Raw genomic sequence first — 54113 nt, forward strand, 5'->3', positions numbered from 1 at the left:
CAGCGTCGCCACGTCGTTCTTCACGTACCGCATCGTGTCGTAGACGGCCATGCCGGCACTGACCGAGCCGCCCGGCGAGTTGATGTAGAGGAAGATGTCGCGCTCCGGGTCCTCCGCCGCGAGCAGCAGGATCTGCGCGCAGATCTGGTTGGCCGAGTCGTCGGTGACCTCGGTGCCGAGGAAGATGATCCGCTCCTTCAGCAGCCGTTCGAAGACCCGGTCGCCGAAGGCCGGCTGCCCGTCGTCCCGCATCCAGATGCCACCCATGACCGCCACCTCCATAGCGCCGGCGGGCGGGGAACCGCCCGGCGATCCGGCGGTCTCCAGCGTCCGCCGGCCACCCCCGCGCGGCCCAGGCTTTCTGCCCGGGGCAGATCCGCCCTCGGCAGAAGCCGGGCCCGCGTCGACGCTGCCGGCGCGACGGCCGGCAGCGCGCCCGGGCCGGCCTTCGCCCGCCCGGACCGTGAGCGCCGGGGCCGTGAGCCGGTGCTACGCCCGGACGGGCCGCCGTCGGGCCGTCCGGGCCCGTCGCCGGGCGAGTGCCGATGAGGTACGCGGGCGCGGGCGGGCGGCCGGCGTCGGGATCAACCAGATCCGGGTGCCGGTGCCGAGCAGCTCCGGCGTGCCGTGGCCGGGCGGCGTGGGGAACGGGCCCACCGGACGCAGCGCGCCGCCGAGCAGCGGGGTCGGGCGCACCGGGCGGGTGGCGTACGACGGAGCCGGAATGTTGGGGCGGGCCGGATGCGGGCCGGCCGGGCGGCGGGTGACGTGCAGCCGGGGCGGGCCGACCCGCAGTTGCGGGCCACCGCGGGCGGCGGGCACCCGGTCGAGCCGGGCCAGCGGGACGCCGGAGCCGACCGGCGTGGGCCGCTCCCGGCGCAGCTCGTCCCGCGCCTCCTCCAGCAGGTCCGCGAGGTGGATGCCGAGCGCCCGGCAGATCGCGGCCAGCACCTCGGAGGAGGCTTCCTTGCGGCCACGTTCGACCTCGGAGAGATAGGGCAGGGAGACTCCTGCCACCTGCGCCACCTCGCGCAGTGTGCGGCCCTGACGCAGGCGGATCCGCCGCAGCACCGCACCGATCACCCGTCGCAGCAACGACATGCCGGCCTCCTCGCGGTCGCCGTTCGCCGACGCCACCATCATGCCCCGTCCCGGCGACACGGACCGGCCCGGTCGACCCCCGTGGCGCCCCGGCCGGTCGCGGATCGGCGCAGCCGGGTTCCTCCCGCCGGGACGACGAGATCCGCGCCGCTCGTGGAGCGGGACCGGTTCCCCGCCCGCCGGGCCGGCTCTCGGCGTACCCGCTATCTTGAGGGCGTGCAGGCGACGGTGGCGGAGCGGGACCGACGGTGATCCATTTTCCCGCGCAACGGCGGGGGCCGCTGAGCGCGCTGAGCCTGCGCCTGCTCGCCGCTCTCGGGTTGATCCTCGCCACGGTCTTCGTGGTCTGGCTCGACCGCGACGGCTACCGCGACACCAACGGCGACGGGCTCACCCTGCTCGACTGCTTCTACTACGTGGTGGTCTCGCTCTCCACCACCGGGTACGGCGACATCGCCCCGGCCAGCCCCTCGGCGCGCCTGGTGAACGTCCTGTTCGTCACCCCCGCCCGGGTGCTCTTCCTGATCATCCTGGTCGGCACCACCCTGGAAGTCCTGACCGAGCAGTACCGGACCGGCCGTCGCCTGTCGCGGTGGAGGAGAACCGTGAAGGACCACGTCATCATCTGCGGCTACGGCACCAAGGGGCGTAGCGCGGTCTCCGCGCTGCTGGAGAACGGGGCGGACAAGTCCAGGATCGTGGTGGTCGAGCGGAGCGCGGCGGCGCTGCGCCAGGCCACCTCGAACGGGCTGGTGACGATCGAGGGCTCGGCGACCCGCTCCTCCGTGCTGGAGGAGGCGCACGTCCGTACCGCCAAGGCGGTCATCATCGCGACCGACAGCGACGACGCCTCGGTGCTCGTGGCGTTGACCGTCCGGCAGCTCACCGCCGGTCAGGTCCGGATCATCGCGGCGGTGCGGGAGGCGGAGAACGCGCCGCTGCTCAAGCAGAGCGGTGCGCACCACGTGATCGTCTCGTCCGCGACCGCGGGCCGGCTGCTCGGCCTCTCCACCTCGGCTCCGCCGCTCATCGACGTGGTGGAGGATCTGCTCACCCCGGGGCAGGGCATGGCGCTGGCGATGCGTTCGGCCGAGCGGAGCGAGGTGGGACGTTCGCCGCGCGAGCTGGATTCGCTCGTGATCGCGCTGGTCCGCCGGGGCAAGGTGATCACGCTGAGCGACCGCGCCGGCGCGCTGATCGAGACCGGGGACATGTTGGTCCACGTCCGCGACGACCGCCCCCAGGCGACCACCACGGCCTGACCGGGCCGGCGATGAGCTGTTAAGCGGGGCCCCCTGCTCTACCGCAGGCGTTAAGCGGGGCCCCTTCCTTTCACGTCAGCAGGTTTCGGAGCACGGCGGTGCGCAGCCCTGGCTGGCCCGCCTCAGCAGGTCGTAGAGCAGGTTCCGCTCGTCGGGGGTCAGGGCGCTGAGGACGTCGTCCTCCGCGCCGGCGAGCCCGCACTCGGCCTCGCGGAGCCGCGTCGTGCCGGCGGCGGTGAGGCTCACGACGTGCCGGCGGCGGTCTTCCGGGGAGCGGCGTCGCTCGACCAGGCCGGCCGCCTCCAGCTCGTTGAGCAGCCCGACCACGTTCGTGCCGTCGAGCTGCAACGTCGCGGCGAGCCCCTGCTGGCTGATGTCGCCCGAGTCGCGCAGCACGGTGAGGGCGACCAGGTGCCGGACGCGCAGGCCGAGCGGCATCAGCGCCGACTCCGAGCGCAGCCGCATCCGCCGGGCCAGGTGCTGGAGCAGTGGCCCGGAGCGACGCTCCGACTCGTGGGTGGGCCCGGCTGACATGTGACCCAGTCTACGCGGAGCAGGGAACATCCTTCTGCTATAAATAGTTGGCGCTACACAAACGATCTGCGGAGGAGCGGCAATGGCACACCTGTTGCACATCGACTCGAGCATCACCGGGGAGCGGTCGGTCAGCCGCCGCCTCACCGCCCGCGCGGCGGACGCCTGGCGCGCCGCCCACCCGGACGGCACGGTCACCTACCGGGACCTCGGCCGGGACCCGCTGCCGCACCTCGACGCCGCCGGCGGCCTCGCCCGGGCGGTGCCGCCCGACCAGCACACTCCGGAGCAGCGCGAGTCGTGGCGGCTCAGCGAGGAGTTGGTGGCCGAGGTGAAGGCGGCCGACACCGTCCTGCTCGGCCTGCCGCTCTACAACTTCGGGCCGCCGAGCAGCGTGAAGGCGTGGGTCGACCACCTGATCGCGCCCGGTATCGCGCTCGACCCGGCCACCGGGGCCGGGCTGCTCGGTGGTCGCCAGTTCATCGTGTTCGGCACCCGGGGAGGCGGTTACGGCGCGGGCACCCCGCGGGCGGGCTGGGACCACGCCGAGCCCTGGCTCCCGCACGGCGTCTCCATGACCGGCCTGGAGCCGCGCTTCATCTCGGCCGAACTGACCCTCGCCCCGGTCAAGCCCGCCATGGCCGAGCTGATCCCGCTGTACGAGGCGAGCCTCGCCGCCGCCGAGCGGGCCATCGACGAGCTGTGGGTGCCGGCCGCGGCGGTCGCCTGAGCCGCGTCGGCGCCACAGAAGGGCGGGCCGTTCCGAGGGGGAACGGCCCGCCCTTCTCTGCGCGGATCAGCGGTGGCTCAGAGGATCGTCCAGGTGTCGCCGCCGGCGAGCAGCGCCGAGAGCTGCTGCTCCGGGGCCTGGTCGACGCCGGCCCGCGCCGAGGCGACCTGCTCCTGCACCACGCTGTCGTAGGAGGGGCGTCGCACCGAGCGGAACACTCCCATCGGGGTGTTGCGCAGGTCGAGCCCGGGCAGCCGGGACAGCGCGAAGGCGTACGCCGGGTCGGCGACCGTGGCGTCGTGCACGACGATCTCCTCCGCCGGGGTGACTGCGGTCTCCCGGACCTCAAGCCCGAAGCCGCCCGGCGGGTGGACGACGCAGAACTGCCCGTCCGCGCCGAACGTGATCGGCTGTCCGTGCTCCAGCCGGATCAGGAAGTCGTCCCGGGTGGCCGGCTCCTTCAGCGGCTCGAACGCGCCGTCGTTGAAGATGTTGCAGTTCTGGTAGATCTCCACGAACGCGGAGCCCTGGTGCTCGGCGGCGGCCCGCAGCACCGACTGGAGGTGCTTGCGGTCCGAGTCGAGGGTCCGGGCGACGAACGTGGCCTCGGCGCCGAGCGCCAGCGACAGCGGGTTGAACGGCGCGTCCGCCGAGCCGAGCGGCGTCGACTTGGTGATCTTCCCGACCTCCGAGGTCGGTGAGTACTGCCCCTTGGTCAGCCCGTAGATCCGGTTGTTGAACAGCAGGATCTTGAGGTTGACGTTGCGGCGCAGCGCGTGGATCAGGTGGTTGCCGCCGATCGAGAGCGCGTCGCCGTCACCGGTGACCACCCAGACCGACAGGTCCGGCCGGGACACCGACAGACCGGTCGCGATCGCCGGGGCCCGGCCGTGGATCGAGTGCATGCCGTACGTGTTCATGTAGTACGGGAAGCGGGACGAGCAGCCGATGCCCGAGATGAAGACGGTGTTCTCCCGGGGGATGTTCAGCTCCGGCATGAAGCCCTGCACGGCGGCCAGGATGGCGTAGTCACCACAGCCGGGGCACCAGCGCACCTCCTGGTCGGACTTGAAGTCCTTCGCGGTGAGCTTCAGGGCGACGGGCTCAGACATTCTTCAGGACCTCTTCCAGCATCGTCTCCAGCTCGGCGGCGGTGAACGGCAGGCCGCGGACCTGGTTGTAGCCGATCGCGTCGACCAGGTATCGCGCCCGGATCACGTGGGCGAGCTGGCCGAGGTTCATCTCGGGAATGACCACCTTGTCGTAGGCGCGCAGCACCTCGCCGAGGTTGGCCGGCATCGGGGCCAGGTGACGCAGGTGCGCCTGGGCCACCGGGAAACCGCGCTGGCGCAGGCCCCGGCAGGCGGCGCCGATCGGGCCGTACGTCGAGCCCCAACCGAGCACCAGCACCCGGGCGTCGCCGTCCGGATCCTCCACCTCGACGTCCGGCACCGGAATGGTCTCGATCCGGGCCGCCCGGGTCCGCACCATGAAGTCGTGGTTCGTCGGGTCGTACGAGATGTCGCCGGTCTTGTCGGCCTTCTCCAGGCCGCCGATCCGGTGCTCCAGCCCGGGGGTGCCGGGCACCGCCCACGGACGGGCCAGGGTCTGCGGGTCGCGCAGGTAGGGCAGGAACGTGGCGCCGTCCTCGCCGTTGGGGCGGGTGGCGAACTCGACCCGCAGGTCGGGCAGCGACTCCACGTCCGGCAGCAACCACGGCTCGGAGCCGTTCGCCACGTAGTTGTCCGACAGCAGGATGACCGGGGTGCGGTAGGTGAGCGCGATCCGGGCCGCCTCCAGCGCCGCGTGGAAGCAGTCCGACGGGGACTTCGGCGCGATCACCGCGACCGGCGCCTCGCCGTGCCGGCCGTACAGGGCCATGTTCAGGTCGGCCTGCTCGGTCTTCGTGGGCATGCCGGTGGACGGCCCGGCACGCTGCACGTCGACGATGACAAGCGGCAGCTCCAGCGCCACCGCCAGGGAGATCGTCTCGCTCTTCAGGGCCACGCCCGGGCCGCTCGTGGTGGTGATGCCGAGCGAGCCGCCGTACGAGGCGCCGAGCGCCGCGCCGACCGCCGCGATCTCGTCCTCGGCCTGCATGGTGACCACGCCGAACTTCTTGTGCTTGCTCAGCTCGTGCAGGATGTCCGAGGCCGGCGTGATCGGGTACGCCCCGAGGAACACCGGCAGCCCGGAGCGCACCCCGGCGGCCACCAGGCCCAGCGACAGCGCCGCGTTGCCGGTGATGTTGCGGTAGGTGCCGGGCAGCATCCGGGCCGGCTTGACCTCGTACCGGACGGAGAAGTCCTCGGTGGTCTCGCCGAAGTTCCAGCCGGCCCGGAACGCGGCCACGTTCGCCGCCACCAGCTCCGGCCGGGCGGCGAACTTGCGCTCCAGGAACCGCAGCGTCGAGGCGTACGGGCGGGAGTACATCCAGCTCAACAGCCCGAGCGCGAACATGTTCTTGGCCCGCTCGGCATCCTTCTTGGACACGTCGTGCTCGGCCAGCGCGCCGATCGTCATCGAGGTGAGCGCGACCGGGTGCACCGCGTAGCCGGCGAGCGAGTCGTCGTCCAACGGGCTGGTCGCATAGCCGACCTTGGCCAGGTTGCGCCGGGTGAACTCGTCGGTGTTGACGATGATGTCCGCCCCGCGCGGCAGGTCGGCCAGGTTGGCCTTGAGCGCGGCCGGGTTCATCGCCACCAGCACGTTCGGGGCGTCGCCCGGGGTCAGGATGTCGTAGTCGGCGAAGTGCACCTGGAAGCTCGACACGCCGGGCAGCGTGCCGGCGGGGGCGCGGATCTCGGCCGGGAAGTTGGGCAACGTGGAGATGTCGTTGCCCAACTGCGCCGTCTCCGAGGTGAACCGGTCGCCGGTGAGCTGCATGCCGTCGCCGGAGTCACCGGCGAACCGGATGACCACCCGGTCCAGCTGACGGATCTGCTTGGTCACTCCCGCACCTCGCTTCGCTGAGCGCCGTCGCCCACGCCGGCACGGCCCGCTCCGTTTCTCACGTCAGAGCCTACGTCGGACGGTTAGGGCCGCCTTGGTGGAGGTCCGACGTGTGGGACTCGTTTGCGCAGGTGTATGCCCCACTTTGCGGGCTTTAGTACCCCACCCCGTAATCCAACTCACCAAGATTTAGGGGGTGTCAGCGGTCCGTGGTGGGGTCCGCCACGGTGATGTCGCTCCGGCGTCGCAGCGATCGGGTGGCGAGTGTCAGCGCGAACACCACGAGCAGTCCCGACATGACGATCAGGACGATCGCGATCCGGCGCGCCGGCGTGCCGGGTCCGCCGGACCGGCCCGCCGCGGCGAGCACGCCCTCCGACCAGGTCGGGGCGGGCGCGCCGACCGCCGGGGTGGCCCGGGCCGCCGCCGCGCTGATCCGGAAGCTCATCTGCACCTGCCGGTGCGGCCCGCTGCGCGGGTCCAGCCGACCGATCACCGCGCCGGCGAGCGGGGCCGTGCGCTGCGCCTCCGCCGAGGCGGTCAGCGGCAGTCGCAGCGTCGCGGCCCGGCCGGCGGGCAGTGTGCCGAGCCCGCACCGGGTACGGCCCGGGTCCGCCGGAACGCAGCCGCGCACGTCGCCACTCACCGTCACCCCGGCGGGAAGGAGCACCTCCACCCGGCCCGCCGCGTCGACCGAGCCGGTGTTGCCCAGCCGTACGGTGAGTGTGCTCGCGCCGTTGAGGTCGACGTGCACCTCCTCGGTGCGGAGGGAGATGCCGGGCACCGGTGGGCCGGGCGGGAAGAGCACCGCGAAGCCCTCGTCGTCGTACGCCGCGCCGTCGACGCCGGGCGCGACGGCGGTGACCTGGACCGAACCGCTCAGTGGCATGGTCCGCCAGGCGTCGCCGGCGACCCGGACCCGGATGGTGGTGCTGAACCGGGCACCGGGTGAGGCGGTCCACCCGCCGCAGCGGTGGTTGCCGCCGCCGGCGTCGACGCAGCCCGGCGTGCCGGCGTCGGCCAGCCCCGCCGGGAGCGTGTAGCCGAGGCTCACCTCCTCCGCCCGCCCGCCGGTGTTGGCCACCGTCACCCGCAGTGTGGTCACCGTGCTGTCGGCGTTCCAGTAGCCGGGCGTCAGCACCACGTCGTCCGTGCTGACCTGCACGCCGAGCGGTCCACCGGCCGGCTGGGTCCGGGGTGGCGGAGGGGGCTGCACGGGCGGCACGACAGGTGGGCGCGCCGACGCGGTGGAAGTCGGCGCGGTGGTGGCCGGCGCCGACGAGGGCGGCGCGGTGGTCGGCGGCAGCGCCGTGGTGGCGGCCGGCACCGCGGGCGTGGTGGGTGTCGGGGCCTCCTCCGTCGGCGGCGCCGGCGCGGTGGCGGTCGTCGTCGCCTCGGTGGGGGTCGGCTCGCCGCCGGGCTCACCGCCGGGATCGTCGCCCGGGTCGCCGGGCGCGTCCGGGCCGGCCGCCCGGACCACCGTGGCCGGCGACGCGGAGGTGGCCGTGGCCCATCCCGGCGCCACCGTGACGACCGCTGCGGCTGCGGCGACCAGCGCGGGCGCGAACAGCGCGAGGGTGCGGCGGGGTGGGCGGGGGCGGGTCATCTGTCCTCCGGGACGGTGAAGAGGTCTCATTATTCGGTCACAGTTGCTATCCGGCACTAGTCCCGCCAGGAAACGAATTCGTAACGTGTTCGAGACGCCTCGACGGGACCGGTACGCTCCGGTCGTGACCGGATACCTCGGCTCGTACGCCACGCTCGGTCTGCTGCTGCTCGCCGCCGTGCTCTTCTTCGTCACGGCGTTCTCCGCGAACCGGGTGTTACGTCCGGCCTGTCCGGCCGAGCCGTGGGGCAAGCGGGCCTCGTACGAGTGCGGGCTCGACCCGGTCGGCGGCGACTGGGCCCAGATGCAGATCCGCTACTACGTCTACGCCTACCTCTACGTCCTGTTCGCGGTGGAGGCGGTCTTCCTGTTCCCGTGGGCGCTCGTCTTCGACCGTCCCGGATTCGGCGCGACCACGGTGGTGGAGATGGGCGTCTTCGTGGCGATCGTCGCGCTGGGCATCCTCTACGCCTGGCGGCGTGGCGTCCTGCGCTGGACGTGAGACCTAGGCCAGCCCGCGACGGGTCGCCGCCGGCGGCCGGTCACCCCGGATCGACGCCACCATGTCCAGCACCCGCCGGGTCTCGCGGACCTGGTGGGCGCGGAACACCCGGGCGCCGAGCCAGGCCGAGACCGCCGTGGCGGCGAGCGTCCCCTCCAGCCGCTCGGGCACCGGCAGGTCGAGCGTCTCGCCGATGAAGTCCTTGTTCGACAACGCCACCAGCAGCGGCCAGCCGGTGTCGGCCAGCTCGGCCAATCGCCGGGTGATCTCCAAAGAGTGCCGGGTGTTCTTGCCGAAGTCGTGCGCCGGGTCGATCAGGATGCCGTCCCGGCGTACCCCCAGCCCGGCCGCGCGGTCCGCCAGCCCGGTGACCGTGCCGACCACGTCGGCCACCACGTCGTCGAAGGCCGCCCGGTGCGGCCGGGTCCGCGGCGCCAGCCCGCCGGCGTGCGAGCAGACCAGCCCGGCGCCGGTCGCCGCGGCGACCTCGGCCAACGCCGGGTCCGCCCCCGACCAGGTGTCGTTGAGCAGGTCCGCGCCGGCCGCGACCGCCTCCACCGCCACCTCCGCCCGCCAGGTGTCGATCGAGACGACCACCTCCGGGAAGGCGGACCGGACGGCGGCGATGGTGTCCACCGTCCGGCGGATCTCCTCGGCCACGTCGACCTCGTCGCCCGGCCCCGCCTTCACCCCGCCGATGTCGATGATCTCCGCGCCCTCGGTCACCGCCCGCTCGACCGCCCGCAGCGCGGAGTCCCGGGCGAAGGTGGCGCCCCGGTCGAAGAACGAGTCCGGCGTGCGGTTCACGATCGCCATCACCGCCAGCTCACCCGGGGCGAAGGTCCGCCCGCCGAGCCGCAAGCTCCCCGCCATGCCCGCCCCTCCCTCGTGCCCACACCCGGTGACGCTCCGGGATCCTGGTACGAAACTGCCCCTCCGGGGGGACTTTCGTACCAAGATATTCGCGTTTCTCGCCACTTCGTTCCGGACCGGAGGCTCCGGAGGGCTCGCCCGATCCCGGCCCGCATGCCACGATCTCTGCATGGGTCAGGTTCTGCTCCTCTTGGTCGTCGCGCTGACCGTCGCGGCTGTGGTGTTCGGAGTGACGGCGCTGGTTTCCGGACGGGATCCGGGCCTGGTGCCGGCCGAGCCGGACGGGCGGTCGGTGCCGCTGCCGGGCGCGCGCCCGCTCGACGAGTCGGACGTGACCGGGGTCCGGTTCGACACCGCGCTGCGCGGATACCGGATGGCCCAGGTCGACGCGGCGCTTCGGCGCGCCGCCTACGACATCGGCTACAAGTCCGAGCTGATCGGCGTGCTGGAGGCCGAGAACACCGCGCTGCGGGAGGGACGGACCGAGGACGCCGACGCGCTGCGTCAGGCCCGCGAGGAGGCCGCCGCGACGAGCCTCGGAGCCGACCCGTCGGACGGCGATGCGTCCACCGGCCCGGTGGTCATCGACCTGACGGCGCCCGAGTCACCGGCCACCGCCGAGGCGGGCGTGGCGGAGGCGCCGGCCGCCGCCGCGGTAGAGGACACCATCACGCCCGCGACCGGGGCCGCGCCGGAGCCGGCCGGCGAAAGCGTGCGTACGACCGACGCCGACGACCGGGAACGCGGGGCGCTCCGCTCGGAGTCGGCGTGACCGGCACGGAGGGCTCCGCCGGCTTCACCGAGGCGGCCCAGCCGGGTGCCGCCGAGGTCACCGCCACGGTGATCGTCGACGCGCCGGCCGATCGGGTCTTCGCCGCCCTGACGGCCTGGGAACGGCAGTCGGACTGGATCCCGTTCACCACGGTCCGGGTGGTCGAGGGGGACGGCGGCGAGGGGAGCCTGGTCGAGGCGGTCACCGCGCTCGGTCCGGCCGCGCTGCGCGACGAGATGCGTGTGGTCCGGATCGACGCGCCGTACGAGGTCGGTGTGGTCCACTGCGGCAAGCTGCTGCGCGGGCCGGGTGTGCTGCGGTGCACCCCGATGGACCGGGGCCGCACCCAGGTGGTGTGGCACGAGTGGTTCCACCTGCCGGGCGGTGCGGCCGGCCGGGTCGCCTGGCCGCTGCTCTGGCCCGGCTCGAAGGTCAGCCTGACCCAGGCGTTGAAGCGGTTCGCCCGGTTGGTGGAGCAGGGCCGCCTGCCCTGAGCTGGCAATCCAGCCTGTCGGTGCCCTGGCCTACCGTGTACGGCGTGACTGACCTGGTGACCGGCGCCGACGGCCTGCCCCGCTGCGCCTGGGGAGCGAGCACCATCGACTATGCCGTCTATCACGACGAGGAGTGGGGCCGGCCGCTGCGCGGCGACGACGCGCTCTACGAGCGGCTCACGCTTGAGGCGTTCCAGTCCGGCCTGTCCTGGCTGACCATCCTGCGCAAGCGGCAGGCCTTCCGGCTCGCGTTCGACGGGTTCCGGATCGGGAAGGTGGCCGACTACGGCGAGGCGGAGGTGGCGCGGCTGCTGGCCGACGTCGGGATCGTCCGCAACCGGGCCAAGATCGAAGCGGCGATCGCCAACGCCCGCGCCGCGCTGGAGCTGCCCGAGGGCCTCTCCGCGCTGCTCTGGTCGTTCGCGCCCCCGCCCCGGCCGGCGCGCCCCCGGTCCTTCGCCGAGGTGCCGGCGCTCACCCCGGAGTCCACCGCGATGGCCAAGGCGCTCAAGAAGCGGGGCTTCCGCTTCGTCGGCCCGACCACCGCGTACGCGCTGATGCAGGCCACCGGCATGGTCGACGATCACCTCGCCGGCTGTCACTCCGGCGGCGACCGGGCCGGGGTGTGACGACGCGGCGTGATGGGATTGGGGCATGACCGACACCGAGCCGCGGACGAGCGGGACGACCGACGGTGACCCCACGGCGGGCGCCTGGGCGGTGCTGCTGCCCGCCGAGCGCTACCAGGCCGAGCGGCTGGTGCACCACGACGTGCTGGAGCTGACCGGGTTGCCGGGGGCGGGCCGGCCCCGCCCCGGCGACCGGGTGGCGGTGCTCGTCGAGGAGCCGCTGCGCCTGGTGGCGCTCGGCCGGGTCGCCCGGGCCGGCGTCGGGGGCCGGGAGGATCCCGACGACCCGCAGTCCGACGCGACGGGCGGGGCGTTCGTGGTGACGTACACCCGACGGGCGCTCGACGAGCCGGTGGCGGTCGACGGCCCGGCGCCGGACGGGCCGGTGGCCGCGCTCGACCCGGCGCGGTGGCGGGCGTTGGCCGACCGGATCGGCCTGCCGCCGGCCCGGCGCACCTGGCTGGTCAGCCTGGACCTGCCGATCGAGGCGGCGACGCGGGCGGAGGCGGTCCGGATCTTCTGGTCGTACGTGCAGGAGCTGGGGCCACGCGAGCTGCCCGCGTTCGTCTCGCCCTCCGGCGACGAGCTGGCCATGCAGGCGTTCGTGCTCGGCGCCGAGGCCAACCAGGACCCGGAGGAGGACGACTGAGGCGCCTCAGCGGCCCTCGAAGACCGGCTTCCGCTTGTTGACGAAGGCCATCGTGGCGGCCCGGTGGTCGGCGGTGGCACCGCAGATCGCCTGCGCCTGCGCCTCGGCGGCGAGCGCGTCGGCCAGGGTGCCCGCGTCGGCGACGGAGAGCTGGCGCTTGATCGCCCCGTAGGCGACGGTCGGGCCGGCGGCGAGCCGGGCGGCCAGTTCCTGCGCGGACGGGAGCACCTGCTCGTCGTCGTCCACAAGCCGGGTGAGCAGGCCCAGCCGGCAGGCGTCCTCGGCGCCCACCGGCTCGGCGAGCATGAGCAGCTCGACCGCCTTGGCGTGGCCGACGAGGCGGGGCAGCGTCCAGGAGGCGCCGGTGTCGGCGGCGAGCCCGACGCCGGCGAACGCCATCAGGAACCGGGTCTTCGGGCCGCCGATGCGGAAGTCGGCCAGGAACGCCAGTGAGGCGCCCGCGCCGGCGGCCATTCCGCGTACCGCCGCGACCACCGGCTTGGGCAGGTTGGCCAGCCGGGCGGCGATCGGGTTGTAGTGCGCCCGGACGGTGCCGAGCGGGTCGGTGTCCGCCGACTCCAGCGTCTGCACGTGCTCCCGCAGGTCCTGCCCGGCGCTGAACGAGCCGCCCGCGCCGGCCAGCACCACGGCCCGGCAGGAACGGTCGGTCTCCAGCTCGGCCAGGGTGTCCCGGAGGGCCTCCTTGAGCGCCACGTCGAGCGCGTTCATCGCCGTCGGGCGGTTCAGCGTCAGGGTGACGACGGCGTCGGTGCGGTCGACGAGCAGCGGCTCGGTCACGTGTCTAACGACCCTTCTGTCGGGCGAGGCGGTTGCCGGCGTCGAGGCACTGCTCGACGTACCGGTCGGCGGCGGGCCGGAGCCGGGCCGCGTGCCGGTCGAAGAACCCGGCCGCGCTGGTGCCCGGCCAGCGCTCGGGGAGCAGCGCCGGTGGGAGCTGCGGGTCCCGGAACAGGAACGTACGCCACGCGTGCACGAGCCGGAACCGGGCCGCGTACGCCTCCTCGTCGCTGCTGCGTACCGTGACGCCGTGCAGCAGCGGTTTCTGCTCGGCGACGAAGCGCTCGTACGCCCGGCCGATCTCGGCCAGGTCCCAGGCCCGGCGGACCACGCCCATGGCGCCGGGGGTGCCGGCGGCGTGCGCGGCGGTGAACCGCTCGAAGCGCACACCCGCCTCGGCGAGCAGCAGGTCGACGTCCTCACCCGGACGGGTGGCCACCCAGGTGCAGTCGTCGAGGGTGCCGTACCCGAGGAAGGTGAGGTTGGCGGCGAGCCGCTGCCGTTCCCGGCGCGACGCGGGCGCCGTGAGGACGAGAAGATCGAACCGTCCGTCCCAACTGTGCCGACCGGTCCGGTAGATCCGGGAGGCTGCCTCGTCCAGTCGACGGCCCGCTTTCGGGGTGATCGCATATCCGGGTCCGGAGGCGAGCCGGAGCGGTTCCAGCCAGCCCTGGCGCACCATCCGGGAGACCGCGGTGCGCACGGCCGGCGGAGCTATCCCGAGCGGCGCCAGCAGTTTGACCAGGGCAGCAACGGGCGCGCGGCCTCCCCTGGCGCGGAGGTGGTCGCCGTAGAGGTCGAAGAGTGCCGACCGTGCCTGCATGACCGCACATTGTGACAGGCCTATCCAAGATAAGCTAGGTGCTGTTACATCAATGCTGCTTCGGTTTGGGTCCGGCGGTGTTCATCAGGGAAAATCGTTTGTTGACGCCTCCGCGACGGTTGCGGCTGGCGATTGGCGAATGTGGCTGTGGGGCAACCCACCGACCCTGGTGTAGGTCTGAGGGGAGACAACATGGCGGCGATGAAGCCGCGGACGGGCGACGGTCCGCTGGAAGTCACCAAGGAGGGCCGGGGCATCGTCATGCGGGTCCCGCTGGAGGGTGGTGGCCGGCTCGTCGTCGAGATGACTCCCGACGAGGCCACCGCGCTGGGTGACGCGCTGAAGGCGGCCGCCGGCTGATTCGAGGAGCAATCCGCACGACGTCCAGCCGTGCGGGCGGATCGTCCTACCCTGAGCCACCGGCTTGGCCGGTGGCTCAGGGCCTTTATCGGCCGGTGAGCGGCAACCTGTCCGGCTCGGAGCTTATTCGGAGGTACGGTCCAGCGTGCTGGCCATTCGTCTGGTGAGCGGGTCCACGGGACCCGACGCCCTCGTCCTGCCTGTTCGTCCCGGTGCGCCGGACGCCCCGCCCGAGGTGGTGCCGACCGCCACCACACCCGGCGACGACATCCGGGCCGAGGTGGCCGCGCTGCTGCCCGTCGCCCGCCACACCGGCGCCGCCGGTGAGATACGCGAGCACCTGCGTCCCGGCGGCGCCCCGAGTCGCCTCTGGCTGCTCGGCGTCGGCGACGGCGACGAGCGGGCCTGGCGGTCCGCCGGCGCCGCGCTGGCCCGCGCGGCAAAGAGTGAGACGCAGATCACCATCGCGCTGTCCGGCCGGGCCGGGGCGACGCAGCCCGAGGACAAGGCGGCGCTGCGTGGCCTGGCCGAGGGGCTGCTGCTGGGCTCCTACCGCTTCCGCCTCACCGAGGCCGGCGCCCGGCCCGCCGCCCTGGCCCGGGTCGACGTGCTGGTGGCCGATCCGGAAGCGCTCGCCGACACGCTTGCCGCCGCCCGGGCCACCGCCGAGATGACCCGGCTGGCCCGCGACCTCACCAACACCCCGTCCTCGACCAAGCACCCGGAGTGGTTGGCCGACCAGGTGGCCGCCGCCGCGTCCGGGCGGCCCGACCTGCACCTGCGGGTCCGCGGCCCGGAGGAACTGGCGGCGGAGGGCTTCGGCGGCATCCTGGCCGTCGGCGCCGGGTCCGCCCGGAGCCCGCGCCTGGTCGAGCTGGACTGGCGGCCGGCCGACGCCCGCACCCACGTGGTGCTGGTGGGCAAGGGCATCACGTTCGACACCGGCGGCATCTCGATCAAGCCGGTGCCGGCGATGAAACTGATGCGCAAGGACATGGCCGGCGCCGCCGCGGTGCTCGCCGCGACGCTCGGCGCCGCCGAGCTGCGCCTGCCGGTACGGGTCACCACGCTTGCCCCGCTCGCCGAGAACATGGTCAGCGGCTCCGCGTTCCGGCCGGGCGACGTGATCCGGCACTACGGCGGGCTGACCAGCGAGAGCACCAACTCCGACGCCGAGGGGCGGCTGGTGCTTGCCGACGCGCTGGCGTACGCGGTCCGGGAACTGAAGCCCGACCTGCTCGTCGACCTGGCCACGCTGACCGGGGCGAACGCGGTTGCCCTGGGAAAGCGGCACGCGGCGCTCTACAGCGACAACGACGGCCTGGCCACCGACCTGGTGGCCGCGATCTCCGCGGCCGGCGAGGGCGCCTGGCGGATGCCGCTGACCGACGACTACCTGGAATATCTCGCCAGCGACGTCGCGGACCTGCACAGTTCCCCGGCCCAGGGTGCCGGCTCGGTGGTGGCGGCGCTCTTCCTCCGCGAGTTCACTGGCGACCTGCGGGACCGTTGGGCGCACCTGGACATGTCCGCGCCGTCGTGGTCCGACGACGTGCACGACGAGCTGGTCAAGGGCGCCACCGGGTGGGGCGTGCGCGGGTTGCTGCGCTGGCTGGCGACGCTGGGCTGACCTCAGCGTTCAGGGAACGCGGGGCTGACCTCAGCTCTTCACGGCGGCGAGCAGGCCGTGGCCGACCGGCAGCAGCGCGGGCACCCAGTGCTCCGACTCGCGGATCGCCTTGATGGTCTCCCGCACCGTGACCGTCTCCACGTCCCGGGCGGCCGGATCGCCGATCCGCCCGGCGGCCAGCGCGCCGTTGAGCGCGAGCACCCCGCCGGGGCGCAGCAGCCGCAACGCGGCGTCCACGTACGCCGCGAAGCCGGTCGCCGCCGCGTCCGCGAAGACCAGGTCGTAGACGCCGTCCGCGAGGCGCGGCAGCACGTCGAGCGCCCGGCCGGTGATGATCCGGGTACGCCCCGACGGGACGCCCGCCTCCTGGAACAGCCGCCGGGCGATGCGCTGGTATTCGACCTCCACGTCGATCGTGGTGAGCACGCCGTCGGGGCGCATGCCCCGCAGCAACCAGACGCCGCTGACCCCGGTGCCGGTGCCGATCTCGACCACCGCGCGGGCGTTGCCGGCGGCGGCGAGCAGTCGCAGCGCCGCGCCGGCACCGGGCGTCACCGCCTCCACGCCCACCTCGTGGGCGAGGGCGCGGGCCGTGCGCAGCACGATGTCCTCGGTGACGTACGACTCGGCGAACTGCAGCGCCTGGGCCGTCGAACTGCCGTGACCGGCGACCGTGGCGATGGGACACCTCCGGGTGCGGGGCTGGTGCGAGGGGTCGGGTGGGCACTGTGAGCGTAGAGCCGGGCCGGTACCCGCGCAGCCGCGAGTCGGCCGTCGGACGATCACGGGCGGCAACCCCTGACTCCGCCCGGGGCATTCGTGCAATCCTGGATGGGTCCCGCGCGTCTCGGTCGTCCGGCTCCGCCGGCGTCCGGCGCGGGGCGTGCGGGACGAAAGTGGGAGGCACGGACGTGACCGACGGCTGGGACTGGCGCCAGCCCGGCGGGGCCGGGGCACCGGGGGGAGGCCCGTCGCCCGGGCAGCCGCCGCAGGGCGCCGGGAGTGGTGCGACGTCGCCCTGGTGGTCCGACGCGCTGGCCGACCCGTGGCGGGATCCGTACGCGCCCGCGGCCGTGGTGGTGCCGGCCGCCGCGCCCGCCGGGTCCGGTGAGCCGGAGCCGGTCACCGATCCGGACCAGCCGACCCGGCCCGGGCTGCGCCAGGTGGTGCTGATCTCGCTGGTCACCGCGCTGCTCGCCGGTTCGCTCGGCAGCGCCCTGACCTACGCGCTCCTGCGCGGCGGGGACGTGCCGACGCTCGGCGCGCAGGCCGGCCAGGCGCCGGCGCTCGCCCAGCGCAAGCCCGAGTCACTGGCCGGGGTGGCCGAGCGGGTGCTGCCCAGCGTGGTCACCATCCGGGTGGCCAGCTTCGGCGGGACCAGCGAGGGCTCCGGCTTCGTGGTGAGCACCGACGGGCACATCATCACCAACGACCACGTGGTCGCGGACGGCCCGGGCAGGGCCACGGTGCTGTTCAACGACGGCAGCACCGCCGCCGGCACGGTGGTCGGGCAGGACCCGGAGTCGGACATCGCGGTCATCAAGGTGACCCGCAGCGGGCTGACGCCGGTGCAGTTCGGCGACTCGGACGCGCTCGCGGTGGGCGATCCGGTGCTCGCGATGGGCTCGCCGCTGTCGCTCGCCAACACCGTCACCGCGGGCATCGTCAGCGCGCTGGACCGCACCATGCAGGCGGGCGAGCCGGGCGGGCCGACCCGCTACTACGCGGCCATCCAGACCGACGCCGCGGTCAACCACGGCAACTCCGGCGGCCCGCTCGTGGACGGCGCCGGCCGGGTGGTCGGCGTGAACTCGACGATCAAGTCGCTGGTGGCCGACGGGCAGGAGGCCGGCAACATCGGGCTCGCCTTCGCCATCCCGATCAACCAGGCGAAACGGGTCACCGAGGAGATCATCGGCACCGGCAAGGCCCGGCGTACGGTGATCGGCGCCTCGGTCGGCGGCACCGGCGCCACCGGCGGCGGGGTCCGCCTCAACGCGGTCGAGCCGGCCGGGCCGGCGGCGGCGGCGGGGATGCGGACCGGCGACGTGGTGCTCCGGCTGGACGGCCATCCGATGACCGACCCGACCGACCTGGTGGCGCTGGTGCGCAAGTACGCGCCGGGCTCGGTGGTGACGGTGGAGTACCGGCGCGGGTCGTCCCGGCAGAACGCCTCGGTGACGCTCGCCGCGGACGCGAAGTGAGGACCGGTCACCCCCTCCCCGAGGGTCACCTCACGTGCGTAGTCTTGCCCTGACACGGACGAGGAGGCCGGAGTGTTCGAGAACCTGAACATGTGGGAGGTCGGCGTCCTGCTGCTCCTGGCGTTGCTGATCTTCGGGGACCGGCTGCCCAACGTGATCAGCGACGGCCTCCGGATGGTCCGCAACCTGCGGAGCATGGCGCGCAACGCCACCGGCGACCTGAGCCGTGAGCTGGGCACCGACATTCAACTGGAGGATCTGCACCCCAAGGCGTTCATCCGCAAGCATCTGCTCAGCGAGGACGACGAGCAGGCGATCCGGAAGCCGCTCCAGAGCATGTACGACAACCTGCGCTCCGACGTCACCGGCGTGCACGACGAGCTGAAGGACGTGGCCAGGGCGGCCGACCTGCGGACCCCCGCGCCCCGCCCCGCGGTGACCACCCCGGCCGCCCCCGCCGCCCCCACCCCACCCGCCCCCCGCCCGTCCTACGACGACGCCACCTGACCCACCCCCACCCCAAGATCCGTGCAGATTCACGGAAAGCGTGCTCATGTCGCGGGCGATAGCCACGCTTTCCGTGAATCAGCGGGAACGGGGAGAGGGCGAGGGGTGAGAGGGCTAGCGGGCGGTGGGCTTGAGGCCGAGGGGCTTGCCGAGCAGCGACTCGCGGCGGACGGCGAGCCGGTCGGCGATCTCGAACATGGCCTTCGCGGCCGGCGCGTCCGGCTGGGCCAGCACGATCGGCCGGCCCGCGTCGCCACCCTCACGGACCCGGGTGTCCATCGGGATCTGCCCCAGCACCGGCACCTGCGCGCCGATCGTCCGGGTCAGCGACTCGGCCACCGTCGCGCCGCCACCGGCGCCGAAGACCTCCATCCGGGAGCCGTCCGGCAACTCCAGCCAGGACATGTTCTCGATCACGCCGACCACCCGCTGGTGGGTCTGCAGCGAGATGGCGCCGGCCCGCTCGGCCACCTCGGCGGCAGCCGTCTGCGGGGTGGTGACGACCAGGATCTCCGCGTTCGGCAGCAGTTGGGCCACCGAGATCGCGATGTCGCCGGTGCCCGGCGGCAGGTCGAGCAGGAGGACGTCCAGGTCGCCCCAGTAGACGTCGGCCAGGAACTGCTGCAACGCCCGGTGCAGCATCGGGCCGCGCCAGACGACCGCCGCGTTGCCGGGGGTGAACATGCCGATCGAGATGACCTTCACGCCGTGCGACTGCGGCGGCATGATCATGTCTTCGACGCGGGTCGGCGCGCCCTCGGCGCCGAGCATCCGGGGCACCGAGTGGCCGTAGATGTCGGCGTCCACCACACCGACCGACAGGCCGCGGGCGGCCAGCGCGGCGGCCAGGTTGACCGTGACGCTCGACTTGCCGACGCCGCCCTTGCCGCTGGCCACCGCGTAGACGCGGGTCCGGGAGCCGGGCTGGGCGAACGGGATCACCGGCTCGGCGGTACCGCCGCCGCGCAGCTTCGACTGCAACTCCTGGCGCTGCTCCGGGCTCATCACGTCGAAAATGATCTCGACGCGGCTGACCCCGGGCACCGCGCCGACGGCGGCCGTGATGTCGTTCCGCAGCTTGTCCTTCAGCGGGCAGCCGGCCACGGTGAGCAGCAGCTCCACCCGGACCACGCCGTCGTCGTCCCGCTCGGCGGAGCGGACCATGCCGAGCTCGGTGATCGGCCGACGGATCTCCGGGTCGTTGACGGTGGCCAGCGCGGCCTGGATCGCGTCGGAGATGGTGCTGACAGGTGCTGACATGCCCGCAATGTTACGTCGGGCTCTCCTGCCGCCCCTCGTGGGCGTAGTCACCGTCAAGTTCGTCGCGGGGTTCGTCGAGCGGGTCGCCGCCGGCCGGTCGCCGGGCCTTCCGCTCCTGCTGCCGCCGCTCCAGCTTGCGCCGCCGTTCGGCCGCCTCGTCCAGCTCCTCGGCCAGCCGGGCCAGCTCCGAGCGGAGGAAGTCACGGGTCGCCACGTCCCCCATCGCGATCCGCAACGCCGCGATCTCCCGGGCCAGGTATTCCGTGTCCGCCTTCTGCATGGTGGCCCGCCGCCGGTCCTCGTCCAGGGAGACCCGGTCCCGGTCCGCCTGCCGGTTCTGCGCGAGCAGGATCAGCGGGGCCGCGTAGGAGGCCTGGAGGGAGAGCACGAGCGTCAGGAACGTGAAGGTGTACGGGTCGAAGCGCAGGTGCGCCGGGGCCAGCGTGTTCCACAGGAACCAGGCGGCGAGGATCAGGGTCATGTAGACGAGGAAGTTCGCCGTGCCCATCCCCCGGGCGATGCCCTCGGCCCAGCGGCCGAACGAATCGGCGTCGATCCGGGGCAGGTGCAGGCCCCGGGGGGCGCGCGGCTGGTCCAGCCGCTCGCCGCGTCGCTGCTCACTCATCGTCCACGATCCCGTCGTCGGTGGCGGACGGGGTGGGTGCCGCGTCCCGGTCCCGCCAGTCGCGCGGCAGGGAATGGTCAAGCACGTCGTCCACGGTCACCGCGCCGACCAGCCGGTTGTTCCGGTCCACCACCGGCATGCCCACCATGTCGTAGGTGGCCATCCGGCGGGTGATCTCGGTCAGCGGGGTCGAGGTGCGGAGCGGGTCGATGTCGTTGACCACGATCCCGCCGAGCAGGTCGGCCGGGGGCTCGCGGAGCAACCGCTGGAAGTGCACCATACCCAGGTAGCGCCCGGTCGGCGTGGTCAGCGGGGCACGGGTCACGAAGACCTGCGCGGCCACGGCGGGTGGGAGCTGTGGCTCCCGGATCCGGGCCAGGGCCTCGGCCACGGTCGCGTCCGGCGGCAGGATCACCGGCTCGGAGGTCATCACGCTGCCGGCGGTGCCCGAGGCGTAGCGCAGCAGTTGGCGTACCGGGTCGGCCTCGTCCGGCTCCATCAGGTCGAGCAGGACGTCCTGTTCGGGCGGGGGCAGCTCGTTGAGCAGGTCGGCCGCGTCGTCCGGGTCCATCTCCTCCAGCACGTCGGCGGCCCGTTCCCGGTCCAGCGCGGCCAGGATCTCCACCTGGTCGCGCTCGGGCAGCTCACTGAGCACGTCGGCCAGGCGCTCGTCGTCGAGCGCGGCGGCCACCTCGTTGCGCCGGGCGTCCGGCAGGTCCTGGAGGGCGTTGGCCAGGTCGGCCGGGCGCATGTCCTCCAGCACGGCGAGCAGGTTGGCCGTACCCCGGTTGTCGCCCACCGTGCCGAGACCGCGGACCCGGTCCCACTCGACCTGGTGCAGGTGGCCGCGGCGGGTGAGCCGGTTGGTCTGTTCGCGGACGGCGACCCGGCTCAACGCCCACTCGCCGCCGCGGCTGCACTCCATGGCCACGTCCACCACCGAGCCGGCCGGCCCGGTGTCGAGCTGGACCCGCCGGTCGAGCAGCTCCTGGAGGACCAGCAACTCGTTCGGGCGCTTGGAGAACCGGCGCAGGTTGAGGGTGCCGCTGCCGAGCACCACGGCGTCCGGGTCGATCGAGGTGATCCGGTTGATGGAGAGGAAGATGCGTCGCCGCATCGGCATCTCGGCGACCAACCCCACCACCTCCGGCGGTCGCTGGGTCGCACGGATCCGGGCGACCGCGTCCCGGACCCGGCCGACCTGGTCGCCGTTCGGGTCGAAGACGGCGACTCCGGCGAGTCGAGCGATGTAGACCCGGTTCGGCGTGCTCACGGGCACCAGCCTAAGGGCCTACTCTCTAACAACATGTCGACCTTGGCCTACGAGATCGTGGACGTCTTCACCGACCGCCCGTTCGCCGGCAACCCGCTGGCCGTGGTGTTCGGTGCGGAAGGGCTCGCCACCGAGCAGATGCAGGCGCTCGCGTTGGAGTTCAACCTGTCCGAGACGGTCTTCGTGCTGGTGCCCACGCAGGCCGGCGCGACCTACCGGGCCCGGATCTTCACCCCGACCGCCGAGTTGCCGTTCGCGGGGCATCCGAGCGTCGGCGCCGCGGTCACCGCCTGCCGGCGCGGCGTGTTCGGTGTGGGGAGTGTCACCCAGGAGTGCGGCGCGGGCGTGCTGCCCATCGAGGTGACCGCGACCAGCGCGACGCTGACCGGGGGTTCGCCGACCCTCGGCCCGGAACTCGACCCGGAGCCGCTGCTGGAGATCGCCGGCCTCACCGCGGCCGACCACGCCGGCCCGCCGCCGCGGGTCGCCGGCTGCGGCCTGGAATTCCCCTACCTTCCGGTACGCCCGGACGCGGTGGCCCGGGCCAGGCTGAACACGGTGGCGGCGGAGCGGTACGGCGTGGAGCACGTCAGCCTCTTCTCCTGGGACGCCGACTCGCGGACCGCGCACGCCCGGGTCTTCGTGCCCGGGCTGGGTGTGCCGGAGGACCCGGCCACCGGCTCGGCCGCCCTGGGCCTGGGAGTCTGGTTGGTCGCCAGCGGGTTGCTGCCCGTCGAGGGCCGGACGCCGTACGCGGTGCGCCAGGGCATCGAGATCAACCGGCCGTCGTCGCTGTTCTGCACCGTGACCGCGGCCGGCGGCGCGGCGGTCGGCGCGACCGTCTCCGGCCAGGTGATGCCGGTGGCCCGCGGCGAGATCACCGTCCCGCCCTTCATCGGCTGAGCCGCCACTCCCTGCCTGCTGCGCCTGCTGCCGGTCGCCTGGTTGATCCCCGCGCCGGCTGCCTTCAGCGCGTCGGCCGGCCTCTTGGGCCTGGAAGACGACCGGAGCGTTGCGGTTCCGCCCGGATACCCACCGGTCCCCGACGGCGCCGCGCCTGGCCGGATCGCCGTCCTGACTCCGCCTCGGCTCGACGGCCCCTTGTCACACTGGAGACTAGAAACTTGATGACGAGAATGAATCGCCGGGCCGCTGTTCCGCGCGCCGGCATGTCACGCGTCGGCGTCGCTCCGGGAAGCCCGGGGCGGTGACCCATTCTCGTCATCAAGTTCCTAGTCTCCGAAGCGGAGCCTCCCGCAGGCTGGTCAGGCTGGTCAGGACCGAGGGCTCGCAGAACGGCGAACGGCGGTCCGAACGGCGAGTCGTCCGGCGAAATCGTCCGGCAGCCCGAACGGCGGTCCGTCCGGCGGTCCGAACAGGCGGGGATGCGGGAGGATGGGCGGGTGAGCGACGAGGTGGACGAGCGGGTGACGCCGCCGCTTGTGGACGAGGCGGTGAAGAAGGCCGCGGTGTGCTGGGTCGGCGTCGGCGACGGCCCGGCGTACGCGCTGTGGTGCCTGCCGCTGGACGGGGCGCTGCTGGTGGTGACCGGTCCCGGCGAGCAGGCCGCGCCCGGGCTGGCCGACAGCGACGCGGCCGAGGTGACGTTGCGCGGCGACCACGGCGGCCGGATCGTCTCCTGGTCGGCCCGGGTGACCCGGCTGCGGCCCGGCACCGAGGAGTGGGACACCGCCGCGCCGCTTGTCGCGGCGAAGCGGCTCAACGCCTCCGGTTCCGCCGTCGACCTGGTCGCGCGGTGGGCGGTCGAGGGTTGCGCGCTCCTCCGGCTGACCCCGGCCGGCACGGCGGTGACCGGCGCGGACCTGCCGGCCGGCGCGCTTGCCGAGCAGCCCCGGCCGGCGCCCGTGGTCCGGGCCGTCCGCAAGCCGTTCCGCCTGCACCGGGTCCGTCGCCGCTGACCGCGGCGAGGTCGCGGCCCGCCTGGTGGCGCGGCGGCGGGTCGGGTGCCGGCGCGGCGGTCAGTCGGGTAGCGGCGCGGCGTCGGCGGGCACGGCGGCCGGCTCGGGGCGGCGCCCGGCGCGCGCTCCGCCGAGGACGACCACGGCGACGCCGGCCAGCAGCAGCGCCAGCCCCGGCAGGGCGAGCGGTCGGGGCAACTGGCCCAGCCAGACCCAGCCGATCAGGGCCGCGCCCGGCGCCTCCAGCAGGATCAGCACGCTGACCGTGGTCGCGGAGACCCGGTGCAGCGCGTAGTTGAACATCGAGTGGCCGAGCAGTTGGGCACCGGCCACCATGCCCAGGATGGCCAACCAGGTCCCGCCGTCGTAGCCGTGCAACCGCACCCCGCCGACCAGGCAGACGACCAGCAGGAACACCGCGCAGACGCCGTAGCAGACGGTCGTGTAGGTGATCGTGCTGACGCTGGCCCGGGCGCGTTCGCCGAACGCGGTGTAGACGGCGGCGAACATGCCGCCGGCCACGGCCAGCAGGTCGCCGGCGAACGCGCCGCCGGACACCGCGACGTCCGCGCCGGTGGCGAGCGCCGCCCCGAGCACCGCCACCCCGATACCGGCCCAGACGGCGGCGGGCAGCCGCCGCCCCTGCCCGCGGGCGATCAGGCCCTGCCACACCGGCTGCGTCGCGACCAGCGCGGTCGCGGCGGCGACCGAGGTGAGCTTCGCGCTCGGCATCCAGGTGGCGAAGTGGGCGGCCAGCGCGACCCCGGAGAGTACGCAGTAGAGCCCTTCCCGGCGATCCGCCCCGACGGTGAGCGCGCGGAGTTCGGCCCGTCGCCGGGTCACCGCGACCGGACCGAGCACCACCACCGACAGCACGTTGCGCCAGAAGGCGATGGCCAGGGCCGGCGCGGCGGCGAACGCCACAAGCGGCGCGGAGGACGAGATGGCGGCGACCGCAAGCGCGAGCGCGCCGAGGGTCAGCACGTCGAGCGGTGGGCGACCGGGAGTGATGGGCACGTTACGATCATGCGCGTTCCGGCGATCCGCTCGACGACCGGAGGCATCTCCCCATGCCCCGTCCGGCGGTGACGCCTCAGATGTCGCGGACCTCCAGCACCCGGGTGGTCGGTGCGGCGTCGCCCAGCTCGGCGCGGAGCGCGGCGCGGTCCGGGTCGGCCAGGAACGCCTCGTAGCCGGCCCGCGTGGCGAACCGGATCACGTGCACCTCGGTCTCGCCGTCCCCGGTACGCAGCCGCCGCTCAAGCTGCCCGTCGTGCCGGTCCAGCAGCGCCAGCACGGCGTCCTCGTACCGCTGGCCGGCCTCCGTGTCGGCGCTCAGGTCGACAAGCGCGACCAGCAGGACCCAGCTCTCCGTCGTCATGGCGTCGAGTGTCCCAGCCGGCCGACCGTCACGGTGTCCCTCAACCCTCGATGCCGACGGCCCTCGCGCTCGCCGTCCAGAGCCGGGCGGCGAGCGTCGGGTCGGCCGCCTTGGGACGCGGCCGGTGTGGCTCGCGGTCGGCGTAGTAGCCCCCGGTGACCAGTCGGGACGGGTCCTGGCAGGCGAGCCAGACGAGCGTCTCGGCGCCCTTCTCCGGGGTGCGGAACGGCAGCAGCCGCATGCCGAACGCCACCAGGCGGCTCTCGTTGCCGAACCGGGTGCTCACCACGCCGGGGTGGAACACGTACGCCGGCACCCGCGGCCAGCGCCGGGCCGCCTCCGCGGTGAACAGGATGTTCGCCTGCTTGCTGGTGCCGTACGCGCGGAACGGCCGGTAGTGGCGCAGCGCGGCGTTCAGGTCGTCCGGGTCGAGCGCGCCGCTGCGGTGCGCGTCCGAGCCGGTCACCACCATCCGGCGGACCCGGTCGGCGAGCAGGTTGCTGAGCAGGAACGGGGCGAGGTGGTTGGCCTGCATGCTCAGCTCGAAGCCGTCGACCGTGGTGATCGGTTCGAGCACGATCGCGCCGGCGTTGTTGGCGAGCACGTCGATCCGGTCGTAGCCGGCGCGCAGTCGCTCGGCGAGCCCGCGTACGTCGTCGAGCACGGCGAAGTCGGCCCGGAACAGCTCCGGCCGCTCGCCGCAGGACTCGCGCACCTTTTCCCCGGCCGCGCGCAGCCGGGCCGGGTCCCGGCCGACAAGCACCACCTGGTCGCCGCGGCGGGCCAGCTCCACCGCGGCGGCCAGCCCGATGCCCGAGCTGGCGCCGGTCAGCACCACGATCCGCCGCTCAGTGAGATCTTCCACAGGTCCATTCACCCCGGTCACGGCACGAGGTTACCGTGGCGTAGCCCGTCCTTTGGGATCGTTAAGTTCTCGACATCCACCGCCGCGTCGGCGTGTTGCGCCGGACGCGGGAAGGAGCGCATCCATGACCGCTGTCGGTCGTCCCCGCCGGTCCTGCCTCGCGGTACCCGGCTCCAGCGTCAAGATGCTCGGCAAGGCCCAGGGCCTCCCCGCCGACCAGGTCTTCCTGGACCTGGAGGACGCGGTCGCCCCGCTGGCCAAGCCGGACGCGCGCAAGAACATCGTGGCCGCGCTGAACGAGGGGGACTGGGCCGGCAAGACCCGCGTGGTCCGGGTGAACGACCTGACCACGCCGTGGACCTACCGTGACGTGATCGAGGTGGTCGAGGGCGCGGGGGCGAACCTGGACTGCATCATGCTGCCGAAGGCGCAGAACGCCGAGCAGGTGCACTGGCTGGACCTGCTGCTCACCCAGATCGAGAAGACGCTGGGCCTGGAGGTGGGCCGGATCGGCATCGAGGCGCAGATCGAGAACGCCGCCGGGCTGGTGAACGTGGACGCCATCGCCGCCGCGTCGCCCCGGATCGAGACGATCATCTTCGGCCCGGCCGACTTCATGGCCTCGATCAACATGAGGTCGCTCGTGGTCGGCGCGTTGATCCCGGACTATCCGGGCGACCCCTACCACTACATCCTGATGCGGATCCTGATGGCCGCCCGCATGCATGACAAGCAGGCCATCGACGGCCCGTTCCTGCAGATCCGGGACGTCGACGCGTTCCGCGAGGTGGCCAAGCGTTCGGCGGCGCTGGGCTTCGACGGCAAGTGGGTGCTGCACCCCGGCCAGGTCGACGCGGCGAACGAGGTCTACTCGCCGGCGCAGGCCGACTACGACCATGCCGAGCTGATCCTCGACGCGTACGACTACGCCACGTCCGAGGCGGGCGGGAAGCTCGGCGCGGTGATGCTCGGCGACGAGATGATCGACGAGGCGTCCCGCAAGATGGCGCTGGTGATCGCCGCCAAGGGGCGCGCCGCCGGGATGACGCGTACCTCCTCGTTCACCCCGCCCGCGCAGTGACCGCGCGCCGGGCCGCCCCGGCGCGCGGGGCGGCCCGGCCGCGTCAGTAGCTGCTGGAGCTGTCCGAGTTGACGGCGATCACGATCATCACGATGTAGAAGATGATCAGCGCGACCAGCAGGCCGGTGAGGATCCAGCCCACGATGATGGCCGCCGTCGCCATGCCCTCGCCCTGCTCGCCGGTCTCCCGGATCTGCTTGCGGGCGACGTGCCCCATGATCGCGCCGATCGGCGCGGTGATGCAGGAGGTGAATCCGACGAGCGAGAGCACCAGGGCCACGATGGCAAGGGTGTTCGTCCGGCTCGCCGGCATGTGACCGGGGTACGGCGGCGGGTACGCGCCGGGCGGCGGGTATCCGACCGGCACCGCGTACGGGTCGCCGCCGGGCGACGGGTATCCGGGCGGCGCGTAGGGCGACTTGGCTACCGCGTACGGGTCCGGCGGCGCGTAGGGGTCGGCCGGCGGGGTCGGGTGCGGGCCGGCCGCCGCGGGGTCCTGCCAACCACCGGGTGGCGGGGGATAGGTCATCAGATTCATCTCCAGAGGCGTGGTCCGGTCAGGGTAGCCACCGCCGGGTAACCCGGAGGACCGGAGTTCCGGGTGCCGCATTGCCCGGAAGGTCCACAGCGGGCAGGATCTTCGGCATGGCACTTGACGCACGCGGGGGTCGGTCGCGACGGGACATGAGCCGGCCGGGGTCGGTTCGCCGCCCGCGCGTCGGGGAGCCGGCGGGCGCCGCCGACCAGGACCGGGCCGAACCGCTCCCGGAGACCGCCACCATGCGGCTGGACGGCCGGGTCGCCCTGGTCACCGGCGCGGGCAGCGCGGACGGCATCGGGTACGCGACCGCGCGCCGGCTGGCCGAGCTGGGCGCCCGGGTGGCGATCGTGTCGACCACCCGGCGGATCCACGACCGCGCCGGTGAGCTGGGGGTGACCGGCTTCGTCGCCGACCTCACCGACGAGTCCGAGGTGGGCGCGCTCGCCGACGCGGTGGCCGAGCAGCTCGGCGACGTCGAGGTGCTCGTCAACAACGCGGGCCTGGCCAGCCGCGCCAGCCCCGAGGTGCTGCGCCCGGTGGCCCAGCTGACGTACGACGAGTGGCGCGGCGAGATCGACCGCAACCTGACCACCGCGTTCCTGTCCAGCCGCGCGTTCATCAGCGGCATGTCCGAGCGCGGCTGGGGGCGGATCGTCAACCTGGCCGCCACCGCCGGACCGGTCAACGCACTGCCCACCGAGGCCGCCTACGCGGCGGCGAAGGCAGGTGTGGTCGGGCTGACCCGGGCGCTGGCGATGGAGATGATCGCCGACGGGGTGACCGTGAACGCGGTGGCGCCGGGCATCATCCACACCGCGGCGTCCACCATGGTCGAGATCAAACAGGGCCTCGGCACGCCCGTGGGACGCCCCGGCACGCCGGACGAGGTGGCCGCGGCGATCGCGTTCCTCTGCTCGCCGGCCGCGTCGTACATCACCGGGCAGATGCTCGTGGTCGACGGCGGCAACAGCGTGCGGGAGGCGCAGTTCCGCTGACGGTCACCAGCCGTTGTTGTCCGCCCTGGCCCAGAACGCCAGGCCGATCCAGCCGCAGCAGGCCAGCAGGCCGAGCGCGGTGAAGACGTAGCTGAGGATCAGACCCCAGGTGGCGAGCTGGTCGCCCTCCTCGCCGGTCTGCCGGATCTGCCGCTTGGCCAGGTGGCCGCAGACGATGCCGGCGGGGGCGAACACGAACGCGAAGACGAGCGACAGGATGGCGAGCACGTTCGGGCCGCCGCGCGGTGGCGGTCCCTGGCCGGGCGGCCCGTACTGGCCGTAGGGCGGCTGCGGGGCGTACGGCGGCTGGTGCCCCCACTGCGGGTGCTGCTGCCCGTACTGCGGTTGCCCGTACGGCTGGCCGTGCGCCGGCGGCTGGTCGGGCAACGGTGGCTCGTAGGGTGACGGTGGCTGCTCGTCGGTCACGCTCGCGCCCTCTCGATCGCAGGTCAACCGCCCTCTCTCTTGCGGACGCTACAGGCAGCGGTGAACCTTTTCACAGTGGTTGTGTGGACTGGTCACCTTGGCGCGGCCGGTCCCGGGGCCGATACTTACCGAGCGTTCAGTTACCCATGAGTAATGCGCCGACCCCGGAGGCTGAGATGGCCCGACTCGCCCAGACGCCCGGCCTGACCGACGTGCAGCGGTCGATCCTGGAGACCGTGCGGGAGTTCGCCGACAAGGAGATCATCCCGCACGCGCAGCGGCTGGAGCACGCCGACGAATATCCCACCGACATCCTCGACGGGATGCGCGAGATGGGGCTGTTCGGCCTCACCATCGACGAGGAGCACGGCGGCCTGGGCGAGTCGCTGCTCACCTACGCGCTCGTGGTCGAGGAGTTGTCCCGGGGCTGGATGTCGATCTCCGGCATCGTCAACACGCACTTCATCGTGGCGTACCTGATCTCGCAGCACGGCTCCGCCGAGCAGCAGGCCCGGCTGCTGCCCCGGATGGCCACCGGCGAGGTGCGCGGCGCGTTCTCCATGTCGGAGCCGGAGTGCGGCTCCGACGTGTCGGCGATCAAGTCCAGGGCGGTCCGTCAGGGCGACACCTACGTCCTCGACGGACAGAAGATGTGGCTGACCAACGGGGCGTACTCGTCGGTGGTGGCCACCCTGGTCAAGACCGACACCGGGGCCGACTCGGTCTACGGCAACATGAGCACGTTCCTGCTGGAGAAGGAGCCCGGGTTCGGCGAGACCGCGCCCGGGCTGACCATCCCCGGCAAGATCGACAAGATGGGCTACAAGGGCGTCGAGACCACCGAGATGGTGCTCGACGGCGTGACCGTCCCCGCCTCCGCCGTGCTCGGTGGCGAGGAGAAGGTCGGCCGTGGCTTCTACCAGATGATGGACGGCATCGAGGTGGGCCGGGTCAACGTCGCCGCCCGTGCCTGCGGCATCTCGATCCGGGCGTTCGAGCTGGCGGTCGCGTACGCCCAGCAGCGCAAGACGTTCGGCCAGCCGCTGGCCCGGCACCAGGCGATCGCGTTCAAGCTCGCCGAGATGGGCACCAAGATCGAGGCTGCGCACGCGCTGATGGTCAACGCGGCCCGGCTCAAGGACGCCGGCCAGCGCAACGACGTCGAGGCCGGCATGGCCAAGCTGCTCGCCTCGGAATACTGCGCCGAGGTGGTCCAGGAGGCGTTCCGCATCCACGGCGGTTACGGCTACTCGAAGGAATATGAGATCGAGCGCCTGATGCGCGAGGCGCCGTTCCTGTTGATCGGCGAGGGCACCTCGGAGATCCAGAAGACCATCATCTCCCGCGGCCTCCTCAAGCAGTACAAGCTGTAAGGCGGGGCCCCCGCTTAACGTTTCCGGTATAGGCGGGGCCCCCGCTTAACGCCCGGTGCCGCGCTCGGCCGGGAGGTGCCGTCGGGCGCGGTCGACAAGCGCCACCGGGTCGTCCGCGTAGAGCCGGATCTCCCGGACCGGGGCGCTCGGCCCGTTCGGCAGCGGCACCGATCGCGGCGCCCGCAGCACCAGGTCGACCGCCGTCTGACTGCCGACGCCGAGGTTGAGCACCGTCGGGTCGTCCTCGTCGTACCGGTACGCGCGGCTGGACGTCAGCGACCGCCGGCGCACCGACACCGCGGCGACGGCGTCCCACGGGATCGTGAGGTCGAGCGAGGTCCCGTTGCGCAGCCGCAGGCCGGTGTCGTCGACCACGTGCGGGTGGAGCCGGAGGCTGGCCATCAGCCCGACCATCCACAGCACGCCCCAGACGCCGATCCCGATCGCGGCGTGCCGGATCGTCGGTGAGTCGACGGTGTGTCGCAGGATCACGTCCAGGATCGGGATCTCGATCGTGGACAGCACGAGGAAGGCCAGCAGGATCGGCTGCACGCCGCCGACGTAGGCGAGCGTCGCCGCGCCCGGCGCCACCGGGTAGGGGCGGCGCAGCGTCCATCGGGCGAGGCTGCGCCACATGCCCCATTCGTACGCCACCACACGTCGCGCCAACCGCCACATCGCTCCGCCTCCTCTTCTCAATACGGTCGTAATGTAAAGGCGTTCCCCGTACGTGTCAATGCAGTCGTATTGTGAAAGCATGGAGGCATGCCGAAGCGGGTCGACCACCGGGAGCGCCGGGCGCTGATCGCCGACGCGCTGATGCGGGTCGCGGCCGAACAGGGGCTGGAAGCGGTGAGCCTGCGGCACGTCGCCGCCGCGGCCGGGGTCAGCGCCGGGATGGTGCAGCACTACTTCCGTACCCGGGACGAAATGATGGTCTTCGCGCTCGCCGTGGTCAGCGAGCGCAACGAGGCCCGGGTGCGCCGGGCGGTCGAGGCGCTCGGCCCGACACCCGCGCCCCGGGCGTTGCTGCGGGCCATGCTCGCCGAACTGCTGCCGCTGGACGAGGCGCGACAGGCGGACGGCCGGGTGGCGCTGGCCTTCCTCGCGTACACCGCGGTCCGGCCGGCGGTGGCCGCCGCGCTACACGACGACACGGCCGCGCTGCGGGCGTTCGTGGCGGATCAGGTCGCCGCCGGGTCGCCGCTCGCCACGGACGGCCGGGTGGACCCGGACCGGTCCGCGGTCGCCCTGCTCGCCGTGATGGAGGGGCTCGGCATCCACCTGCTCGGCGGGCACTATCCGCCGGAGACCGCGCTGGCCGCCCTCGACGTCCAGCTCGACCTGCTCTTCGGCCCCGAGCCGCGGCCGAGCCCGGTCAGTCGCGCCGGGTGAGGCCGGCGGCGGCCCGCTCGACGATGAGACACCGGTCCTCGACGTAGTCGACGCCGGCCTCCGCGGCGATCCGGCGCGCCTCGGCGGAGACGATCCCGAGCTGCAACCAGACGGCCGGCGCGCCGATCGCCACCGCCTGCCGGACCACCTCGCCCGCGTCCCGCGCCGGGCGGAACACGTCCACCAGGTCGACCGGGTGCGGGATGTCGGCAAGCGTCGGATACGCCTTCTCGCCGAACAGCTCGTCCACGGTCGGGTTCACCGGGATGATCCGCCAGCCGTGCCGCTGCATCTCCAGCGGTACGCGGTGCGCGGCCTTGCCCGGGTCACGGGACGCCCCGACGACGGCGATCACGGCGGACTCGGCGAGGAGTTGCTGGGCGGAACGCATCACCCGAGCGTAACGCGCACCGCGCTAGAGGAGGGAGAGCTGCTCGGCGGCCGGGGCGGCGGGCGAGGTGTCGGGCAGCCGGCGGTTGTCGCCGACCTCGCCCCGGTGCAGCCCGTGCCGGCGTGCCGCCATCCGCACCCGGGCGGTCACCTCCCGCTGGTAGGCGTGCGGGGCGTACGCGCCGGCCTGGTAGAGCTGGCGGTAGCGGGGCACCAGGTGCGGAAACTCGCGGGCCAGCCAACGCGCATACCACTCCCGGGCACCGGGGCGCAGGTGCAGCGGCAACGCGGTGACGTCGGTGGCGCCGGAGGCGGCGATCGCCGCCACGGTGGCGTCGATCGACTCCTCGTCGTCGCTGAGCCCGGGCAGGACCGGGGCCATCAGCACCCCGACCGGGAAGCCGGCGTCGGTGAGCCGGCGGACCGCGTCGAGCCGGCGGCGCGGGCTCGGGGTGCCCGGCTCGGCCAGCCGCCAGAGCGTCTCGTCCACGAAGCCGACCGAGTAGGACAGCCCGACCCGGGTCACCTCGGCGGCCTGCCGCAGCAGCGGCAGGTCACGCAGCAGCAGGGTGCCCTTGGTGAGGATCGAGAACGGGTTGGCGAAGTCGCGCAGCGCGGCGAGGATCGGCGGCATCAACCGGTAGCGCCCTTCGGCCCGCTGGTAGCAGTCTACGTTGGTGCCCATGGCGACGTGTGCGCCGCGCCAGCGGGGGGCGGCCAACTCCCGCCGGACCAACTCGCCCGCGTTGACCTTGACGATCACCTTGCGGTCGAAGTCCGCCCCGGCGTCGAGGTCGAGGTAGGTGTGGGTGTTGCGGGCGAAGCAGTTGTGGCTGACCACCCCGTTGGCGATGAAGTCGCCGGTGCCGGTGGTGATGTCCCACAGCGGCAGCTCCAGGCCGAGATCCTCGACGGCGGTCACCTGGAGCCGCGCCGCGCACTTGAGCGCCGTGCCCTCGATCGAACGCTTCCGGGTGACGGCCGGATCGGCCAGGTGGAAGAAACGCAGCCGCTCCGGCAGGCCACCGGTCAGCCGGGCCTGGCGGGCGCCGTTGCGGTTGCCCGGCTCGTCGAGCGCCCACCGGAAGGAGAACCGGTCGAGTGCGGCGGCCGTGCGGCGCCGGCTCTCGTCGTCGGCGACGCCGATCCGGAACACGCCCCGGCGGCAGCTCCCGGCGGCGTCGAACATGCCGGCCAGGAAGCCGAGCCGCCAGTCGTCGGTCGGCTCGTCCGGCGGGCGGGCCAGCAGGGCGACGCTCTCGACGGCGGCCGGATCGGTCGCGTGAGCCGTCGTGGACCGGCGGGTCGTCCGGCCGGCCATCCACTCGACGGTGATCCCGGCGTCGGCGAGGAAGCGTCCGGCGCGCTCCAGCACCTCCGGCTCGGTGGTGGCCAGTCGGAATCGGCGGCGCAGGTCGGCGGCGTCGGCGTCGGCGAGGGGGAACCGGCGGCCGGCGTCGCGGACCAGCGCGTGCAGGTAGCCCCGGCGGTAGTCGGTGGACCGCTTCGGCGGGACCGCGAACCGGCCGGTGCCGAGCAGGCGGTTGCGCGTGGTCAGGTGGGGACATCGCCCGCCACCCCGCATGCCGCCGGTGACGTGCTTCCAGCCGCGTTCGGTCAGGAAACGGTGGTCGCCGCTGGCCACAAGCGTGGTGCCGTCGACGAGGACGACCCGGTAGGCCCGCTTCACCGTCGACCACGTGTCGAGCACGGTGGTGACGACGTAGTGGCGGTAGGCGCCGCGCCGTTCGGTGCCGTAGATGCGATCGCCGACGGTCAGCTCGCTGATCGGTCGGGTCCGGCCGTCCGCCATGAGGATCGGCGTGTCACCGGCAACGCAGTAGGTGCACGCGTGGGAACACCCGCGGTAGGGGTTGACGGTCCACTCGAACGGCACACGCGACCGGCCGGGCACGCGATTGATGATCGACTTGGCCTGCACCTCGTAGAAGGTCATGCCGGCGAACTCGGGGGTGTCGAACGTGCGGGCCACCGCGCCGGGCAGCGCCAGCGGCAGGGGTGGAGCCGCTGGCGCTGCCTCGTCGGGAGTCCCCTCGTCCGGGGGAGCGGAGAGGTTGTCCCAGCGCATGCGCCATATTCGAACATGCGTACGAACGAAGCGCAAGTGACGCGCCGGACACCGGCCGCCGCCGGCCCCGCCGCGGGTGCAGGATGGAGGCATGGAGACGTCGACCTTCGTCTACGACGGCGACTGCGCCTTCTGTACCCGCTGCGCGCAGTTCATCGAGCGCCGGATCCCCACCGGCGCCCGGGTGGTCCCGTGGCAGTTCGCCGATCTGGCGGCGCTGGGCCTGACCGAGGCCGCGTGCGAGGAGGCGGTCCAGTGGGTGGGCGCCGACGGATCCCGGGCATCCGGGCCGGACGCCATCGCCCGGCTGCTCGGCGACAGCGGGCCGCTCTGGCGCGTCGCCGGGGGCGGGCTGCGCTTTCCGCCGGTACGCGCCGCGGCCTGGCCCGCGTACCGCTGGGTGGCCCGCAACCGCCACCGCCTGCCCGGCGGCACCGCCGCGTGCGCGCTGCCGCAGGAGGCCCGGGAGCGGTTGTACGGCCCGGCGGGCCGACCCGACCCGACCGGCTGACCGACGCGCCTCGGAGCCGCGCGGTCAGGACGGAGCTGGCCGGTCCGGACGGCTCGCCGCCAGCGGCGACATGGCGGGCGCGGCGGACGGTGACACGGCCGGCGCGGGCGGCGTGCCGTCGGACGGGCCGGCGCGGCGGCTCAGCAGGCGGCGGACCAGGACCACCGGGCGGAGCTTCTCCAACGGAAGGAAGGCCGTCATCGCCACCAGGTGCGGCGCGAACGAGATCGTGATGGTCGCGATGGTCGCCAGGTGGAACGAGTAGAAGAAGCCCACGACCGCCGGCCGCCACCGGGCGGGCGTCACGAACACCAACGGGCTGAGCAGCTCGAACGCCAGGATGCCGAACTGGGCGACGATCAGCAGGTGGGGCACCTGCGCGATCAGGTCGGCGAGGTCGGTGCCGCGCCGGATGATCGCCCGGGCCAGCACCGAGCCGGTGGCCCAGTCCGGCCCGCCGAAGCGGAACTTGGCCCAGGCGGCGAGGAAGTAGGTGCAGATCACCGCGATCTGGGTGACCCGCAGCGCCCAGCCGCCCGCCTCGGTGCGGGTGGGGTCGCCGTGCCGGGCCCGGCCGGCGGTGGGCAGCGCGGCCAACGCCACGAGCAGCCCGAACCGGTCGTGGTCGACCTTGCCGTAGCTCATCGCCACGATCATCCACTCGAGGTAGAGCGCGAAGACCGTCCAGCCGAGCAGCCGGGGCGCCCGGCCGGTCGCGGCGAGCAGCGAGGCCACCAGCAGCACCCAGAAGACCACGCCGACCAGGGCGGGGTCGGGCGTGGGCAGCGGGAGCAGCCGGCCGATGAGCAGCGGCTGGTAGAGGTCGCCGGGCACGTCCACGCGGGTGCGTACCCAGGGGGTGAAGACGACCAGGTCGGCGGCGACGAAGAGATAGATCAGGGTGCGGAAGGCGGCCACCCGGCCGCGCGGCACCGCCTCGGTCAGCCAGCCGGTCATCCGGTGGCCTCCCACCGCACCGCCGTCCGGTCGGTCCACTCGCCGGTCGGCCGCCCGCCCTGGATGTCGTGCCAGCGGACCACGATGCGCACCTCCACCAGCGCCGGGGCGGCGGGGTGGCGTTCCGCGTACGCCTCGGCGACGGTGCGCAACAGGCTCGGGTCGGCGGCGTACCGGTCCTGCTGGCCCTCGATCTCGGCGCGGCGGATGCCGGTGGCGTCCTGGCCGAGGGGCACCACCGCGCCGGTCCGGTCGACGCCCTCGACCCGGGTGTCGGGCGCGGGCGCGTTCGGCGGGTCGGAGGTGGAATACATCCGGAACGGCCCGAACGGGAAGTCGTCGTCGGTGCCCCGCACGGTGCCGAGGAGAAGCAGTGCCAGCCCGACCAGGGTGGCGGCCAGCCGGACGGTGCGTCCGCGCGGGGTCAAGGTCTCCATCAGCTGGCGACGATACGGGAGTGAAGAGTCCGGAACTGTCCCTCAGTCGGCCATTTCTGACTGTCCGTCCGCCCGTCGACGGGTGCGGGAACGCCGCCGGCCGGCCCCGTGTCGGGACCGGCCGGCGGCGGACGACGCGCTCAGTGCTTGTGCTCGGCCAGCTTCTTGCGGACGTCCTCCATGTCCAGCTGCTCGACCTGCTCGATGAGGTTCTCCAGCGCCGACTCGGGCAGGGCACCCGGCTGCGCGAACACGATCACGCCGTCGCGGATGGCCATCACGGTCGGGATGGAGCTGATGTTGAACTTGGCCCCCAGCTCCTGCTGCGCCTCGGTGTCGACCTTGCCGAAGACGATCTCCGGGTGCTTCTCCGAGGAGCGCTCGTACACGGGGGCGAAGCGCTTGCACGGACCGCACCAGTCCGCCCAGAAGTCGAGCAGGACGATGCCGTCGCGCCCGGTCACCTCGTCGAAGTTGGCCGTGGTCAGCTCAACCGTTGCCATTGCGTCTCTCCGATCACCGCGGATTGCCGTACGTCCGGTGGAACCAAGGTCGATCCACCGGAATTCCCGTGACCTGCGCGACGAAACGCCAGGTGGGTCCGGGCGACCCCAACGCATCGAAACTTATCTGTTCACACCGGCCGTGCGGAACGCAAGTGCAGGACGCATTTGCGTGACGGGACGTGATGGGAGCGTTTCCAGGGAGATCACGCTCAGTTCCGGCCGCGAAGCGATAAATCGCGTGCTGACTAGGGGCTATCCGGCCTGCGGAGATCGCGTACCTGGGGGTCGCCGGTAACGGTGAGTATTGTTACGAAAAGATAAATGTGACGCCGGTCTCTGTTGGCATCGGGCCCCGTACGGCAGAATCTTTCACATCAGAGCGTGGGCGGCGGGTGCCGGGGAGGGCCCCGCCGCTCATTGCGTCTCCCCCCAGGTGGCGCCCGGTGTGACGTATCCGCCGTGCGAGCGCCCCGGCCCCCGCCTTAACCAGCGGTAAGGCATGCTGTGCCGAACTCGTCGCCGCCCGTCGAAGGGACCAGGATGCAGTTCGGCCGCTACTACGAGGAGTTCGAGGTCGGCGCGGTCTACCGGCACTGGCCGGGCAAGACCGTGACCGAGTACGACGACCACCTCTTCTGCCTGCTCACGATGAACCACCACCCGCTCCACCTGGACGCCCACTACGCGGAATCCGCCTCCCAGTTCACGCGCAACGTGGTGGTCGGCAACTACATCTACTCGCTCCTGCTGGGCATGTCGGTCCCCGACGTCAGCGGCAAGGCGATCGCCAACCTGGAGATCGAGTCGCTGCGACACGTCGCCCCGACCTTCCACGGCGACACGATCTACGGCGAGACCACGGTGCTCGACAAGCGGGAGTCGTCGTCCAAGCCCGACCGCGGCGTGGTCGCGGTCGAGACCCGGGGCTACAACCAGGACGGCACGCTGGTCTGCGTCTTCCGCCGCAAGGTCATGGTCCCCAAGCGGGAGTACGCGGCGGCGGCCGTCCCCGACGGCGTCGACCCGGAGCGCCCGAGCTTCCCCGAGCCGCGCTGACCCGGGCCGTCTGACGCCCCGTTCCCGTTCTGCGGGGACGGGGCCGCCGGACCCCTCCCGGGGCTTATGCTCTGGCTGGAGGTCCCCATGAGCCACTCCGTCGCCGGAGAGCCGTCCTCTGCCGGTCGCCGCGCCGCACCGCTCACCTCCGCCGCCTACTCCGCGGCGGAGTGGGACCTGCTGACCGACCTGCCGGGCCGGGTCCTCGTCGCCGCCGCCTCGCCCGCTCCGGGGCGCCCGCCGCGGGGGGTCGCCGCCGGGCTGGCCGGTCTGGACGCGGTGGCCGCCGGTCGGGCCTTCGACAGCGACCTGATCCGTGCCGTGGTGACCGCCATCTACGCCCGCCACGACGGCGCCGACCGGGGCGAGCGCCTCACCGACCTGGTGGATCTGCTCGCCGCCGCCCGGGCCGCGGTGCGGGTGCTACGCCGGCGGGCCGATCCGGCCGACTCCGCCGCCTACCGGCAGTGGGTGGAATCGGTGGCCGCCCGGGTCTGCCGGGCCGGCGCGACCCCGCCGAGCCCCGCCGACCGGCGCTTCCTGGACCGGCTGGGTGGCGCGCTCGACCTGCGCTGAGGAGCGTCCGCCGCCGGCCCGTACCCTCTGCAGACCGTGACCGACGACCAGTTCGACGTGGGGGTGGGGCCATGGCCCGGTGACCCGCCGGACGACCCGCGCCTCGACCCGGAGCTGCTCGCCGCCGGCGACCGGCGCAACGTGGTGGACCGCTACCGCTACTGGCGGCGCGAGGCCGTGGTGGCCGACCTCGACCGGCGCCGGCACGACTTCCACGTGGCGATCGAGAACTGGCAGCACGACTTCAACATCGGCACGGTGGTGCGCAACGCGAACGCGTTCCTCGCCGCCGAGGTCCACATCGTCGGCCGGCGGCGGTGGAACCGCCGGGGCGCCATGGTGACCGACCGCTACCAGCACGTGCGGCACCATCCGACGATCGAGGAGTTCGTCGCCTGGGCGGCCGGGGAACGGCTGCCGGTGGTCGGGATCGACAACCTGCCCGGCTCCCGGCCGCTGGAGACCGGTGTGCTGCCGCGCCGCTGCGTGCTCCTCTTCGGCCAGGAAGGACCGGGGCTCTCCCCGGTGGCCCGGGCGGCGTGCGACGCGCTCTTCTCGATCGCCCAGTACGGCTCGACCCGGTCCATCAACGCGGGCGTGGCCAGCGGCATCGCCATGCATGCCTGGGTCCGGTCGTACGCCGGCCCGCCCCCGGACTGAGGCGCCGCGGTGGTGCCCACGGGCGGAAATCCCACGTTCGTCGGCCCGCCTCGCTTGACGCCCCGCCGCCCCGGGGCGACGGTGAGGGTGTGACTGTCGCGGTGAGTTGTCCGAGATGCGCGGGTCCGGTGCGCGATCCCGACCTGATGCACGGCGAATACCGGTGCCTGCGGTGCGGCCCGGTTCCGCCCCTGCACGTGCCGGAACGCATCGGCGCCGAGATCATGGCGAGCGTGGTCGAGCGGGTGGCCGCCGACGGCGAGTCGGCCGGTGTGCCGCTGTGGTGCCCGTGGCCGCTCCCGCCGGGTTGGACACTGACCGGCGTGGCCTGGGCCGGCGACGACCGGGCCGGGGTCCGCGCCACGGTGGTCGCCTGCGCCGGCCCGGCCCCGCTCGACGGTGGACCGGCCGACCTGATCTTCGTCGCCGAGGAACCCGGTGTCGGTCTCGGTTCCCGCTTCGCGGGACTGCCCGGACCCGATCCCGGCCCCCAGGTCGAGGAGGCGCTGACCGATCCCGGCCCTGGTCATCCCGAGCGTCTGCCGCACGCGAAGATCCGCGTGGGTGGTCATCCCACTCCACTGTGGCTCGTGCGGTCCGAAACGGATCGAAGCGCGTACGCCGGTGAGGCTCGGGGAATGTGGCTCCATGCGATAGCCTGGCCGGCGAGCGCGGGTCACCTCCTCGCGGAAGAAGTCGTGCTGCACGACCTCACCGAGTGGACACCGCCTGAGCTCGTGTACGGCGCACCGTCCCCGTACCTGCACGGGCAGGCCTGACCGGCCGGCACCGGCGAGTCGGGGAGCGGACGCAGATATTCACGGTAAGACACCATGCTGATACTCTGGGTGCCGCTGCGGTAAACGGACCCGGCTCCGCGAGAGGATGGCCCGCTATGGTCAAGAAGGTCCTCACCTGGGCCGGCATCGCATTCTTGATCTTCTTCGTCGCCTACCGGCCAAACTCGGCAGCCGACGTGTTCAAGTCTCTCGGTGGCGGCATCATGGACATCGCGCAGGGCTTCGGCGACTTCTTCACCAACCTCGTCGCCTAGCCGCCGATGGGAAGCCCTTCCGGTCCCCCCTACGACCCGGACGATCCCGACCGGGCACGCCGGGAGCGCGACACCGAGCCGATTCCACGGATCGACCCCGACGACGGTCCCGGCTTCGGCGCCGGCCCCGGCTACGGTGCCGGCCCCTCCCTGTCGGGCGGCGCCGCCTTCGGCGACGGGCCCGGCTATGCCGGCGAGGGGCGCTCCGGTCGCGCCTGGGCGCGCGACCCGGAGGGCTACCCGGAGCAGCCGATCTCCGAGGAGGAGCTGGCCGGTCTCCGGGTCGACGCCTCCGGCATGGCCCCGCGCCGCGTGCTGCCCCTGGAGGACGAGCCCAGCTCGCTCGTCGCGCGCTACCTCTTCCCCACCGAGCGTTACCGGGGCGAGTGGAAGCGGCACTGGATCCACCTCACCACCCCGATCATCGTCGGCATCGCGGCCACGTTCGTGCTCGGCTACCTCGCCGGCTTCCTCGCCGGACGCGACGTCGGCGCGCTGACCACGATCGCGGTGCTGCTCTGGTTCGCCGTTATGGGCTGGGTCGCCTGGCGCGTCGCCGACTGGTATTACGACAGGTTCATCCTGACCAACAAACGGGTGATGGTGGTCAACGGGATCATCACCCGCCGGGTCGCGATGATGCCGCTGGTCCGGGTCACCGACATGAAATACGAGCAGACCCCGACCGGTCGCGCCCTCAACTACGGCACGTTCGTGCTGGAGTCGGCCGGCCAGGAACAGGCGCTGCGCGAGGTCAAGAACCTGCCCAACCCGAACGAGCTCTACCTGCGCGTGGTGGAGGAGATGTACGAGCCGCAGGCCGTCGAGGCGCGGTTGGGCAAGGAGGCCGACGAGGCCAAGGCCGACGACGGCGCCTGAAACTTTTCGGCCGAAAATCGGAGGGACTGCGCACCTTTCGCCGTCGACCCGGCCCACCCGGTCGTGGGAGCCTGCCAGGCAGGACGGGGGCGCGGAGGTGAGCGTGGCGAGCAGGGATCCGCTGGAGGAGGAGTTCCGCGAGTTCGTCGCGGCCCGCTCCGGTGCCCTGCTGCGCACCGCCTACCTGTTGGCCGGTGACTGGGCCACCGCCGAGGACCTGCTCCAGACCGCGCTGACCAAGACCTACCTGGCCTGGAAACGGCTCGGCGGGATCGACGCCATCGAGCCGTACGCCCGCCGCGTCCTGGTCAACACCTCGACCAGTTGGTGGCGCCGCCGCTGGCACGGCGAACGGCCGACCGAGGTGCTGCCGGAACGGGCCGGCGTCGACGAGATCGAGCAACAACTCGACCGGGACGCGCTCTGGCGGCACCTCCAGGCGTTGCCCGCCCGGCAGCGGGCCGTGCTGGTGCTCCGCTTCTACGAGGACATGTCGGAGGCGCAGACCGCCGCCCTGCTGGAGATCTCCCCGGGCACGGTCAAGAGCCAGACCTCCCGGGCGCTCAACACCCTGCGTCGCCGGCTCGGCTCCGAGGCCGCCCTGGGCCTGCCGGCCGAGACACCCGCCGAGGCGCCAGCGGCTTCCCCGGCGAAGTCCGGCACCTCGGCGGTCCCTCGGGGCGCGGCCGGTCCCCGGGCCCGACCGGCGGCGACACGGCGACCCGCCGAGTCGACCGCACCGGGTTCGCCGGCCGGGGCCGCGCGGCAACCCGCCGCCCCGGCGACCCGCCCGGCCCCGTCACCGGCGACCCGTCCAGCCCCGTCACCGGCGACCCCGGCCGCGCCGACGGCGCCGGTCCGTTCCGCCGTGCCGATCCCGGTGGAGACCCGATGAGCGGCACCCGACCCGCCGGTGACAACCGGACGGGCAGCCCGGAGCGTCCACTTGCCGTGGGTGAGGACGAGCTGGAGCGGGCGCTGCGAGAGACGTTGTCCCGCCGCGTCGTCACCTCCCCACCGCTCCGCGCCGATCCGGCGGGGGACGTGCTGCGGCGTGCCCGCCGCGCCGGGCGCCGCCGGGCGCTCACCGGGCTGGCCCTCGCCGGCGTGGCCACGGTGCTCGTCACCACCGGGATGGCACAGCTCGGCGGGGTGGGCGGGCAGGGCGACACGTCGACCGTGGTGCTCGGCGACCCGCACGGATACTCCGCCTCACCGCTACCCACCGCGGCCACCCCGATGTCGGGCCCGGGACCGGTCCGCGCCGAGCTCGACCTGCTCGTCGGCGACGTGCTCGACACCAGCGGCGGCGAACGGCGCGAGCTGCCCGGCGTGGGCAACGTCGAACGGGCGCAGCGGGTCCGCGACCGGGAGGGGTGGCTGCTCACCTCGGCGGCCACCGCTGCCGGCCGTACCCTCTGGTGGGTGCCGGCGGGCAGCGGCGCGCCGCAGGTCATGCTCGCCGCCGCGGACGCCGTCGCGGTCTCCCCGGACGGCCGGCAGGTGGCCTGGCGGGACGGCCCGGACGTGGTCGCCGCCGGGGTCGTCGCCGGTCAGCTCATCGCGCCCAGCCGGGTGGCCGCGCCGCCCGGCGTCGTGCCGATCGGCTTCACCGGCGACGACGTGCTGATCGCCCGGCCCGGCCGGGGTGGCACGAGCGTGTGGCAGCGCGCGATGGGCGGCGTGCCGGGCGCCGCGAACCCGGACGTACGCGCCGTCTACGGCATGCGACCGGACGGGCGGGTGGTCGGCCTGGTCACCGACGGTTCGGCGGGGAAGACCTGCCTGGCGTTGCTCGACCCGGCGCGCGACCTCGCCCCGACCCGCACCGACTGCGGCCCGAAACTGGCCGCCGACGGGCTCGGCGCGGTCTCGCCGGACGGGCGGTGGCTGCTGGCCAACGACACCGCCCGCAGCGCCCTGCTCGTCGACCTGGCAGCCACCTCGGCGGCCCACCCGGCCGGCCCGGCGCTGGTCGGCGCGGTCGCCTGGACCCGCGCCGGCGCCGCGCTGCACGTGGACGCCGCCGGCGGGCTGGTCCGGGTCGAGCCCGATCGGGTGCTGGCCGGGCAGCGGCCGACCGGGTCTGCGCTCGACGGGGTGCCGCCCGGGCAGCGTCCGGTGGTGGTGGCCGACACCCCCGCCACCCCGGACGGGGCGTAGCGTCGCTCAGGTGAGCGTTCCCGCCCGCATCGACCTGCACACCCACTCCACCGCGAGCGACGGCACGCTCGACCCGGCCGAGCTGGTCCGGGCCGCCGCCGACGCCGGGCTCGACGTGGTGGCGCTCACCGACCACGACACGACGGCGGGCTGGGCCGCCGCCGTCGCCGCCCGCCCACCCGGTCTCACCCTGGTCCGCGGCGCCGAGCTGTCCTGCCGCTGGTCCGGCGTCGAGCCGGCGATCCCGCTGCACCTGCTGGCCTATCTCTTCGACCCGGACGAGCCGGAACTGGTCGCCGAGCTGGCCCGGGTCCGGCGGGCCCGCGAGGAACGCGGCGAGCGGATCGTCCGGCTGCTCCAGGCCGACGGCGTCCCGGTGAGCTGGTCGGAGATCCTGGCCGGGGCGGCCGGCGGGACGGTCGGTCGCCCGCACATCGCGCAGGCGCTGATCCGGGCCGGCCTGGTCGCCACCACCACCGAGGCATTCGGACCGGACTGGCTGGGGGAGCGGTACCGACTGCCCAAGGACGACATCGACGTGTTCCGCGCGGTCGCGCTGGTGCGGGGGGCCGGCGGCGTGCCGGTCTTCGCCCATCCGAGGGCCAGCCGGCGCGGCCGGATCGTGCCCGACGAGTTGATCGTGGACCTGGCGGCGGCCGGGTTGGCCGGTCTGGAGGCCGACCACGAGGACCACAGCCCGACCGAGCGGGAACACGTCCGCCGGCTCGCCGCCGAGCTGGGTCTGCTGGTCACCGGCGCGTCGGACTTCCACGGCACGCACAAGACCGTCCGTCTCGGCGCGCACACCACGGCCCAGGAGGCGTACGAGCGGATCGTCGGGCTGGGCCGCGGGGTGACCCCTGTCGCTTCAGGCTGAAGCGTGCCGGCGGCGCGGCTACCGTGTCCGCGTGGATCTCAAGCTCTTCGGCGAGGTCTTCGTGACCCTGCTGGTGATCGTCGACCCGCCCGGAATGATGCCCATCTTCCTCGCGCTCACCGGGCCGTTGCCCGCCCGCGACCGGAACCGGGCCGCCTGGCAGGCCGTGGCGCTGGCGCTCGGGGTCATCGTGATCTTCGCGGTGGCGGGGCAGACGATCCTGGCCTACCTGCACGTCGACCTGCCCGCCCTCCAGGCCGCCGGCGGCCTGCTGCTGGTGCTCGTCGCGCTGGAACTGCTGACCGGCAAGGCGGACGACCCGAGCCAGCAGGTCACCTCCAACATCGCGCTGGTGCCGCTGGGCACCCCGCTGCTGGCCGGACCGGGCGCCATCGTGGCCACCATGCTGTTCGTGCAGCAGGCCGGCTCCGTCACCGACTACGCGGCCATCGCGCTCGCCATCGTCGCCGTGATGGTCGCCGTCTGGGTGGTGCTGCGCTTCTCCGGCGGAATCGTCAAGGTGCTCCGCCCGGGCGGCATCGAGGTGCTGACCCGGATCGCCGGCCTGCTGCTCGCCGCCATCGCGGTGCAGCTCATCGCGGATGCGATCGCCGCGTTCGTGACCGAATACCTGAACGCCTGAGTCCCTCGCGCCCGATGTCGTAGCGGGGTGGCAGGATCTCAGGCGTGCGACGACCCTCACCGACCGGACGACCCACCGGTGGCCGTGCGCCCCGACCCCGCGCCGAGCAGGCCGAGCAGCTCGGCTTCGAGGGCATGCCGGAGCGGCTCTTCGTCTGCACACCCAGCAAGCTCGGCGCCTACACCGACTGCCCCCGGCGCTACCGCTACACGTACGTGGACCGCCCCGCCCCGCCGAAGGGGCCGCCGTGGGCGCACAACTCGCTCGGCGCCAGCGTCCACACCGCGCTCAAGAACTGGTATGCGCTGGCCCCCGACCGTCGCCGCCCCGAGGGGCTCGCCGCGCTGCTCAAGGGCACCTGGGTCCGCGAGGGCTACCGCGACGACGAGCAGGAGCGCGACGCCTTCCGGCGGGCGCTGGCCTGGCTGGAGTCCTACGTGGCGGGGCTCGACCCGGCCGACGAGCCGATCGGCGTGGAGCGGGTGGTCGCCGTGAAGACCGCCGTGCTGGCCTTCAACGGCCGCACCGACCGGATCGACTCCCGCCCCGGCCCGGACGGCCGCCCCGAGCTGGTCATCGTCGACTACAAGACCGGCCGCACCGGGCTCGACACCGACGACGCGCGCGGCTCGCAGGCGCTCGCGCTCTACGCATACGCGGCGGAGCGGGTGTTCCGGCGGCCGTGCCGCCGGGTAGAGCTGCACCACCTGCCCAGCGGCACGGTCGCCGCGCACGAGCACACCCCGGAGTCGCTGCACCGGCAGCTCACCCGCGCGGAGGACACCGCCCGCGACATCATGGCCGCCGAGCGGGCGGTGGCCGACGGCACCGATCCCGACGAGGCGTTCCCCACCGAGCCGGGGCCGCGCTGCGGCTGGTGCGACTACCGGCACACCTGCCCGGCCGGCGCGCAGGCCCCCGGAAAGGACCCCTGGTCGGCGGTCGAACGCTTCGCCGACGCCGACTGACGACTCCTCAGGCAGCCGCCAGCCGGGCCGCCCGCTCCTTGGCCACCTGCTGCAACGGCCCCTCCCGGTAGCGCCGCGGCACCGCCGCCAGGGCCAGCCGCAGGGCCCGCACACCCACCTCGGCCGACAGCGCCGTGGTGGGCAGCCCGAGCCCACCGTAGAGCCGCAACGCCCACGGCGGCAGCAACCCCAGCGCGGCGCCGGCGACCCCCAGGTACGCCCAGCGCGGCGGGCCGAGACTCAGGCCGAGTTTCACCGGCAGGCTGAGCTTCCACGGGATCGGCGGCGCGGTCAGGAACACCGCGGTCTCGGCCGCCTCGCGGGTCATCCGCAGCTCCGGACGCACGCCTCGGTAGTACGCCTCGACCTCGGCGGCGGTGCCCGGCACGTCGTCCGGGTCCAACCCGACCAGGGTGGCGGCCCGGCGCTGCTCGGTGTAGTAGCCGTCCACCTCGTCGTCGGTAAGCGCCAACCCGGCCCGCCGGGCGGTGCTCACGAACGACTCGACCTCGGTGACGTGCACCCAGCGCAGCAGGTCCGGCTCGTCGACCCGGAACACCTCGCCGGTGAGCGGGTCGGTGGCGCGCAGCCGGGCGTGCAGCGCGCGCAGCCGCCGCCCGGCCGCCTCCGCCTCGGCGGTGGTGCCGTAGATCGTCGTCGCCACGTAGGTCGCCGTGCGGACCAGCCGCCCCCAGGCGTCGGCCCGGTAGTTGCTGTTCTGCGCCACCCCCGCCATCGCGCGCGGGTGCAACGCCTGCAGGTAGAGCGAGCGCAGGCCGGCGACGATCAGGATCGGTTCCTCGTGCACCTTCCACGTGACCGATCCCGGTCCGAACAGGCCGAGGTCGTCGGTGTCCACCGGTCAAGAGTGCCACGCCGGGCGTGCCTGCCCGGACGGCTCGGAGCCGCCGGCGTGAACCGGTGAGGCGATCCGTGCGTGGGTGTCGATGTGCGAACGTGCCTCGGCGTACGCTGGCCGCGCGAATCCGTCCACTCGCCGGAGGTGTCGGTGTTCAAGGAAGTCAACGGTCTCCCGGGCCACGTCCTGGTCATTCACGCGGTGGTGGTGCTGGTGCCACTGTTGGCGTTGGTCACCGTCGCGTTCGGGGCGTTTCCCCGCTGGCGGCCCCGGCTGGACTGGGCGGTGGTGGGGCTCGCCGTGGTCACGCCGATCCTGGCCTGGGTGGCGACCGAGTCCGGCGAGGAGCTGGAGGAGGCGCTGGAGTCGCGGGGCTACCCGCCGGAGGGGCTTGCGAAGATCCACGAGCATTCCGAGTACGGGGAGACCCTGCTCTGGTTCACGTTCGGGCTCGCGGTCGTGGCGCTGCTGCTGGTGGTGAGCACCAAGGGCTTCGCCCGTCTCCAGAGCCTGCCCCGCTGGGTGCCCCTGGCGCTCACCGTCGTGGCGGCCGTCCTCGCCGTGTTCGCGCTGATCTACGTCTACCTGACCGGCGACAGCGGGGCCAAGATGGTGTGGGACGGCATCGTCTGAGCGACCGGCTTTCCGGCCTCCGGCTTTCCGGCCTCCGGCTTTCCGGCCTCCGGCTTTCCGGCCTCCGGCTTTCCGGCCTCCGGCTTTCCGGCCTCCGGCTTTCCGGCCTCCGGCTTTCCGGCCTCCGGCTTTCCGGCCTCCGGCTTTCCGGCCTCCGGCTTTCCGGCCTCCGGCTTTCCGGCCTCCGGTCGGGGGCTTAGAACAGCAACCGTGAGCACAGCAGGCACGTCAGCAGCACCAGCACCACGCCGACGACCGCGCCGATGCCGTAGGTGAGGTGCTGTGCGCGCTGCTCCGAGCGGTCCATGGCGACCATGTCCTGCGCCGGGAGCTGCCGGGGCGGTGGCACCCGCACATGCACCGGCGGTCGCCAGCCGGGCGGCGGCGGCGTGCTCGGCGGCGGCCCGGTGTATGCGTCGGCGTGTCCCGGCGCGGCGTTGTGTGCGGGTGGGCCGGGGTGCCCGGGTGGGCCTCCGGGTCCCGGGGGCCAGGGTGGGCCAGGGTGTCCGGGCGGGCCTCCGGGTCCTGGGAGCCAGGGTGGGCCGGGGTGTCCTGGTGGACCGGGGTATCCTGGTGAACCGGGGTGTCCTGGTGAACCGGGGTGCCCGGGTGGGCCGGGCCATTGGCCGGCGGTGGCGGTCCAGCCGCCGGCCGGGGTCGCCGCGTCCGGCCTGGCCCAGGGGCTCTCCATGGCTCCCTCGCGCGACCACGGACTGGCGGCCTCGCTCGTCGCGCCGGCCCCGCCGGGTGTGTCCGGATCGGGCACCTGCTCACCGGCGGCACCGTCCGGATTGTGGCGCTCGCGGTGGTCGCCGTCGGCCGGGGGCGCGTCCGCGCCGATCGTCGGCTCCGGCGTGGGCGCATCCTCCTCGGGCTGGCTCGTCGCGGTGGGCCGGCTGTCATCGGGCCGGTCCACGGTAGGTGCCCCGTCCGGCTGCTCGGGGCGTCGCCAGGTCTCGTCGTCGGGGCTGCCACCGCTCGGCGTCGTCACGCCGACCGACGCTACCAACGGCTCGCCCGGTCGGCTGCCCGACGCGGCGAGCGTCGACTCACCCGCGGCACACTCTCCGGCAGTCGGCAGTCGGCAGTCGGCAGTCGGCAGTCGGCAGTCGGCAGTCGGCAGTCGGCAGTCGGCAGTCGGCAGCCAGCGGTCGGCTGCCGGCTGCTGGCGGTCGGTCCCGTGGTGGGACCGGCGCTGCTGCCGGACCAGACAGCGCCGCAGCCGGCGTCCCGGAGCATGGACCGCGGCGGGTCGAGGCGGCCGGCCGGCGGCGGTATCGTTGCTCCCCGTGACCGACCCCGGCATCCAGGTCCCGCGCGACGACGACGACCGCGTGGTCGACCTCAGCGAAGACTTCGTCGTGCTGCCCGAGCAGACCACCGACGACACCGACCGCGGCTGGGGTGAGCGCCCCGGCGGCAACGACGACTGGCTGCTCGGCGAGCGCCCGCCGCACTGGGACTGAGGACGAGCGCCCCCCCGGCCGTTGGGAGCGAGGACGAGCGCCCGCACCGGCGCTGGGGAGCGAGGACGGGCGCCCGCACCGGCGCTGGGGAGCGAGGACGGGCGCCCGCACCGGCGCTGGGGAGCGAGGACGGGCGCCCGCACCGGGGCTGGGAGCGAGGACGGGCGCTCGCCGGCACTGGGAGCGAGGGCGGGAGCCCGCCTGCCGCTGGCCGTCATCGTGGGGGAGAGGGCCGGCGTCAGCCGCGTACCACCACGGCGAAGCGACTGCCCTCAGGCAGGCCGACCGCGCGCCGGGCCTGTTCCGGTGGGAGCGCCAGATAGAGCGCCGAGGAACCGTCGACCACCCCGTTGGCCCCCACCACGTCGAGCACCAACGCGCGCGGTGCGAGCAGGGTGGGATCGCGCGACCCGCCGGCCGGCACGACCAGCAGGTCGACCCGGGCACCCGGGCGTAGCACCGCGAGTGCGGCCGGCTCGGCCAACCGGATCGGCACGCCGACCGCCCCGGCGGGCAGCGTCAGGGTTCCGTCCGGCCGCGGCTCGACGGGCGCGGGGAAGGCGGCCGGAGGTGGCCCGGGCGGGCAGCCGGTCGGCGTCTGCAGCACCGCGGCGGCCAGCCCCAGCAGCACCGCGACAAGCGTCACCCGCAGCAGCGTGCGGCCCCGGGGGACACGCCAGCGCACCGGCCGCAACGTCACCTCTGCATCCGCCACCGCTGCCCTCCCCTCCGCCGGCTCCACAGGCGGCGACCCGCCATCCCGTCAGCAGGTTAGGCGCTCCCCGCCCGGCCGCGTCGCCCGTCGCATCCCCCCTGTGGATAACCCGTCGTCCGGTGGACAACGGCTCGGTCCAGGCACCCCGGTCCCGCCCCCGACTCACCCCGACCCACCGACTCACCCCGACCAGGGTCGACCGGTCGACAACACCGCCGTCGAGGTGGCCGTGCCGGAGGTGTTGGGTGCCGTCACGCACCCACGACGTTCCACTCGCGGGCCGGACGGGGCACGACTGGAACGCCACGGGTGTCTCCGGCCCCCCGAGACACCCACGACGCTCCACTCGCGGGCCGGCTGAGGCACGACTGGAACGCCATGGGTGTCTCCGGCGATCACGAATTTGGCCGTGACAAAAACGGACGAGTCGTGTCGCTAACTTCATGATCAACGGAGGGGTGGGGCGGGAAGGGGGTGGGGCGGGGTGAGAGCGCGAAAGTGGCCGGCCCCGGAGGGGTCGGCCACTTCGGAAAGCGTGCGGTCAGGAGGAGCTGGACGCCGCCGGCGACTTGCTCGCCGAGCCTGAGCCCGAGGACGCCGAACCTGAGGACCCCGAACCCGAGCCCGACGACCCGGTCCCCGAGGACCCGGAGCCCGACGAGGACGACGAGGACGACGAGGAGTCGGACGAGGATGAGGAGGAAGTCGAGGACTCGGGCTTTCCCGTCTTGCCCCCGGCGCCGGCACCGGTCTCGGATCCGGACGAACGGGAGTCCGTGCGGTAGAAGCCGGAGCCCTTGAACACGATGCCTACCGAGTTGAAGAGCTTGCGCAGCCGCCCCTCACACGCCGGGCACTCGGTCAGCGGCGCGTCCGAGAAGGACTGCACCGCTTCGAGCTGGTGGCCGCACGCGGTGCAGGCGTACTGGTACGTGGGCACGTTCTCCTCCGGATCTGGCACAGCCGTACTGGCACTCGTGGTCTTCGAGTGCCAATGGTGCGTCATGGCACCCGGATTCGTCCAGCGGAAGCGCCCGGTCCCACACCCGGCACCGCCGTCAGCCCGCCCGAGGGTGTGATCACACAGCGCACCGGACGGTCGTGCGGGCCGGCGGGAACGGTCGGGACCAGCTCGCCGTCGTGCAGGAGCGCCACCGTCGGCACGGTGGCGGGCACCCGGGCCAGCGCCCGGTCGTAGGAGCCGCCGCCCCGGCCCAGCCGGACGCCCCGGTGGTCCACCGCCAGCGCCGGCACCACCACCAGGTCCGCCCCGGCCACGACGGCCCGGCCCTGCGGGGAGCCGGTCGGCTCGCGCAGCCCCCGGCCGGCGGCGCGCAGCGACTCCGGGCCGGTGTAGGCGGCCCAGTCCAGGTCGAGGTCGTCCCGGAGCACCGGTAGCAGCACCTCGCCGTCGGCCGGCAGCGCCGCCCGGAGGATCTCGGGCAGGTCGGGCCCGCCCGGCTCGGAGGCGACCGGCACATACGCGGTCATCCGGGTCGGGCGCATCCGGCGTACCAGGGAAATCAGCTCGGCCTGCACGGACGCCGCGGCGTCGGCCCGGCGCGTCGCGGACAGCGACCGGCGGGCGGCGAGCAGCGCGACGCGCAGGTCCCGTTTCGCCTCGTGCACCTCATCCGAAAAATCCGGCACGCAACACTCCTGACGCAACGCTTGCCTAACGGTCGCTCTGTGTCAGCATCGCACCAAGGGGTGCGGTACTTCCGGGGGCAAGCTTGACGCTACGCGGGCGGTTGACGACGGCTTTCCTCGTGGTGGTCCTCGGCCCCGTTCTGCTCGGCGCGTTCTTCGTCGGCACCACACTGAGCGCGGTCGACCGCAGCCGTGCCACCGAGCGGCTGGGGCTGGCCGCGGCCGGTGTGCGTACCTCGGTCGACGCGATCTGCCAGCAACTGCGTGCGGCGGCCGACGCGGTCGCCCTCGTCGCGGACCCGGCCGCCCGGTCGCGCGCCGCCGACCAGGTGGTCGGCCGTGGCCTGGCCGCCGCCGTCAGGATCGCTGACGCCGCCGGCCGGGCCAGCTACGCCACCGCCGGCGGCCCGGCCGGCCCCTGGCAGGACTGCGCCGGCGACCCGGCCGGCCCGGTGGGCGCGCTCGCCGTCCAGGTCCGGCTCCGCGACTCCGCCGGCGCCGACCTCGGCGCGGTCGCCGCCGCGCAGCCGGTCGACGGGGCCTTCGTGGCGCGGCTCGCGGCCGTGACCGGCGTCGAGGTCACCCTCCTCGACGACCCCGGGCGGGCCACCCACACGACCGAAAATCAGGGGGTACGCGCGGCGGTGCTGGCCGCCGCCCGCGAGGTCGCCGGGGATCGGGTGGCCGGTACCGGGAACGGGTGGTACGTGCGTCGGGTCGGGCCGTCCCCGGGGCAGCCGCTGCCGCTCGTGCTGTCGGTGCGCGGCGACCGCCCGCCCGGTCTGTACGGCGCGCTCGTGGCCGCCGTCGCGCTGGCCGCGCTGCTCGCCGTGCTGGCGGCCGGGCGGCTGGCCCGGGTGACCACCCGGCCGCTCGTCGAGCTGGCCGGCGCGGTGGACCGGGTGGCCCACGGTGACCTGACCGCGCGGGTGCCGGTCCGCAGCCGGGACGAGATCGGCCGGCTGGCCGGCGCGTTCAACCGGATGACCCGGGAGACCGGCAGTTACGTGGCGGCGTTGACGAGCAGCCGGGACCAGCTCCGCAACCATCTGGCGGTGCTCGGCGACACGCTCGCGAGCACGCATGACCTGCAACGCATCCTGCGGGTGATCCTGGACAGCGCGATCGCCGCCACCGGCGCGCGGGCCGGCGCGGTGTTGCTGCTCGACGGCCACGGGGTGCTCGTCGGCCAGTGCGTGGAGGGGCTGACCGGGCGCTGGCCGACCGACGACCCGGCCGACCCGGCGACGCTGCGGGTGCCGGTCGGCGCCGGCGTGGTGGGGGCGGTGGCGGCCACCGGGGAGCCGCTGCGTGGCCGGTGGGCGTCGCCGGACGCGCCGACCGGGGAGCCGTCCTGCGAGACGTACGTGGCGGTGCCGTTCGCCGCGCCCGGCGTGGCCGACCCGCGTGGGGTGGAGCGTCCCGGCCATCCGCCGGTCGACAGCGACCCCACCGCCGGCCCGCCCAGCGCGGCGCTCGGCGTGCTGGCCCTCTACGACCGGCTCGGCGGGCACGAGTTCGACGACGACGACCTGGTCACGCTGCGGACCTTCGCCGGTCACGCGGCGGTGGCCGTGGAGAACGTCCGGGTGCACGAGGAGGCGCAGCGGCTCTCCCTGACCGACCCGCTCACCGGGCTGTGGAACTACCGCTACCTGCGCGAGTCGATCCGGCGGGAGGTGGAGCGGGCGAACCGGTTCGGCCGGATGCTCAGCGTGCTCGCCCTCGACCTGGACCGGTTCAAGGACGTCAACGACACGTGGGGGCACGCCGCCGGGGACGCCGTGCTCGTCGAGTTCGCCCGCCGGATACGCGGTGTGATCCGCGAGGTGGATCTGGCGTTCCGGCACGGCGGCGAGGAGTTCGTGGTGCTGTTACCGGAGACCGACGCGCGGGGCGCCACGATCGTCGCCGAGCGGATCGGCGCGGTGGTGCGGGACCAGCCGGTGCCGGTCGACGGGCACGGCGACGAGCCGGTGCGGGTGCCGGTGACGGTCTCCATCGGCATCGCCGTCTATCCGGACCATGCCGGCGGCGGCCAGCAGGTGCTCGACGCGGCCGACGACGCGCTCTACGCGGCCAAGGCCGCCGGGCGGGACGGCTACCGATCGGCGCCCGCCCCCGATCCGGTGCGCACGCAGGAAATTCCGGTGGCCGCCACCACGGTCAGCCCGCCCGACGGGCTGCCCCGGGCCGGCACGGCGGAGCAGGCGGGCACCGTGCCGGGCGGCGCGTCTTCCGGTCCTCAGCCGCCGCGGCAGAGCCGTGGCCGATAGTCTCGCGGCATGTCGGAGCACTCAGCGAACCCCTCAGCGACCTCTGGTCGCTCCCGCGCGGTCAAGGCCGTCATCCCGGCCGCAGGCCTGGCCACCCGGTTCCTGCCGGCCACCAAGGCGGTCCCCAAGGAGCTGCTGCCGGTCGTCGACCGGCCGGTCCTTCAGTACATCGTCGAGGAGGCCACCCAGGCCGGCATCACCGACGTGCTGCTGATCACCGGGCGGGGCAAGACCTCGATGGTCGACCACTTCGACCGGCGGCCCGACCTGGAGGAACGGCTCGCCACAAAGCCCGATCTGCTGGCCGCGGTCAAGCGCACCGAGGAACTGGCCGCGATCTACACCTGCCGCCAGCCGGAGCAACTCGGCCTCGGCCACGCCGTCGGGTTCGCCGAGTCGCACGTCGGCGACGCGCCCTTCGCGGTGCTGCTCGGCGACGAGTTCGTCAAGCCGTCCGAGCCGTTGCTGCCGGCCATGCTGGAGTTGCAGGCCCGCACCGGCGGGGTGGTGCTCGCGTTCTTCGAGGTCGACCCGGCCGAGACCAGCCGCTACGGCATCGCCTCGGTCGAGCCGGCCGAGTCGGAGTACGCCGACATCGCCGAGGTCGTCAAGGTCACCGGCATGGTGGAGAAGCCCAAACCGGAGGACGCGCCGAGCAACCTGGCCGTCCTCGGCCGGTACGTGCTCCCGGGTCGGATCTTCGACGCGATCCGGCGCACCCAGCCGGGCAGCGGCGGCGAGATCCAACTCACCGACGCGATGGAGTTGCTGCGCACCGAGGGGGTGCCGGTGCACGCGATCGTCTACCGGGGCACCCGCTACGACACCGGCATGCCGCTGGGCTACCTCCAGACCGTGGTCCAGATCGCCTCCGAGCGGGAGGACCTGGGCGCCGAGTTCCGCAAGTGGCTTGCCGAGTTCGTCAACAAGGGCGACGAGACCGTCACCGACGCGGTCCTCAACGGCCTGCGCGACGTGTCCGGCGGTGCCGATACATGACCGCGACGGCCGACGCCGAGGCGGCCGCGAACGGGTTGACGCCGCTCGCCGACTACCTGGGCAGCGTGCTGCGCAGGTTACGCGCGCTGCCTCCGCTCGACCTCGACCTGACCCAGGCGTACGGCAACGTGCTCGCCGAGGACGTGGTCGCCCCGCACTCGTTCCCCGCCTTCGACCAGGCGGCGGTGG

63 protein-coding genes and 1 pseudogene (2 of these 64 running past the window's edge) are annotated in these 54113 nt (G+C 73.6%); 35 read left to right on the top strand and 29 right to left on the bottom strand.

Annotated features, from left to right (window positions below):
* A protein-coding gene (locus tag O7619_RS07355; RefSeq protein WP_282286544.1) for an ATP-dependent Clp protease proteolytic subunit crosses the window boundary here: on the bottom strand, window positions 1–267 show its start. 324 nt of this gene lie to the left of the window's left edge; the window shows 267 of its 591 coding nt (coding positions 1–267); the start codon lies at window positions 265–267; its stop codon lies off the left edge, out of view.
* A gap of 222 nt (window positions 268–489) precedes the next feature.
* Window positions 490–1101 (bottom strand): helix-turn-helix transcriptional regulator, encoded by a 612-nt coding sequence (locus tag O7619_RS07360; protein WP_282288712.1) that lies wholly within the window; start codon window positions 1099–1101, stop codon window positions 490–492.
* Window positions 1102–1349: 248 nt separating this feature from the next.
* On the opposite strand from O7619_RS07360, the gene O7619_RS07365 reads away from it, so the two are divergent.
* A complete protein-coding gene (locus O7619_RS07365) occupies window positions 1350–2363 on the top strand; it encodes a potassium channel family protein (RefSeq protein WP_282286545.1) in 1014 nt (337 codons plus the stop codon).
* 75 nt (window positions 2364–2438) lie between these two features.
* On the opposite strand, the gene O7619_RS07370 is transcribed toward O7619_RS07365, so the two are convergent.
* Window positions 2439–2897 carry a MarR family winged helix-turn-helix transcriptional regulator gene (locus O7619_RS07370; protein ID WP_282286546.1) on the bottom strand — a complete coding sequence of 153 codons (459 nt, stop codon included), beginning with the start codon at window positions 2895–2897 and terminating at the stop codon, window positions 2439–2441.
* An 82-nt stretch (window positions 2898–2979) separates the two neighbouring features.
* On the opposite strand from O7619_RS07370, the gene O7619_RS07375 reads away from it, so the two are divergent.
* Complete coding sequence (locus tag O7619_RS07375; RefSeq protein ID WP_282286547.1) at window positions 2980–3627, top strand: NAD(P)H-dependent oxidoreductase; 648 nt, start codon at window positions 2980–2982, stop codon at window positions 3625–3627.
* A gap of 77 nt (window positions 3628–3704) precedes the next feature.
* On the opposite strand, the gene O7619_RS07380 is transcribed toward O7619_RS07375, so the two are convergent.
* The 3 genes from O7619_RS07380 to O7619_RS07390 form a co-directional block, all read right to left on the bottom strand.
* Entirely contained in the window at window positions 3705–4739 is a 1035-nt protein-coding gene (locus tag O7619_RS07380; RefSeq protein WP_282286548.1) for a 2-oxoacid:ferredoxin oxidoreductase subunit beta, read from the bottom strand.
* Window positions 4732–6579 (bottom strand): 2-oxoacid:acceptor oxidoreductase subunit alpha, encoded by a 1848-nt coding sequence (locus O7619_RS07385; protein WP_282286549.1) that lies wholly within the window; start codon window positions 6577–6579, stop codon window positions 4732–4734. Before O7619_RS07385 ends, O7619_RS07380 begins: the two co-directional genes overlap by 8 nt.
* Window positions 6580–6778: 199 nt before the next feature.
* Window positions 6779–8185 (bottom strand): hypothetical protein, encoded by a 1407-nt coding sequence (locus O7619_RS07390; RefSeq protein WP_282286550.1) that lies wholly within the window; start codon window positions 8183–8185, stop codon window positions 6779–6781.
* A gap of 124 nt (window positions 8186–8309) precedes the next feature.
* Between O7619_RS07390 and O7619_RS07395 the strand changes: the two genes are divergently transcribed.
* Entirely contained in the window at window positions 8310–8687 is a 378-nt protein-coding gene (locus O7619_RS07395; RefSeq protein WP_282286551.1) for an NADH-quinone oxidoreductase subunit A, read from the top strand.
* 3 nt (window positions 8688–8690) lie between these two features.
* Here the strand turns inward: O7619_RS07395 and folP are convergent, their stop codons facing one another.
* A complete protein-coding gene (folP, locus tag O7619_RS07400; protein WP_282286552.1) occupies window positions 8691–9560 on the bottom strand; it encodes a dihydropteroate synthase in 870 nt (289 codons plus the stop codon).
* 169 nt (window positions 9561–9729) lie between these two features.
* Here folP and O7619_RS07405 point away from each other — a divergent pair, with 169 nt between their 5' ends.
* From O7619_RS07405 to O7619_RS07420, 4 genes are read left to right on the top strand one after another with little or no spacing between them, the layout of a single operon-like run.
* Complete coding sequence (locus O7619_RS07405) at window positions 9730–10332, top strand: DivIVA domain-containing protein (protein WP_282286553.1); 603 nt, start codon at window positions 9730–9732, stop codon at window positions 10330–10332.
* Window positions 10329–10826, top strand: a complete 498-nt coding sequence (locus tag O7619_RS07410; RefSeq protein WP_282286554.1) for an SRPBCC family protein — start codon at window positions 10329–10331, stop codon at window positions 10824–10826. The genes O7619_RS07405 and O7619_RS07410 overlap by 4 nt, the downstream gene beginning before the upstream one ends.
* 44 nt (window positions 10827–10870) lie before the next feature.
* Entirely contained in the window at window positions 10871–11455 is a 585-nt protein-coding gene (locus tag O7619_RS07415; protein ID WP_282286555.1) for a DNA-3-methyladenine glycosylase I, read from the top strand.
* A 25-nt stretch (window positions 11456–11480) separates the two neighbouring features.
* Window positions 11481–12104, top strand: coding sequence for a hypothetical protein (locus O7619_RS07420; protein ID WP_282286557.1), 624 nt, complete (start codon window positions 11481–11483; stop codon window positions 12102–12104).
* Window positions 12105–12110: 6 nt separating this feature from the next.
* Here O7619_RS07420 and O7619_RS07425 read toward each other — a convergent pair whose 3' ends face one another.
* Together O7619_RS07425 and O7619_RS07430 are read right to left on the bottom strand one after the other, a co-directional pair.
* Complete coding sequence (locus O7619_RS07425; RefSeq protein WP_282286559.1) at window positions 12111–12902, bottom strand: enoyl-CoA hydratase-related protein; 792 nt, start codon at window positions 12900–12902, stop codon at window positions 12111–12113.
* A gap of 4 nt (window positions 12903–12906) precedes the next feature.
* On the bottom strand, window positions 12907–13725 hold the full coding sequence (locus O7619_RS07430; RefSeq protein WP_282286560.1) for a PaaX family transcriptional regulator C-terminal domain-containing protein: 819 nt from the start codon (window positions 13723–13725) through the stop codon (window positions 12907–12909).
* Between the two features lie 192 nt (window positions 13726–13917).
* Here O7619_RS07430 and O7619_RS07435 point away from each other — a divergent pair, with 192 nt between their 5' ends.
* Window positions 13918–14085, top strand: coding sequence for a DUF3117 domain-containing protein (locus O7619_RS07435; RefSeq protein ID WP_013283866.1), 168 nt, complete (start codon window positions 13918–13920; stop codon window positions 14083–14085).
* Window positions 14086–14230: 145 nt separating this feature from the next.
* Entirely contained in the window at window positions 14231–15715 is a 1485-nt protein-coding gene (locus O7619_RS07440) for a leucyl aminopeptidase family protein (protein ID WP_282286562.1), read from the top strand.
* A 30-nt stretch (window positions 15716–15745) separates the two neighbouring features.
* On the opposite strand, the gene O7619_RS07445 is transcribed toward O7619_RS07440, so the two are convergent.
* Window positions 15746–16318, bottom strand: coding sequence for an O-methyltransferase (locus tag O7619_RS07445; RefSeq protein WP_281585116.1), 573 nt, complete (start codon window positions 16316–16318; stop codon window positions 15746–15748).
* 293 nt (window positions 16319–16611) lie between these two features.
* Here O7619_RS07445 and O7619_RS07450 point away from each other — a divergent pair, with 293 nt between their 5' ends.
* Entirely contained in the window at window positions 16612–17919 is a 1308-nt protein-coding gene (locus O7619_RS07450; protein WP_282286565.1) for a trypsin-like peptidase domain-containing protein, read from the top strand.
* A 72-nt stretch (window positions 17920–17991) separates the two neighbouring features.
* Window positions 17992–18426, top strand: a complete 435-nt coding sequence (locus tag O7619_RS07455; protein ID WP_282286566.1) for a preprotein translocase subunit TatB — start codon at window positions 17992–17994, stop codon at window positions 18424–18426.
* A gap of 114 nt (window positions 18427–18540) precedes the next feature.
* Here O7619_RS07455 and O7619_RS07460 read toward each other — a convergent pair whose 3' ends face one another.
* The 3 genes from O7619_RS07460 to O7619_RS07470 are packed head-to-tail and all read right to left on the bottom strand — an operon-like array spanning window position 18541 to window position 21584.
* Window positions 18541–19686, bottom strand: a complete 1146-nt coding sequence (locus O7619_RS07460; protein ID WP_282286567.1) for a P-loop NTPase — start codon at window positions 19684–19686, stop codon at window positions 18541–18543.
* A gap of 10 nt (window positions 19687–19696) precedes the next feature.
* Window positions 19697–20311 carry a DUF1003 domain-containing protein gene (locus O7619_RS07465; RefSeq protein WP_282286568.1) on the bottom strand — a complete coding sequence of 205 codons (615 nt, stop codon included), beginning with the start codon at window positions 20309–20311 and terminating at the stop codon, window positions 19697–19699.
* On the bottom strand, window positions 20304–21584 hold the full coding sequence (locus tag O7619_RS07470; RefSeq protein ID WP_282286569.1) for a CBS domain-containing protein: 1281 nt from the start codon (window positions 21582–21584) through the stop codon (window positions 20304–20306). Before O7619_RS07470 ends, O7619_RS07465 begins: the two co-directional genes overlap by 8 nt.
* 33 nt (window positions 21585–21617) lie before the next feature.
* Here O7619_RS07470 and O7619_RS07475 point away from each other — a divergent pair, with 33 nt between their 5' ends.
* Window positions 21618–22487 (top strand): PhzF family phenazine biosynthesis protein, encoded by an 870-nt coding sequence (locus O7619_RS07475; RefSeq protein WP_282286571.1) that lies wholly within the window; start codon window positions 21618–21620, stop codon window positions 22485–22487.
* Between the two features lie 482 nt (window positions 22488–22969).
* Window positions 22970–23503, top strand: coding sequence for a hypothetical protein (locus tag O7619_RS07480; protein ID WP_282286573.1), 534 nt, complete (start codon window positions 22970–22972; stop codon window positions 23501–23503).
* Window positions 23504–23563: 60 nt separating this feature from the next.
* Here O7619_RS07480 and O7619_RS07485 read toward each other — a convergent pair whose 3' ends face one another.
* The 3 genes from O7619_RS07485 to O7619_RS07495 form a co-directional block, all read right to left on the bottom strand.
* Entirely contained in the window at window positions 23564–24520 is a 957-nt protein-coding gene (locus O7619_RS07485; protein ID WP_282286574.1) for a DMT family transporter, read from the bottom strand.
* Between the two features lie 76 nt (window positions 24521–24596).
* Window positions 24597–24884, bottom strand: coding sequence for a hypothetical protein (locus O7619_RS07490; RefSeq protein WP_282286575.1), 288 nt, complete (start codon window positions 24882–24884; stop codon window positions 24597–24599).
* Window positions 24885–24924: 40 nt separating this feature from the next.
* Window positions 24925–25749: an SDR family NAD(P)-dependent oxidoreductase gene (locus O7619_RS07495; RefSeq protein WP_282286576.1), complete on the bottom strand. Its 825-nt coding sequence runs from the start codon at window positions 25747–25749 to the stop codon at window positions 24925–24927.
* 124 nt (window positions 25750–25873) lie between these two features.
* Here O7619_RS07495 and O7619_RS07500 point away from each other — a divergent pair, with 124 nt between their 5' ends.
* Window positions 25874–26830, top strand: coding sequence for a CoA ester lyase (locus O7619_RS07500; RefSeq protein WP_282286577.1), 957 nt, complete (start codon window positions 25874–25876; stop codon window positions 26828–26830).
* A gap of 43 nt (window positions 26831–26873) precedes the next feature.
* Here O7619_RS07500 and O7619_RS07505 read toward each other — a convergent pair whose 3' ends face one another.
* The gene (locus O7619_RS07505) at window positions 26874–27359 is read right to left on the bottom strand and encodes a DUF4190 domain-containing protein (RefSeq protein ID WP_282286578.1); all 486 of its coding nucleotides are present in this window, start codon (window positions 27357–27359) and stop codon (window positions 26874–26876) included.
* A gap of 116 nt (window positions 27360–27475) precedes the next feature.
* Here O7619_RS07505 and O7619_RS07510 point away from each other — a divergent pair, with 116 nt between their 5' ends.
* Window positions 27476–28366 (top strand): SDR family NAD(P)-dependent oxidoreductase, encoded by an 891-nt coding sequence (locus O7619_RS07510; RefSeq protein WP_282286579.1) that lies wholly within the window; start codon window positions 27476–27478, stop codon window positions 28364–28366.
* A gap of 3 nt (window positions 28367–28369) precedes the next feature.
* Here O7619_RS07510 and O7619_RS07515 read toward each other — a convergent pair whose 3' ends face one another.
* Window positions 28370–28792 carry a DUF4190 domain-containing protein gene (locus O7619_RS07515; RefSeq protein WP_282286581.1) on the bottom strand — a complete coding sequence of 141 codons (423 nt, stop codon included), beginning with the start codon at window positions 28790–28792 and terminating at the stop codon, window positions 28370–28372.
* A 176-nt stretch (window positions 28793–28968) separates the two neighbouring features.
* On the opposite strand from O7619_RS07515, the gene O7619_RS07520 reads away from it, so the two are divergent.
* Window positions 28969–30165: an acyl-CoA dehydrogenase family protein gene (locus O7619_RS07520; RefSeq protein WP_282286582.1), complete on the top strand. Its 1197-nt coding sequence runs from the start codon at window positions 28969–28971 to the stop codon at window positions 30163–30165.
* A gap of 45 nt (window positions 30166–30210) precedes the next feature.
* Here the strand turns inward: O7619_RS07520 and O7619_RS07525 are convergent, their stop codons facing one another.
* Window positions 30211–30843 (bottom strand): hypothetical protein, encoded by a 633-nt coding sequence (locus O7619_RS07525; RefSeq protein WP_282286583.1) that lies wholly within the window; start codon window positions 30841–30843, stop codon window positions 30211–30213.
* Between the two features lie 87 nt (window positions 30844–30930).
* On the opposite strand from O7619_RS07525, the gene O7619_RS07530 reads away from it, so the two are divergent.
* A complete protein-coding gene (locus O7619_RS07530; protein ID WP_282286585.1) occupies window positions 30931–31560 on the top strand; it encodes a TetR family transcriptional regulator C-terminal domain-containing protein in 630 nt (209 codons plus the stop codon).
* Here the strand turns inward: O7619_RS07530 and O7619_RS07535 are convergent.
* Window positions 31544–31951, bottom strand: coding sequence for a CoA-binding protein (locus tag O7619_RS07535; protein ID WP_282286586.1), 408 nt, complete (start codon window positions 31949–31951; stop codon window positions 31544–31546). The genes O7619_RS07530 and O7619_RS07535 overlap by 17 nt on opposite strands.
* A gap of 24 nt (window positions 31952–31975) precedes the next feature.
* A complete protein-coding gene (locus tag O7619_RS07540; RefSeq protein ID WP_348774353.1) occupies window positions 31976–34132 on the bottom strand; it encodes an intein-containing Rv2578c family radical SAM protein in 2157 nt (718 codons plus the stop codon).
* Here O7619_RS07540 and O7619_RS07545 point away from each other — a divergent pair.
* Window positions 34131–34550: a DUF393 domain-containing protein gene (locus O7619_RS07545; protein ID WP_282286590.1), complete on the top strand. Its 420-nt coding sequence runs from the start codon at window positions 34131–34133 to the stop codon at window positions 34548–34550. The two genes, O7619_RS07540 and O7619_RS07545, sit on opposite strands and share 2 nt — an antisense overlap.
* A 24-nt stretch (window positions 34551–34574) precedes the next feature.
* Here O7619_RS07545 and O7619_RS07550 read toward each other — a convergent pair whose 3' ends face one another.
* The 3 genes from O7619_RS07550 to trxA all read right to left on the bottom strand — a co-directional run bounded on the left by O7619_RS07550 (window position 34575) and on the right by trxA (window position 36447).
* Entirely contained in the window at window positions 34575–35507 is a 933-nt protein-coding gene (locus tag O7619_RS07550; protein ID WP_282286591.1) for an HTTM domain-containing protein, read from the bottom strand.
* Complete coding sequence (locus O7619_RS07555; protein ID WP_282286592.1) at window positions 35504–35944, bottom strand: hypothetical protein; 441 nt, start codon at window positions 35942–35944, stop codon at window positions 35504–35506. Before O7619_RS07555 ends, O7619_RS07550 begins: the two co-directional genes overlap by 4 nt.
* A 140-nt stretch (window positions 35945–36084) precedes the next feature.
* Window positions 36085–36447, bottom strand: coding sequence for a thioredoxin (gene trxA, locus O7619_RS07560; RefSeq protein ID WP_282286594.1), 363 nt, complete (start codon window positions 36445–36447; stop codon window positions 36085–36087).
* Window positions 36448–36990: 543 nt separating this feature from the next.
* Here trxA and O7619_RS07565 point away from each other — a divergent pair.
* The 11 genes from O7619_RS07565 to O7619_RS07615 all read left to right on the top strand — a co-directional run bounded on the left by O7619_RS07565 (window position 36991) and on the right by O7619_RS07615 (window position 45326).
* Window positions 36991–37506: a MaoC family dehydratase gene (locus O7619_RS07565; RefSeq protein ID WP_282286595.1), complete on the top strand. Its 516-nt coding sequence runs from the start codon at window positions 36991–36993 to the stop codon at window positions 37504–37506.
* Window positions 37507–37593: 87 nt separating this feature from the next.
* Entirely contained in the window at window positions 37594–38082 is a 489-nt protein-coding gene (locus O7619_RS07570; protein WP_282286597.1) for a hypothetical protein, read from the top strand.
* Between the two features lie 36 nt (window positions 38083–38118).
* Complete coding sequence (locus O7619_RS07575; RefSeq protein WP_282286599.1) at window positions 38119–38742, top strand: RNA methyltransferase; 624 nt, start codon at window positions 38119–38121, stop codon at window positions 38740–38742.
* 101 nt (window positions 38743–38843) lie between these two features.
* Window positions 38844–39521, top strand: a complete 678-nt coding sequence (locus O7619_RS07580; RefSeq protein ID WP_348774354.1) for a TFIIB-type zinc ribbon-containing protein — start codon at window positions 38844–38846, stop codon at window positions 39519–39521.
* Window positions 39522–39637: 116 nt separating this feature from the next.
* The gene (locus O7619_RS07585) at window positions 39638–39796 is read left to right on the top strand and encodes a hypothetical protein (protein WP_013283898.1); all 159 of its coding nucleotides are present in this window, start codon (window positions 39638–39640) and stop codon (window positions 39794–39796) included.
* Between the two features lie 6 nt (window positions 39797–39802).
* Entirely contained in the window at window positions 39803–40675 is an 873-nt protein-coding gene (locus tag O7619_RS07590) for a PH domain-containing protein (protein WP_282286600.1), read from the top strand.
* 103 nt (window positions 40676–40778) lie between these two features.
* Window positions 40779–41570 carry a SigE family RNA polymerase sigma factor gene (locus O7619_RS07595; protein ID WP_282286601.1) on the top strand — a complete coding sequence of 264 codons (792 nt, stop codon included), beginning with the start codon at window positions 40779–40781 and terminating at the stop codon, window positions 41568–41570.
* Window positions 41567–42838, top strand: coding sequence for a hypothetical protein (locus tag O7619_RS07600; RefSeq protein WP_282286602.1), 1272 nt, complete (start codon window positions 41567–41569; stop codon window positions 42836–42838). Before O7619_RS07595 ends, O7619_RS07600 begins: the two co-directional genes overlap by 4 nt.
* Window positions 42839–42848: 10 nt before the next feature.
* A complete protein-coding gene (locus O7619_RS07605; RefSeq protein WP_282286604.1) occupies window positions 42849–43715 on the top strand; it encodes a PHP domain-containing protein in 867 nt (288 codons plus the stop codon).
* A 31-nt stretch (window positions 43716–43746) separates the two neighbouring features.
* Complete coding sequence (locus tag O7619_RS07610; RefSeq protein WP_282286605.1) at window positions 43747–44358, top strand: MarC family protein; 612 nt, start codon at window positions 43747–43749, stop codon at window positions 44356–44358.
* A 134-nt stretch (window positions 44359–44492) separates the two neighbouring features.
* Window positions 44493–45326: a PD-(D/E)XK nuclease family protein gene (locus O7619_RS07615; RefSeq protein ID WP_282288714.1), complete on the top strand. Its 834-nt coding sequence runs from the start codon at window positions 44493–44495 to the stop codon at window positions 45324–45326.
* 7 nt (window positions 45327–45333) lie between these two features.
* Here O7619_RS07615 and O7619_RS07620 read toward each other — a convergent pair whose 3' ends face one another.
* On the bottom strand, window positions 45334–46185 hold the full coding sequence (locus O7619_RS07620) for an oxygenase MpaB family protein (RefSeq protein WP_282286606.1): 852 nt from the start codon (window positions 46183–46185) through the stop codon (window positions 45334–45336).
* A gap of 150 nt (window positions 46186–46335) precedes the next feature.
* Here O7619_RS07620 and O7619_RS07625 point away from each other — a divergent pair, with 150 nt between their 5' ends.
* On the top strand, window positions 46336–46818 hold the full coding sequence (locus O7619_RS07625) for a DUF2231 domain-containing protein (protein ID WP_282286607.1): 483 nt from the start codon (window positions 46336–46338) through the stop codon (window positions 46816–46818).
* A 196-nt stretch (window positions 46819–47014) separates the two neighbouring features.
* Here O7619_RS07625 and O7619_RS07630 read toward each other — a convergent pair whose 3' ends face one another.
* Window positions 47015–47509, bottom strand: coding sequence for a hypothetical protein (locus O7619_RS07630; RefSeq protein WP_282288715.1), 495 nt, complete (start codon window positions 47507–47509; stop codon window positions 47015–47017).
* A gap of 598 nt (window positions 47510–48107) precedes the next feature.
* Between O7619_RS07630 and O7619_RS07635 the strand changes: the two genes are divergently transcribed.
* Complete coding sequence (locus O7619_RS07635; protein ID WP_282286609.1) at window positions 48108–48284, top strand: hypothetical protein; 177 nt, start codon at window positions 48108–48110, stop codon at window positions 48282–48284.
* Window positions 48285–48522: 238 nt separating this feature from the next.
* On the opposite strand, the gene O7619_RS07640 is transcribed toward O7619_RS07635, so the two are convergent.
* Window positions 48523–48999, bottom strand: coding sequence for a flagellar biosynthesis protein FlgA (locus O7619_RS07640; RefSeq protein ID WP_282286611.1), 477 nt, complete (start codon window positions 48997–48999; stop codon window positions 48523–48525).
* 569 nt (window positions 49000–49568) lie between these two features.
* Between O7619_RS07640 and O7619_RS07645 the strand changes: the two genes are divergently transcribed.
* The gene (locus O7619_RS07645; RefSeq protein ID WP_282286613.1) at window positions 49569–49784 is read left to right on the top strand and encodes a hypothetical protein; all 216 of its coding nucleotides are present in this window, start codon (window positions 49569–49571) and stop codon (window positions 49782–49784) included.
* A gap of 14 nt (window positions 49785–49798) precedes the next feature.
* Here the strand turns inward: O7619_RS07645 and O7619_RS07650 are convergent.
* Window positions 49799–50005 (bottom strand): annotated as a pseudogene (locus O7619_RS07650) (FmdB family zinc ribbon protein); the annotation flags it as partial.
* Entirely contained in the window at window positions 50002–50649 is a 648-nt protein-coding gene (locus tag O7619_RS07655) for a 5-formyltetrahydrofolate cyclo-ligase (RefSeq protein WP_282286615.1), read from the bottom strand. The pseudogene O7619_RS07650 and the gene O7619_RS07655, both read right to left, overlap by 4 nt.
* A gap of 83 nt (window positions 50650–50732) precedes the next feature.
* On the opposite strand from O7619_RS07655, the gene O7619_RS07660 reads away from it, so the two are divergent.
* The 3 genes in view from O7619_RS07660 to glp are tightly spaced (at most 9 nt apart) and all read left to right on the top strand, a layout consistent with a single transcriptional unit that may run on beyond the window.
* Window positions 50733–52925, top strand: a complete 2193-nt coding sequence (locus O7619_RS07660; protein ID WP_282286617.1) for a diguanylate cyclase — start codon at window positions 50733–50735, stop codon at window positions 52923–52925.
* Between the two features lie 9 nt (window positions 52926–52934).
* Window positions 52935–53924 carry a UTP--glucose-1-phosphate uridylyltransferase gene (locus O7619_RS07665; RefSeq protein WP_282286619.1) on the top strand — a complete coding sequence of 330 codons (990 nt, stop codon included), beginning with the start codon at window positions 52935–52937 and terminating at the stop codon, window positions 53922–53924.
* On the top strand, window positions 53921–54113 hold the 5' portion of the coding sequence (glp, locus tag O7619_RS07670) for a gephyrin-like molybdotransferase Glp (RefSeq protein WP_282286621.1). 1121 nt of this gene lie beyond the right edge of the window; the window shows 193 of its 1314 coding nt (coding positions 1–193); it begins with the start codon at window positions 53921–53923; its stop codon lies beyond the right edge, outside the window. Before O7619_RS07665 ends, glp begins: the two co-directional genes overlap by 4 nt.

Source organism: Micromonospora sp. WMMD998 (assembly GCF_029581235.1).
Classification (GTDB): Bacteria; Actinomycetota; Actinomycetes; order Mycobacteriales; family Micromonosporaceae; genus Micromonospora.

Coding starts and splice junctions, on each gene's coding strand:
- O7619_RS07360 (WP_282288712.1), bottom strand. CDS start 1,101: ATGTCGTTGCTGCGACGGGTGATCGGTGCGGTGCTGCGGCGGATCCGC.
- O7619_RS07370 (WP_282286546.1), bottom strand. CDS start 2,897: ATGTCAGCCGGGCCCACCCACGAGTCGGAGCGTCGCTCCGGGCCACTG.
- O7619_RS07375 (WP_282286547.1), top strand. CDS start 2,980: ATGGCACACCTGTTGCACATCGACTCGAGCATCACCGGGGAGCGGTCG.
- O7619_RS07380 (WP_282286548.1), bottom strand. CDS start 4,739: ATGTCTGAGCCCGTCGCCCTGAAGCTCACCGCGAAGGACTTCAAGTCC.
- O7619_RS07390 (WP_282286550.1), bottom strand. CDS start 8,185: ATGACCCGCCCCCGCCCACCCCGCCGCACCCTCGCGCTGTTCGCGCCC.
- folP (WP_282286552.1), bottom strand. CDS start 9,560: ATGGCGGGGAGCTTGCGGCTCGGCGGGCGGACCTTCGCCCCGGGTGAG.
- O7619_RS07405 (WP_282286553.1), top strand. CDS start 9,730: ATGGGTCAGGTTCTGCTCCTCTTGGTCGTCGCGCTGACCGTCGCGGCT.
- O7619_RS07420 (WP_282286557.1), top strand. CDS start 11,481: ATGACCGACACCGAGCCGCGGACGAGCGGGACGACCGACGGTGACCCC.
- O7619_RS07430 (WP_282286560.1), bottom strand. CDS start 13,725: ATGCAGGCACGGTCGGCACTCTTCGACCTCTACGGCGACCACCTCCGC.
- O7619_RS07435 (WP_013283866.1), top strand. CDS start 13,918: ATGGCGGCGATGAAGCCGCGGACGGGCGACGGTCCGCTGGAAGTCACC.
- O7619_RS07460 (WP_282286567.1), bottom strand. CDS start 19,686: ATGTCAGCACCTGTCAGCACCATCTCCGACGCGATCCAGGCCGCGCTG.
- O7619_RS07465 (WP_282286568.1), bottom strand. CDS start 20,311: ATGAGTGAGCAGCGACGCGGCGAGCGGCTGGACCAGCCGCGCGCCCCC.
- O7619_RS07475 (WP_282286571.1), top strand. CDS start 21,618: ATGTCGACCTTGGCCTACGAGATCGTGGACGTCTTCACCGACCGCCCG.
- O7619_RS07480 (WP_282286573.1), top strand. CDS start 22,970: ATGCGGGAGGATGGGCGGGTGAGCGACGAGGTGGACGAGCGGGTGACG.
- O7619_RS07490 (WP_282286575.1), bottom strand. CDS start 24,884: ATGACGACGGAGAGCTGGGTCCTGCTGGTCGCGCTTGTCGACCTGAGC.
- O7619_RS07500 (WP_282286577.1), top strand. CDS start 25,874: ATGACCGCTGTCGGTCGTCCCCGCCGGTCCTGCCTCGCGGTACCCGGC.
- O7619_RS07505 (WP_282286578.1), bottom strand. CDS start 27,359: ATGACCTATCCCCCGCCACCCGGTGGTTGGCAGGACCCCGCGGCGGCC.
- O7619_RS07510 (WP_282286579.1), top strand. CDS start 27,476: ATGGCACTTGACGCACGCGGGGGTCGGTCGCGACGGGACATGAGCCGG.
- O7619_RS07520 (WP_282286582.1), top strand. CDS start 28,969: ATGGCCCGACTCGCCCAGACGCCCGGCCTGACCGACGTGCAGCGGTCG.
- O7619_RS07525 (WP_282286583.1), bottom strand. CDS start 30,843: ATGTGGCGGTTGGCGCGACGTGTGGTGGCGTACGAATGGGGCATGTGG.
- O7619_RS07530 (WP_282286585.1), top strand. CDS start 30,931: ATGCCGAAGCGGGTCGACCACCGGGAGCGCCGGGCGCTGATCGCCGAC.
- O7619_RS07535 (WP_282286586.1), bottom strand. CDS start 31,951: ATGCGTTCCGCCCAGCAACTCCTCGCCGAGTCCGCCGTGATCGCCGTC.
- O7619_RS07545 (WP_282286590.1), top strand. CDS start 34,131: ATGGAGACGTCGACCTTCGTCTACGACGGCGACTGCGCCTTCTGTACC.
- O7619_RS07540 (WP_348774353.1), bottom strand. CDS start 34,132: ATGCCTCCATCCTGCACCCGCGGCGGGGCCGGCGGCGGCCGGTGTCCG.
- O7619_RS07550 (WP_282286591.1), bottom strand. CDS start 35,507: ATGACCGGCTGGCTGACCGAGGCGGTGCCGCGCGGCCGGGTGGCCGCC.
- O7619_RS07555 (WP_282286592.1), bottom strand. CDS start 35,944: ATGGAGACCTTGACCCCGCGCGGACGCACCGTCCGGCTGGCCGCCACC.
- trxA (WP_282286594.1), bottom strand. CDS start 36,447: ATGGCAACGGTTGAGCTGACCACGGCCAACTTCGACGAGGTGACCGGG.
- O7619_RS07565 (WP_282286595.1), top strand. CDS start 36,991: ATGCAGTTCGGCCGCTACTACGAGGAGTTCGAGGTCGGCGCGGTCTAC.
- O7619_RS07570 (WP_282286597.1), top strand. CDS start 37,594: ATGAGCCACTCCGTCGCCGGAGAGCCGTCCTCTGCCGGTCGCCGCGCC.
- O7619_RS07585 (WP_013283898.1), top strand. CDS start 39,638: ATGGTCAAGAAGGTCCTCACCTGGGCCGGCATCGCATTCTTGATCTTC.
- O7619_RS07590 (WP_282286600.1), top strand. CDS start 39,803: ATGGGAAGCCCTTCCGGTCCCCCCTACGACCCGGACGATCCCGACCGG.
- O7619_RS07600 (WP_282286602.1), top strand. CDS start 41,567: ATGAGCGGCACCCGACCCGCCGGTGACAACCGGACGGGCAGCCCGGAG.
- O7619_RS07615 (WP_282288714.1), top strand. CDS start 44,493: ATGCCGGAGCGGCTCTTCGTCTGCACACCCAGCAAGCTCGGCGCCTAC.
- O7619_RS07630 (WP_282288715.1), bottom strand. CDS start 47,509: ATGGAGAGCCCCTGGGCCAGGCCGGACGCGGCGACCCCGGCCGGCGGC.
- O7619_RS07665 (WP_282286619.1), top strand. CDS start 52,935: ATGTCGGAGCACTCAGCGAACCCCTCAGCGACCTCTGGTCGCTCCCGC.